Here is a 56,760-nt window from a genome sequence, read left to right as displayed (position 1 = left end):
GGGCTGATTTCAGCCTTGGTCAGCTCGGAACGGTTTTTCAGCCAGGCTTCAACAGCAGCGCGCTGCTCTTCGGAGACCGAGCCACGCTTCTGCAGGCATACCAGACCGAAGTCGTCGCCGCCAACATAACCCAGACCATTGGCTTCCATGGCTTCTTTGATGAAGGCTTCGAGGAAAGCGTCAATGGCTTCTTCGGACAAATCTTCCTTGAAATCCAGGTTCAGTTCGAAACCCAGCTCTTGAAATTCATCGACGCACAATTTTTTGCGCAGACGCTGGGAACGGTTAGTCGCCATTGGAACAATCCTCTTAAGTAATAACGGGCCGCACTTTAGCATTTTAAGCCGCCGATTGCCCGACTCTCTGGGCCGTGACACATACCGCCGGTAAAAAAATAGCGGATTGGAGGACCAAGGCACGGCACAAGCCGGGACACCTTGGGGCATAATGCCGACACTTTCATGACCATTGAGGGAATTTATCTTCATGCCCTCATCTTTTTCCCCTCGGCTGTAGGGTTTTATTACAGATGATCAAATCTTTGCGTCCCTTGTTTCTGGCCGGTCTTCTTCTGCCCCTGGCCCTCCCTGTCTCTGCCGCGACCATCAACACCGCCCTCACACCGAATGTCGAAAAGGCCCTCAAGGCCAGCAAGTTGCAGGACAACGCCCTTTCGCTGGTGATGATTCCGCTCACCGGCCCCGGCACCCCGACGGTGTTCAACGCTGACGTGTCGGTCAATCCGGCGTCGACCATGAAACTGGTCACCACCTACGCGGCCCTGGAAATGCTCGGCCCGAATCACCAGTGGAAAACCGAGTTCTATACCGATGGCACGCTCAGCGGCGGCATCCTCAACGGCAACCTCTACCTCAAGGGTGGTGGCGATCCGAAGCTGAACATGGAAAAGCTCTGGCTGCTGATGCGCGACCTGCGTGCCAACGGCGTGACCCAGGTGACCGGCGACCTGGTGCTGGATAAAAACTTCTTCGTGCAACCGCAACTGCCTGAGTTCAACGACGACGGCAACGACGAGAATAAACCCTTCCTGGTCAAACCCGACTCGTTGCTGGTCAACCTCAAGGCACTGCGCTTTGTCGCACGCAATGATTCGGGAAAGGTACTGGTATCGGTAGAACCGCCGATTGCCAGCATCCGCGTCGACAACCAGGTCAAGGCCATCAACGGCAAGCAATGCACCGGTGGCGTGCGTTACAACCCGGTGGCTCAGCCCGATGGCAGCGTGACCGTAACGGTCGGCGGCCAATTGGCGGAAGGTTGCAGCTCGCAGACTTACCTGTCGCTGCTGGACCACGCGACGTACACCGCAGGCGCGGTGCGCGCAATCTGGAAGGAACTGGGTGGCAGCATTCAGGGCAAAGATGTTCTGGCGCCAACGCCTAAAAATGCCAAGGTACTGGCCCGGGCCTTCTCGCCGGACCTGGCGGAAATCATCCGCGACATCAACAAATACAGTAACAACACCATGGCCCAGCAGTTGTTCCTGAGCCTTGGCCAACGCTTCCGCACCGACGCCGACGGGGATGACGCCAAGGCCGCTCAACGCGTAGTCCGTCAGTGGCTGGCGAAAAAGGGCATCACTGCACCGCATCTGGTGATGGAGAACGGCTCCGGCCTCTCCCGTGCCGAACGCGTCAGTGCGCGGGAAATGGCCTCGATGCTGGAAGCCGCATGGCACAGCCCGTATGCCGCCGAGTACATCAGCTCGATGCCGATTGCCGGCACCGACGGCACCATGCGCAAACGCCTGAAGACTACCGCGATGCGCGGTGAAGCCCACGTCAAGACCGGCACCCTGAACACCGTACGTGCCATCGCCGGTTTCAGCCGTGACGTCAATGGCAACACCTGGGCGGTGGTGGCGATCCTCAACGACAAGGCTCCGTTCGGCGCTTCATCAGTGCTGGATCAGGTGCTGCTGGACCTCTATCGCCAGCCAAAATTGCCGCAGACGGCTTCGACGCTTTAAATCAAAAGTCAAAAGATCGCAGCCTTCGGCAGCTCCTACAGGTATACACATAACCTTGCAGGAGCTGCCGAAGGCTGCGATCTTTTCAATTCATCTGCGCTTCAACTCTGTCGCGCCCCGCCTGCTTCGCCGCATAAACCCCCGAGTCCGCACGCAAAAGCAGGGCATCCGCGCCCTCCCCGACCCGCCAACTGGCAATCCCGAAACTGGCGGTGACCGTACCGACACCGTCGATTGGTGAACTGCGCAAGCCTTGCCACAACTGCTGGGCCAACACATGGGCATGCTCGCCACTGATGTCCGGGCACAGCACCATGAACTCCTCGCCACCCAGACGACAGAACACGTCCGTGCGACGCAAACGATGCCCGATCCGCTCACACACCGCCTGCAACACCCGGTCACCGACAGCATGACCATATTGATCGTTGATGCGCTTGAAGTGGTCGATGTCGAGCATGATCACCGACAACTCGCCACCGCCACGCTCCACCCGTGACATTTCGGTGGTAAGACGTTCCTGGAAGTAGCGGCGATTGTAGATACCGGTGAGCGAATCGGTGATCGACAGCGCGCGCAATTCCTCTTCTACCCGTTTCATGTCGGAAATGTCCGAGATGAAGCCGTGCCACAGTACGCCTCCACCGGACAGTTCCTCCGGGGTCGCCTCACCTCGCACCCAGCGCAGGCCGCGCAAAGGCAGTTGCACGCGATACTCTTCACGCCAGGGGCTGAGGGTGTCGGCCGAGGCCCGGATCGAAGCGCGGACGCGGGTGGTGTCCTGTGGATGTATGCGGGTGAAAATCGCTTCGGCATTGAGCAACAGTACGTCCGGCTCGAGCTCGTAGATCTCGCGGATACCGTCGCTGGCATAGATCACGCTCAAACGCCCATCGAACTCCATCTTGAACTGGTAGATACCACCGGGCACATGGGCGCTGAGTTTCTTCAACAACAAATCCCGTGCGGCCAACGCCTCGTGCACGCGCTTGCGCTCCGTAATGTCGATGCAAATCGCCAGATGCCCAACCCAAAGGCCTTGCTCATCCAGCACCGGCGTTGCCAGCATGTTGACCATCAAATAGCTGCCATCGCTACGAACCAGCGTCCATTCCCGCGCTTCATGCCCGCCTTCGACATCACCTTCGACCAACATTGCCTGACAGGTCGGCACCGGTTTGCCGTAACGCGCGCTCAACTCTGCCGAACGGGCCACCAGCTCCCGGGGCAGATGCAGGTTTTCCAGGGTCATGTGGCCCAATACTTCGTCGCTGGTATAGCCAAGCATCTGTTCGGCGCCGGCGTTGAAAGTGCTGATAACCCCGCGCAGGTCGGTGGCAATGATCGCGACCTGGGTCGCGGCATTCAGTACACCGCGCAACTGGCCATGGGTACCACGCAACTCCTGCTCTCGATCACGCAGCTCCTGAGTACGTTGCTGGACCAGACTCAATGCGCGTTGTCGCTGACTCACCAACACATAAAGCAACGCGCTAAGCAGCACACTGAGCAGACTGCCCAGCACCACCAGGCTGGTCACAGACGAGTGATTGGCCTGCACAAAGGCTTCACTGGGCTGAATATCGACTTGATATTCATGGTCAGCCAGGCGCAGCAATCGAGTGGATGCCAGATCACTGATGGCCGGTGGATTCGCAGACTCGAACAACACTTCGTGCTGGTCGTCGATCGACAAATCAACAATGCGCACAGAGAGATAGTCACGGCTCGCCTCCGGCAGACCGTCCGCCAGCAATTGACGCATGCTGATCACTGCCATCACATAGCCGTAAGATTTTGTCGACGCCAAGTCCCGGCCATGACGTTGCGTGACCGGTGCAACCAGCAGCACACCTCGCGCATAAGCCGGCTCGATGCTGACCAGGTGCATTGGCTGCGACACCGCCATATTGCCCTGTTGATCGGCCCGTTCCAAAGTCGCACGACGCATCGGCTGGGCCAGCAAGTCGTAACCGAGGGCCGCGCCGAGCTTGCTTTGGGTCTGGCTGTAAAGGACGACCACGTACTCATCCCGCTCGGCAGCCTGTTGCAGTTGGCCGTCGGCGTTGAGGTCTCGAAAGGTGAAATCACTCGAGCCCTCATCCCGTACACGCTGTTCGAACGCGGGGCGCTCGGCGCGGCTAACGCGCGCGGCGTAGGAATATGCCTGGGTACGGTGCAATAAAGGTCGGGTGTAGCCGTCGAATTCCGTTCGGGACACCGAGTCGGAATTGGAGAAGAACCGGCGCAGGCCGTCGAGGCGCTGCTCCTGATCTTCGAAACGTTCTTCGATACGGCTATAACGTTCACTGGCCAGTAGCTGAAAACGTTGCCGTAATTGATGGTGAAACAGGTTCAGCGTTGACCATGCAAGCAGTCCCGTAAGGATCGCGCCAATCAGCAATACCAGCAACGCGACCCACCAGGCCGAGGCGTCTTCGCTGATAAAACCCAGGATCTTGGGGCGCTCGGCGTGCAACGACATAAACGCAACTCAAAACGCCAGGTGCGGGAAAGCCCTTTGGCCCTGAGATGAGTTATAGCTATTAGCCACTAATTTCACCAGTGCTGTAGGAGCGAGCTCGCTCCTACAGCATCCTCGGATCAACGTGCCATGATTTTCCAGGCGCGGTGGATTTTGGGGTTGCGCGCAAAATCCGGATCGATGGTCTGAGCGGTGATCTCCTCGATTGCGTAACGCTCGCTGAGGTTCGGCTCCAGTTCGAACTTGCGGAAGTTGTTGGAGAAATACAACACGCCACCCGGTGCCAGGCGCGCCATGGCCAGATCGATCAACTGCACCTGGTCACGCTGTACATCGAAGATGCCTTCCATGCGCTTGGAGTTGGAGAACGTCGGCGGATCAATGAAGATCAGGTCGTATTCATCACGGCTGGCATCAAGCCAGGCCATCACATCACCCTGTTCCAGACGGTTCTTGTCGGAAAAACCGTTCAGCGCCAGGTTGCGACGTGCCCAGTCCAGGTAGGTTTTCGACAGATCGACACTGGTGGTGCTGCGTGCACCGCCCTTGGCCGCGTGCACACTGGCAGTTGCGGTGTAGCAATACAGATTGAGGAAGCGTTTGCCGGCCGCCTCTTTCTGGATACGCATGCGCATCGGCCGATGATCGAGGAACAGACCGGTGTCGAGGTAATCGGTGAGGTTCACCAGCAGCTTGATCCCGCCTTCATTGACCTCGACGAACTTGCCCTGTGCCGCCTGGCGCTCATATTGCTTGGTGCCGCTCTGACGCTCACGGCGCTTGACCACCACGCGACTCTTGTCGATGTTCAATGCCTGAGGAATCGCCGCCAGGGCATCGAACATGCGCGCCGAGGCTTTTTCCGGATCGATGGATTTCGGCGCAGCGTACTCCTGGACGTGGACCCAATCGTGATACAGGTCGATGGCCATGGAGTATTCCGGCATGTCGGCATCGTAGACACGATAGCAGTCGATGCCTTCACGCTTGACCCACTTGCCCAGTGCCTTGAGGTTTTTTTGCAGGCGGTTGGCAAACATTTGCCCGCCTTCACTCAGGCGCGGCTGCTCGATCACCGGAGCCGGGGCTGGAGCCGGTTTGATCGGGTTGCCGTTTTTGTTGTACTGGCGCTCTTGCGGTTCGCTCGGTGCCTCATCGTAGGCGGCCTGCTCACGCTCGGCCTGACGCTGCTCCGGGGTGCGACGCTCGCCAGTGACGAACTGATCCGGCAACACTTTGATCAGCAACAGCTTGCACGGCAACGCGCCGTTCCAGAACGAATACTGCTTGTGGCTGCGGATGCCCATGCGCTTGCCCAGGTCCGGCGCGCCGGTGAACACCGCCGCCTCCCAGTTCAGGCAGGCCTGACGCAGGCGCTCGCCGAGGTTCTGGTAGAGGTAGAGCAGGCTCGCCTCATCGCCCAGACGCTCGCCGTAGGGAGGGTTGCAGATCACCAGGCCTTTCTGGTTCTGGTCCGGGCGCGGCTCGAAGGTCGCGACTTCGCCCTGGTAGATCTTGATCCACTCGCTCAGACCGGCACGCTCGACGTTGTTGCGGCCTGGTTGAATCAGGCGCGGATCGGCTTCGTAACCGCGAATCCACAGCGGTGGCTTGGCCAGACCGGCAGCAGCGCGCTCGCAAGCTTCTTCATGCAGTTTCTTCCACAGGGCCGGCACATGTCCGAGCCAGGCGCTGAAGCCCCATTGCTCGCGACGCAGGTTCGGCGCGATGTCGGCAGCGATCATCGCTGCTTCTACCAGGAACGTACCAACACCGCACATCGGGTCGGCCAGTGCGCCGCCTTCGGCCGCGATACGGGGCCAGCCGGAACGGATCAGGATCGCTGCCGCGAGGTTTTCCTTCAACGGTGCCGCGCCTTGCTGCAAGCGATAACCACGCTGGTGCAAGCTGTGACCGGACAGGTCGAGAGAGAGAATGGCTTCGCCGCGATCCAGACGCAGGTGAATGCGCAGGTCAGGGTTGAGCTTGTCGATGGATGGACGGTCACCCTGCGGAGTGCGCAGCTTGTCGACGATAGCGTCCTTGACCTTCAACGCACCGAAGTGGGTGTTGTCGATACCGGAGCCGTGGCCGCTGAACTCGACGGCGAGAGTGCCGTCATTGAGCATGTGGTCTTGCCACTCGATATCCAGTACGCCGTGATAGAGGTCTTCGGCGTCCTTCATCGGGAAACGCTTGAGCACCAGCAGTACCCGGTTGGCCAGACGCGACCACAGGCACAGGCGATACGCGGTTTCCATGGTGGCCATGCCACGCACGGCAGAGGTGTGCTCACGCGCCTCCTCAAGGCCAAGCCCGACGGCTTCCTCGATGAGCAGGCCTTCAAGGCCTTTGGGGCAAGTGAGGAAGAGTTCGAAACGATCGGACATGGGAATTCCAGAACCTTTAGCGAAGTGACCGGGCAACGCATTGCCGGTCCGGTTTTCAATCAGGCGCTTTTCTCGAAGAGCGCCCGCGTGGCACGAAGGTGTGCCGTTCCACCCCTGCTGCTCGGGTCAAATGAGCTTAGATGCAAAGGCAGATAAAAAAGTTGATGCAACAAAATGACATAAGTCGACCCTTCGTCGAATAGTGCATCCCGGCAACGGGAGCCATTCTCACCAAAGGATTAACCCGATCTTCCAACGCAGGGCCGATCATACCGGGGTTTGGTCAATAAATATGGCACAAACATCGTGTTACTTAGTGCCATAGCACATTAACGGTTACGTCCTTATGACAAAACGATCATTCCCTCGATGTGACGCATTGGTTAGAACTCAACACAGGTTGGCGCCGCAATGACGCCAACACCTTGGCTCGTCACGCCGGCAACGAGCCCCAACGGCAGAGTTTTTCTGCCTGACCTCGATAGAGGTCGACGCGATACATACAGTCAACAAGTGAGGGCAACACCCTATGAGAAGACTTAAGCGTGATCCGTTGGAAAGAGCATTTTTGCGCGGATATCAATATGGCGTTGGTGGCAAATCCCGTGAGCTTTGCCCATTTACTCTACCGTCGGTACGTCAAGCCTGGATTAACGGCTGGCGAGAAGGACGCGGCGACAACTGGGACGGTATGACCGGCACTGCGGGAATCCACAGACTCAACGAACTTCACGCCGTCGGCTAATTACAGGGCACACACTCCGACACGACAATCTGATTTGTACTGAATTAACCACGCACGTCCCATCCGGACGGCGGGCTCCGGCCCAAGGGCTCCTTTAAAGGAGCCCTTTTTATATCTGCCAGAAACTCAATCCCCCTGTAGGAGCTGCCGAAGGCTGCGATCTTTTGATTTTTTCAAAGTCAAAAGATCGCAGCCTTCGACAGCGCCTACCTGGGATCAGCGCAAGGCAGCGATAGCGTCGACAGACTCACGAATCAACGCAGGGCCTTTGTAGATGAAGCCCGAATAGATTTGCACCAGGCTCGCACCGGCAGTGATTTTCTCTGCCGCATGCTTGCCTTCGGTGATGCCGCCCGCCGCGATGATCGGCAAGCGACCGCCCAGCTCCGCCGCCAGCACTCTCACCGTGTGGGTGCTCTTGTCGCGAACCGGTGCACCGGACAACCCCCCCGCCTCGTCACCGTGTTCCATGCCTTCGACACCCACGCGGCTCAGGGTGGTATTGGTGGCGATGACTGCGTCCATGCCGGTTTCGATCAGCGCTTGTGCGACCTGTGCGGTTTCTTCGTCGGTCATGTCCGGTGCGATCTTGATCGCCAGCGGAACATGCTTGCCGTGACGCAGCGCCAGCTCCGCCCGACGCTCGGCCAGATCGGCCAGCAATTGCTTGAGCGAGTCGCCGAATTGCAGGCTGCGCAGGCCCGGGGTGTTCGGAGAACTGACGTTGACCGTCACATAGCTGGCGTGGGCGTAAACCTTGTCCAGGCAGATCAGGTAGTCATCGACCGCACGCTCGACCGGTGTATCGAAATTCTTGCCGATGTTGATGCCCAGCACGCCCTTGTACTTGGCCGCAGCCACGCGAGCCAACAGGTGATCGACGCCGAGATTGTTGAACCCCATGCGATTGATGATCCCCTCGGCTTCGGGCAGGCGGAACAGGCGCGGCTTAGGGTTGCCTGGTTGCGGGCGCGGGGTGATGGTGCCGATTTCGACGAAACCGAAACCCAGCTGCGCAAAGCCATCGATGGCCGCGCCATTCTTGTCCAGACCGGCCGCCAGGCCTACCGGGTTCGGGAAATCCAGACCCATGACATTCACCGGCACTTTCGCCGGCGCCTTGCACAGCAAACCGTTGAGCCCCAGACGTCCACCCGCGCCGATCAGGTCCAGGGACAGATCATGGGAGGTTTCCGGAGAAAGTTTGAACAACAGCTGACGGGCCAGGGTGTACATGGGCGGGTTTGACTCGAATGGCGGCGAAATGGAAGGCGATTATAGCCGCGCATGCGGGTCGCAAGCGAGGCGCGCAATAAAATCAGCAGGGGATGGCATATGCCTTGCACCCGTTCACGCATCAGCGCGCAGGCCAACGGCGGAATGCGGGCAAGGACAACGGCGTCGTTACCCGGCCTTAACTACAAGCGCCGGGGAGCGACGTTTTTTTTGAAGGTGCGAAATCGATGAACGAACCATCAGCCGACCCTCTGGCCTGGGTCAATGGCAGCGACGCCCCGGAAAAGACCGAAATCAACCTCGGCTTCATGGCCCTCAGCGATTGTGCCTCGGTCGTGGTTGCCGCCACCCAGGGCTTTGCCCAACCTTACGGACTGACGCTGAACCTGAAACGCCAGCCGTCCTGGGCGAGCCTGCGGGACAAACTGGTCAGTGGCGAACTGGATGCCGCCCACAGTCTGTACGGATTGATATACGCCGTGCACCTGGGCATCGGTGGCGTCGCAGCGACCGACATGGCGGTGCTGATGGGCCTGAACCAGAACGGTCAGAGCATCAACCTTTCCCACGGCTTGCAGGCGTTGGGCGTGACCGGTCCTGAGGCACTGGAACAGCACGTGCACCAAACTCGCCCAAAACTCACCTTCGCCCAGACGTTTCCCACCGGCACCCATGCCATGTGGTTGTATTACTGGCTCGCCAGCCAAGGGATACATCCATTGCAGGACGTCGATAGCGTGGTGGTGCCACCGCCGCAAATGGTCGCCCACCTGCAAGCGGGCCGCATTGATGGTTTCTGCGTCGGCGAACCCTGGTCCGCCGCCGCCGTTCAACAGGGTTTTGGCTTTACCTTGGCGACGACACAGACCATTTGGCCCGACCACCCGGAAAAGGTCCTGGGCTGTACCCGCGCGTTTGTCGAGCAATACCCCAACACCGCCCGCGCACTGGTGATGGCGATTCTGCAGGCCAGCCGCTTTATCGAAGACAGCGCCGAGAACCGTCGTGGTACCGCGCAGTTGTTAAGCGCACCGCAGTACCTCGACACTCCGGTGGACTGTATCGAACCGCGCTTGCTCGGCGACTACGCCGACGGATTGGGTCATCAATGGCAGGACCCGCACCCGCTGCGTTTCCATGGCAAAGGAACGGTCAATCTGCCCTACCTGTCCGACGGCATGTGGTTCATGACCCAGTTCCGCCGCTGGGGTTTGTTGCGCGACGATCCGGACTACCTCGCGGTGGCCCGTCAAGTTCAGCAACTGGACCTGTACCGGGATTCCGCCAGCGCGGTCGGTGTGAATTGCCTGGACAAGGAAATGCGCAGCAGCCAGTTGATCGATGGAAAGGTCTGGGATGGTTCAGACCCGGCCGGTTATGCCCGCAGCTTCAAACTGCACGCCATGAGCGACCACTCGCCCCTTCTCGCCAGCCGCTGACAGGAGACTGCAAACATGTTGCGAATCCTGCTGATCAATGACACCGCGAAGAAAGTCGGGCGCCTGAAGGCCGCCTTGATCGAGGCCGGGTTCGAAGTGATCGACGAGTCCGGTCTGACCATCGACCTGCCAGAACGCGTCGAAACAGTGCGTCCGGACGTGATTCTGATCGATACCGAGTCACCGAGCCGCGATGTGATGGAGCAAGTGGTGCTGGTCAGCCGCGACCAGCCACGACCGATCGTAATGTTCACCGACGAGCACGACCCTGGCGTGATGCGCCAGGCGATCAAGTCCGGCGTCAGCGCCTACATCGTCGAAGGCATTCATGCACAACGCTTGCAGCCGATTCTAGACGTTGCCATGGCGCGTTTTGAGAGCGATCAGGCCCTGCGCGCGCAATTGCATGCCCGCGACCAGCAACTGGCCGAGCGTAAGCGCATCGAGCTGGCCAAGGGACTGTTGATGAAGATGAAAGACTGCAACGAGGAAGAGGCCTACACCCTGATGCGCCGTCAGGCCATGAGCCGTCAGCAGAAGCTGATTCAGGTGGCGGAGCAGATTATTGCGATGAGTGAGTTGTTGGGTTGACCCAAAAAGATTGCAGCTTCGGCAGCTCCTGCAATTGGTATGCGCACGCCCTGTAGGAGCTGCCGAAGGCTGCAATCTTCCCCCTGAGCCACAAAAATCGGCATGTGGCACAAATCTGGCTAAGTAATCACCACAGGTAACCAACGGCGGTTGCCCAATCTACGACAAAGACGTCGCTCACCTCGTTTGCCTCTAGGCGAATCAGGTGGCGGCGTTTTTTTGTTTTGGCTCCCGTTCGAGACTCCTATCAGTTGAGGTGCGCGATGAATTCAAGCTTTTGGAAATCCGGCCATACCCCGACCCTGTTCGCGGCCTTTCTCTATTTCGACCTGAGTTTCATGGTCTGGTACCTGCTAGGTCCCTTGGCCGTGCAGATCGCCGCCGATTTGCAACTGACCACCCAACAACGCGGGCTGGTGGTAGCCACGCCGATCCTGGCCGGCGCCGTGCTGCGCTTTGGCATGGGCATGCTGGCTGACCGACTGTCACCAAAAACCGCCGGCCTGATTGGCCAGGTCATCGTCATCTGCGCACTGTTCGGCGCCTGGAAGCTTGGCATCCACAGCTACGAGCAAGCCCTGGTGCTGGGGCTGTTCCTCGGCATGGCGGGCGCGTCGTTCGCCGTGGCCCTGCCACTGGCATCGCAGTGGTATCCGCCGCAGCATCAAGGCAAAGCGATGGGCATTGCCGGTGCCGGCAACTCGGGCACCGTGCTCGCCGCGCTGATTGCCCCAGTGCTGGCAGCCGCATTCGGTTGGAGCAACGTGTTCGGTTTCGCGGTGATCCCGCTGATTCTCACCCTGATTGTGTTTGCCTTGCTCGCCAAAAATGCGCCAGAACGGCCGAAAGCCAAGTCGATGGCTGACTATTTCAAAGCCTTGGGAGACCGGGATAGCTGGTGGTTCATGTTCTTCTACAGCGTGACCTTTGGCGGCTTTATCGGCCTTGCCAGCGCCCTGCCCGGTTACTTCAACGACCAATACGGCTTGAGCCCGGTCACCGCTGGTTACTACACCGCTGCCTGCGTGTTCGGTGGCAGCCTGATGCGTCCGTTGGGAGGCGCTCTGGCAGACCGGTTCGGTGGCATTCGCACCTTGCTCGCGATGTATACCGTGGCAGCGATCTGCATCGCCGCCGTCGGATTCAACCTGCCAAGTTCCTACGCGGCGCTGGCACTTTTCGTCTGCACCATGCTCGGTTTGGGGGCAGGCAACGGGGCGGTGTTCCAACTGGTGCCACAGCGCTTCCGTCGCGAAATCGGCGTGATGACCGGCCTGATCGGCATGGCCGGCGGCATCGGCGGCTTTGCATTGGCGGCAGGCATGGGCGCCATCAAACAAAGTACCGGCAGCTATCAGATGGCGCTGTGGTTGTTCGCCAGCCTCGGCGTCCTCGCCTGGTTTGGCCTGCACGGCGTGAAGCGACGCTGGAGAACCACTTGGGGTTCGGCAGCCGTCACCGCAGCTCGGGTCTGAGTCACTCATGAGCCTGCAACTGAGTTTTGCCGAAGCCAGCGCCATCGGCCCGCGCGAGGAGAATCAGGATGCTCTGCGCCTGGTCACACCGGTCCCGGCGCTGGCGGCCAGCAAAGGTTACCTGTTCGCCATCGCCGATGGCGTCAGCCAATGTGCCGACGGCGGCCTGGCGGCTCGCTCGACCTTGCAGGCCTTGGCGCTGGACTACTACGCCACGCCAGAAACCTGGGGCGTGGCTCAGGCACTTGATCGCCTGCTATCGGCGCAGAACCGCTGGCTACAGGCCAATGGCAACGGGCAACCGCTGCTGACCACCGTCAGCGCGCTGGTGCTGCGAGGGAGGCGATTCACCTTGGCCCATGTGGGCGATTGCAGGGTTTATCGCTGGCATGCCAATCAGTTGCAGCGAATCAGCGAGGATCACGTCTGGGACCAGCCAGGCATGCAACATGTCCTCAAGCGTGCGCTGGGGCTGGATCAGCACCTGGTCCTGGACTTCCTCGATGGCGAATTGCGTGCCGACGAGAGCTTCGTGCTGCTCAGTGACGGGATCTGGGCCGTGCTGGGCGACACCGCGATTTGCGCCATCCTCCGCGATCAACCGGATCTGCACAGCGCAGCGCAAACCCTGGTCAGTGCCGCACATCTGGCTGGCAGCCAGGACAATGCCAGCGCGCTGTTGGTGCGGGTCGATGCCTTGGGAGAGACCAGCATTGGCGATGCGTTGATTCACCTGCAGCAATGGCCACTGCCTCCGGCATTGAAACCGGGACAGGATTTTGAAGGCTGGCAAGTCGAAGGGATACTCGCCCACAGCCAGCAATCGCTGCTCTATCGGGTGCGCGACGCTCATCAACAGGCCTGGTTACTGAAGACCCTGCCTGGCCGCCTGCACGATGATCCTCTGGCCGCCCAGGCCTTGCTGTCGGAGGAGTGGTTTCTCAAACGCGTGGCCGGACGTCATTTTCCCGAGGTCCATTGCGCTGGCCAGCGCCAACATTTGTACTACGTGATGCGCGAATATTCAGGGTCGACACTGGCCCAGCTTTACGACCGCATCGGGCCACTGCCATTGGCTCAATGGCACGACTTGGTGGAACGCCTGTTGCGGGCAGTCGGGATGTTGCATCGCCGGCAAATCCTGCACCGCGACATCAAGCCGGAGAATCTGCTGCTGGGCGACGACGGTGAGCTGCGCTTGCTGGATTTCGGTCTCGCCTTTTGTCCCGGGCTCTCCGAAGATCAGCTCACCACCCTGCCCGGGACGCCGAGTTACATCGCGCCGGAAGCATTTCGTGCAGAGGCTCCGAGCACGAAACAAGACCTGTATTCAGTCGGTGTGACCTTGTACTTCCTGCTCACCGGGCATTACCCCTACGGTGAAATCGAAGCATTCCAGCGCCCGCGTTTTGGTGTACCGATCAGCGCCGGACGCTATCGACCCGACTTGCCGGAATGGGTCGTACAAAGCCTGGAACGCGCCGTCGCCGCAGACCCTGACCATCGGTTTGAAACGGCAGAAGAGTGGTTGCTGCTGATGGAACAAGGAGAACGCCGCAGCCTGAGTGTACGCCCCAGGCCACTGCTTGAGCGCGAACCGATAAAGGTTTGGCGGACACTGGCACTGGTGTCGCTGCTGGCCAATCTCACTCTGCTGTATTGGTCGCTACATGGCTGAATATCTTTTGATCGAATACTTCAAAACCGATTGCCGTCATCCCGTGAGGAAAACGCTATGAGCGCGAAAGTCTGGCTGGTGGGTGCGGGTCCTGGCGATCCGGAATTGTTGACCCTCAAGGCCGTACGGGCGCTGAGGGAAGCGGATGTGGTGCTGATCGATGATCTGGTCAACGAGGTGGTGCTAGAGCACTGTGCACAAGCGCGGATTATTCCCGTAGGCAAACGCGGCGGCTGTCGTTCAACACCGCAGGCGTTCATTCATCGCCTGATGCTGCGTTATGCCCGCCACGGCAAATGTGTGGTGCGACTCAAGGGCGGTGACCCGTGCATTTTCGGCCGGGGGGGAGAGGAAGCGCAGTGGTTGCGTGAACGCGGGGTAGACGTTGAGTTAGTCAATGGCATCACCGCCGGACTGGCCGGCGCGACGCAATGCGACATCCCATTGACCCTGCGAGGTGTGGCGCGCGGCGTGACGCTGGTCACAGCTCACACCCAGGATGGCAGCAGTTTGAACTGGCAGGCGCTCGCCCAAAGCGGCACGACCCTGGTGGTTTACATGGGGGTGGCGAAACTGAGTGAAATCCGCGAGCAACTGTTGAAAGGTGGGATGGCGAGGGACATGCCAGTGGCGATGATTGAGAACGCCTCCCTGCCCCACCAGCGCGAATGCCGGAGCAGTCTTATCGCAATGGAGGATGACGCCTGCATCTTTGGGCTCAAGAGCCCGGCTATTCTTGTGATCGGTGCAGTGGCTGTTACTGACACGATGAAGAGATCGCAGCCTTCGCAAGGTGTACACCGCAGCGCGGCCCTGTAAAAAATCGCAGCCTTCGGCAGCCCCTGCAGAAGGTGTCTGCCCCAGCGCGATCCCCGCGGCTGCGATATTTTCCACACCAGAAACCCAAATCGCAGACAAAGAAAAGCCCGGCCTAAGCCGGGCTTTTCTCAAAGCTGAGAGCTAATTACTTAGCTTGAGCTTCAACTTGCGCTTCTACGCGACGGTTTACAGCGCGGCCAGCGTCAGTTTTGTTGTCAGCAACTGGGCGGGATTCGCCGTAGCCAACAGACTGAACGCGGGACGATTCAACACCGTACTGGTTGGTCAGAACTTGCTTAACGGCGTTTGCACGACGCTCAGACAGTTTCTGGTTGTAAGCGTCAGGACCGACGGAGTCAGTGTGACCTTCAACAGTAGTGGTGGTGGAAGGGTACTGCTTCATGAAGTCAGCCAGGTTTTTGATGTCGCCGTAGCTGTTTTCTTTAACGACCGACTTGTCGAAGTCGAACTTAACGTCCAGCTCAACACGAACAACTTCAGCAACTGCCGGGCAGCCGTCAGCGTCAACAGTTACGTTGGCTGGGGTGTCTGGGCACTTGTCAACGTTGTCGCAAACGCCATCGTTGTCGCTGTCGGAGCAGACTTCAGCTGGTGCTGGAGCTGGAGCAACCGGCTTGGAACCGCCACCGAAGTTAACACCGATACCGACGCTAGGAGCCCACTCGGTGTTGCCCTGGTCGATGTTGTACTGAGCTTCAACGCCAGCACGAGCGTAGAAGTTGTCGGTGAAGTACAGCTTGGCACCGCCGCCAACGTTGGCGAAGGTGGAACGGTTACGACCGCCGGAACCGTTTTGGCCGATGCTCTGGTCAGAGAAACCTGCCGAAACGTACGGACGTACCATGTCACCTGGGTTGTTGAAGTGGTACAGAGCGTCCAGAGCGGTGTTGGCGCCCTTTACGTCCTGGCCGTCGTCAGTAACGGCGTTGTGCACTTCGTCGTAGGCCAGACGCAGTTCAACGTCGTCAGTCAGGAAGTAACCGATCGAACCACCCGGCAGAACGCCGTCGTTTCGGAAGTTACGGTCGCTATCGAAATATTGCTTCTTTGCGTAGCCTTCGATTTCAACTGCGCCTTGGCCCTGTGCCAGAGCGCCGAACGAAGTGGCGGCAATAAGAGAACCAATGGCCAAGCCCAAGGTGTTTTTCAGTTTCATCCGTTAAATCCCCATCTGGTGATTGTGAAGCAGTCCCGCAAACCGGGGGACAACTCGGCGACAAGTCTAACAGAACTTGCCTACACGTAAGAGATATTTGCGCTGAACTAAGTTTCAGCAATGCCCGCAAATTTCTCACGCAATTTATCTAGAGCGCGTTTGTACCGCATTTTTGTTGCACTCAAACCCATGTGCATTATGTCTGCGATTTCCTGAAATTCCAGCTCTGCGACAAATCGTAGCACTAAAATTTCACGGTCAATCGGGTTCACATACACCAACCAGCGATCAAGTCCGCCCTTCTCCTCGGGTTTCGGCGTCTTTTCTTCGGACGCTTCCTCAAGGGGGTCAAGACTTAAAGCATCCATCAAGCGACGCTTTCGCCGTTCCTTCCGATACTGTGTGATGCATTCGTTGTACGTGATGCTATATAGCCATGTCTTGAACTTCGATTTACCTTCGAAGTTCTTCAGGCCATACAGCACCTTCAACATGACCTCCTGACAGACATCGTCTGCGTCGCGATCGTTCCCGAGATATCGTGCGCACACGTTAAATAATGTTCGCTGGTAACGCCGCATCAGTTCTTCATAGGCGCGCGTTACGTGAAACAGCTCGGTGTGCGAGCGCGCGACCAACTCCTCATCAGAGAGCTCGCGGGGGTCGTAGCGCATGGATAACGATTGGGCTTTATTCAAAACAAGTCGGGCCGACAGTCAGGTCAATGCAGCCAGCGTCAGCTGGAATTTTGCGGCGGCATACATTAGCAGGGTTTGCCGGGTTAGCGGCTACTCACATGCTGCTCAAGAAGAATCCGATTGGAAAGAGAGACTAGCTCACCTTCATCGGTCAGCAATGTGGTTTTAACCGTGCCGATCTCTTCGATCTGCCCTTCGACCTCGCCCACTCGTACTTGTTGCCCAACCTGATACAGCTCACGCACATAGATTCCCGCAAGAATCTGACCGGCAATTTCCCGGCTTCCCAACCCCATGGCCAGCGCAACCGCCAGACCAACGGTAATCAATACGATTACGATCACGTGGTTCAGAAGGTCTGTCTTGACCTCCAATTGACTGATCGCAACCGAAATACTGATGATAATCACCAAGCCCTGGGCAATTCGCCCAAGTCCTGAAGCATAGTCCAGTCCTACGCCTTCTGCCGCTCCGCGCACCAGCCCATTGGCCAGTTGCGCCAGCAAAACACCCACCAGCAACACCAGCGCGGCACCGAACACCTTCGGCAAATACAACGCTAGCATATCCAGCGTAGCTGAAACTCGCTCAAGTCCAAGGGATTCTGCGGCAGAAACCAGAAAAATCAGCAGGACGAACCAATAAACGATCTTTCCGATCAAGGTCGAGATCGGAACCTGAAGCCCGGCACGTGCCAACAACTTGGTCAGACCGGTGCCGCCCATCAGGCGATCAAGTCCCAATTTGGCAAGTAACTTGGAGAGCAACGTATCCAGTAATTTAGCTACGACAAAACCCAACAGCAGCACAACCAGTGCACCAAACAGGTTGGGAATGAAGTTCGCAACCTTGGTCCACAACGCAGTCATTGCAGTGACGAGGCTCTGAGTCCAGAGATCAAGTTCCATGTTCAGTCAGCCTTATCAGCAGTGCGGGCAGCGGGTTTACGATGACGGGAAACCGGCGACACATGGGCCGATCCGTTATTCAGGGCGATCATCAGCGCGGGCAACCAGCGGCCCAGAAGACTGAACAAATCACCGGCACCGACCTGGCGGTTGGCGGTTTTCAGTACACGGCCAAGGCACGCGTCGTCGTCCCGGGTGGACGGCGAGGCCTTGAGCATGTCGCGCAAAGACTGTTCAAACGGATCGTGCATACGCACCTCTCGTGATGTCTGTGAAAGACGCAGTCAGTTTTGCTCGGGTCACATGCTTCATTTTCAAACCCAGCGCAAACGTCGGAATAACCACCACTGCCCAAGCGCAACCGAGAGCATCAGCATGCAAGCGACAAGGAAGCCATAAGGGCTTTCGGAAAAAGGAATACCCCCGACATTGATCCCCAAAAGACCGGTCAGAAAACTCATTGGCAAAAATATCCCGGTGATGATGCCGAAGCGATACATCGTACGGTTCATGCGCACGCTCAACCGTCGGTCTTCGGCCTCCAGGACCAGCCCGACCCGCTCGCGGGTCAATTCCAGCTCTTCAAGATAACGGGTCAGGCTGTTATTCAACTCGTTCCAGTAATCGCCATCATCCTCGACAAACCAGGGCAGTTTGATCCGTGTCAGTTGGCCGAAAATATCCCGCTGCGGAGCCAGAAAACGCTTCAACGCGGCGGCCCGGCGGCGGATCTGCAAAACCGCTCCATGCTCTGGCGCATACCGTTCGTCGGCATCAAGCTTTTCTTCTTCTGAATCGACGACTTCGGAGAGCTCACTGACCAGATCCTGCACCTTGTTGGTGAGGTATTGCGCCATACACAAGATGAGTTCAGAAGCAGTTTTCGGCCCCTTGCCCTCCTCCAGCTGCGCGAGCAACTCTTCGGTGGCGCGCAGCGGACGCAAACGCAAGGAAATGACGCGCCGGGCAGAACCGAAGATCCGCACCGAAACCATGTCTTCCGGCTCGGCACCTGGATTGAGGTTCACCCCACGCAAAAACAGCAGCAGTTCACTGTCCGACAACTGCAAAAGTCGTGGGCGGGTGTTTTCTTCAAGTAACAGGTCGCAGTTGAACTCGCTCAGACCGCTGGATTTACGCAGCCACGTCTGGGTTTGCGGATGACTGCGATCCCAATGCAGCCACAGGCTTTCATGGGCCTGCAGCTGCAAGTCATCCAGTTCAGTCCGGGCTATCGAACGCGCGCCGCCTCTACCGTCCAGCACCAGGGCATGCACCAGCCCCCATTGCGCGTTTTCTTCCTCGAACATCCGCACTCCTTTAGTCAATCCGCGCTTTACTCAGGCATTTTCAGCGGGCTTGGCGAGATGATCACGCCGTTGTTATCCGCATAGATGTATTGACCCGGATGGAAGGTCACGCCGGCAAAGGTCACGGCGACATTGAGATCGCCTATACCGCGCTTGTCGGTTTTCATCGGGTGGCTGGCCAGCGCCTGAACCCCGAGATCGGTTTGCGCGATGACATCGACGTCGCGGATGCAACCGTAGATCACCAGCCCTTCCCAACCGTTTTTGGCGGCTTTCTCGGCGAGCATGTCACCCAACAGCGCACGACGCAGTGAACCGCCTCCGTCGACCACCAGGACTTTGCCATTACCCTTGAGTTCGACTTGCTCCTTGACCAGCGAGTTGTCTTCGAAACACTTGATGGTCACGATTTCGCCGCCGAAAGAATCACGGCCGCCGAAATTGCTGAACATCGGTTCCAGCACCTGCACCAGCTCCGGGTAGGCGTCGCACAGGTCAGGCGTGAGGTAATGGTTCATCGAGAAACTCCTGTAAAAGAGAGAAACAGCACGAACATCACTGATGAATCGGTCATAGAAAATGACCAGAACAGCTCAATGCGTCATATCTTAGCCGCAAGCCGACCAGAGCGAAATGCCCTTGATAGAGCGTCAGGCTCAGATTGCCGCGGCAAAATCCTGTTGTGCTCCCGGTAATGGCGTCTGCTGATCCTTCAGCCAGCATGTCACCAATGGCCAGACTTCAGCCTGGGCAGCCTTGCTGACGAGCATTTCCACATGGCCGAAATTATCGGTGAAGCCCTGCTCGCGCCCCAGGTTGATGAATTGCTTGTGTTCGGAACCGACCTGATCGAACAGCTTTCGGCATGCCCACGCTGGATCCTGATGGTCACCCGCGGCGCTGACGGCAAGTACCGGCAGCTTGACCTCGGCCAACCCGGCCCACCAGTCCTTGTCAGCGTCGCCAAAGCGTCCGAACAAACCAAACCAGCGCATGCTTTCCAGGGCCAGGCCGATCGGCTCGTCCTCCGGGCCGCGCTTGAGCCTGGATCCGGACAACTGGGCAAAACGCTTGAGAATGAAGCGACCGCTCCACTCCACCGGCGGAATTTTCAATGGCCAATAGGTACGACTGACTTGGGTACCAAAAAATGCCGCAGAGGCCACCACCGGCTCGCCGATATACTCACCACCCAACGCAGCTGCCAGCGTGATACCGCCCAGGGAATGGCCAATCCAGTGGGGAGTTTGCCCGCTCTGCTCGCGCACGAACGCACCAATGGCCGGCAAATCGTAGCGGGCGTAGTCGGCGACACTGTTCTTGCGGTAGGTCTGGTTGCGCTGAGACAAACCGTGACCGCGCATTTCCGGAACCCACACATCGAACCCCTGACGGGCCAGGTGAGCGCCAAGCCCAATGCCTTTGGGCGAGAACCAGAACCGCCGATTGGAAAAACTGCCATGCAGCAGGATCACCGGCACGCCACGGGTTGCCGGTTCATCGGCCATGCCAAGGCGGGTCACAGCCAGTTCGACCGAATAGTCTGGGCTGTTACCGGGTTTCAAACGGTAGACGTCTTCGCTCAGATCACCGCGCCGTTCGGCGCTGATCAGAGCGACAGGAAATAGATTGCTGCTGCTTTGCATAATCTCTTGCACAAAAAAGGGCGGCATCCAGAGGAGCCCGCCCTGCTTGAATCTCTAAAACGGCCGCTCACTGACACTACGTCGCCCCTGTAGGAGCGAGCTTGCTCGCGATGACCTCCGGGACACCGCGTTTATCCAGGATAAACGCGGTGTCGTTGACGTCCATCGCGAGCATGCTCGCTCCTACAAAGGCAGGTGAGCGAGTCGTTCACACACCATCAGGCCGAAGCTTGACCTTCCGCCAGGAAGAACCAGGTTTCCAGTACGGAATCGGGGTTCAACGAAACGCTTTCGATGCCCTGCTCCATCAGCCACTTGGCCAGGTCCGGGTGGTCCGAAGGGCCCTGACCGCAAATGCCGATGTACTTGCCAGCCTTGTTGCACGCGGCAATGGCGTTGGCCAGCAGCTTCTTGACCGCTGGATTACGCTCGTCGAACAGGTGCGCGATGATGCCGGAGTCACGATCCAGGCCCAGAGTCAGCTGGGTCAGGTCGTTGGAGCCGATGGAGAAACCGTCGAAGAACTCGAGGAATTCTTCAGCCAGGATCGCGTTGGACGGCAGTTCGCACATCATGATGACGCGCAGACCGTTTTCGCCACGGGCCAGACCGTTTTCAGCCAGCAGATCCACTACCTGGCTCGCTTCGCCCAGGGTACGGACGAACGGCACCATGATTTCGACGTTGGTCAGCCCCATCTCGTTGCGCACACGCTTGAGCGCACGGCATTCGAGTTCGAAGCAGTCACGGAACGATTCGCTGATGTAACGCGAAGCGCCACGGAAGCCCAGCATCGGGTTTTCTTCTTCCGGCTCGTACAGCTTGCCGCCGATCAGGTTGGCGTACTCGTTGGACTTGAAGTCCGACAGACGCACGATGACCTTCTTCGGATAGAACGCAGCAGCGAGAGTGCTGATGCCTTCGACCAGTTTTTCGACGTAGAACCCGACCGGATCGTCGTATCCGGCGATGCGCTTGTCGACGCTTTCCTTGATGTCCTGCGGCAGACCGTCGTAGTTCAGCAGTGCCTTGGGGTGCACGCCGATCATACGGTTGATGATGAATTCCAGGCGGGCCAGGCCCACACCTGCGTTCGGCAGCTGCGCGAAGTCGAAGGCGCGATCCGGATTGCCGACGTTCATCATGATCTTGAACGGCAGATCAGGCATGGCGTCAACGGAGTTCTTCTTGATGTCGAAACCCAGTTCGCCTTCGAAGATGAAACCGGTGTCGCCTTCAGCGCAGGAAACGGTGACGCCCTGGCCGTCTTTCAAAAGCTGGGTGGCGTTACCGCAACCGACTACCGCTGGAATACCCAGTTCACGGGCGATGATCGCCGCGTGGCAGGTACGGCCGCCACGGTTGGTGACGATTGCGCTGGCGCGCTTCATGACCGGTTCCCAGTCCGGGTCGGTCATGTCGGATACCAGTACGTCGCCTGGCTGGACCTTGTCCATCTCGGACACGTCCTTGATGATGCGGACCTTGCCGGCGCCGATGCGCTGGCCGATGGCACGACCTTCCACCAGCACGGTGCCGGTCTCTTTCAACAGGTAACGTTCCATGACGTTGGCCTGAGTACGGCTCTTCACGGTTTCCGGACGGGCCTGCACGATGTACAGCTTGCCGTCGTCACCGTCCTTGGCCCATTCGATGTCCATCGGGCACTGGTAGTGCTTCTCGATGATCATCGCCTGCTTGGCGAGTTCGCTGACTTCGGCATCGGACAGGCAGAAACGTGCGCGCTCGGCTTTGTCCACGTCGACGGTTTTCACCGAACGACCGGCCTTGGCTTCGTCGCCGTAGATCATCTTGATGGCCTTGCTGCCCAGGTTGCGGCGCAGAATCGCAGGGCGACCGGCGGCCAGCGTACCTTTGTGGACGTAGAACTCATCCGGGTTCACCGCGCCTTGCACGACGGTTTCACCCAGGCCGTAGGCGCCGGTGATGAACACCACGTCACGGAAACCCGACTCGGTATCGAGGGTGAACATCACGCCGGCGGTGCCGGTTTCGGAGCGGACCATGCGCTGCACACCGGCCGACAGGGCGACCAGCTTGTGGTCGAAGCCCTGGTGCACGCGGTAGGAAATGGCGCGATCGTTGAACAGCGAAGCGAACACCTCTTTGGCGGCACGAATGACGTTTTCGACACCACGGATGTTCAGGAAGGTTTCCTGCTGACCGGCGAAGGATGCGTCCGGCAGGTCTTCGGCGGTAGCGGAAGAACGCACGGCTACGGCCACGTCGGGGTTGCCGGCGGACAGCGCGGCGAACGCGGTACGGATTTCGGCATTCAGTTTTTCAGGGAACTCGGCTTCCATGATCCACTGGCGGATCTGGGAACCGGTCTTCGCCAGCGCATTCACGTCATCGACGTCCAGGGCATCAAGGGCGTCGTGAATCTGCTGATTCAGGCCGCTCAGTTCCAGGAAATCACGATAAGCCTGCGCGGTCGTGGCGAAGCCACCGGGCACCGATACACCGGCACCCGCAAGGTTGCTGATCATCTCGCCCAGGGATGCGTTCTTGCCCCCCACGTGCTCAACGTCGTCTTTGCCGAGCTTGTCGAGGGAAACTACGTACTCTACCAAGGTGATCTCTCCACTAACTGTGTTGGAAAAGCTCAGAAGCCGGCGCTCTAAAGGAGCATTTGCCGACTATATGGCCTGGACCTGGAAAATAAGTGAGAATGCAGGCCATTGGCGGCCAGCAAATCGCGCCTATCATATCCAAGATTCGTCACTAGCTTAAGGCCCAAGGTGCAAATGAAACGATCTGCTTTCTTTATCTCCGATGGCACGGGCATTACTGCCGAAACCCTCGGCCAGAGTCTCCTGGCGCAGTTCGAAAACATTACCTTCAGCAAAGTCACACGGCCGTACATCGACAACGTGGACAAAGCGCGGGCCATGGTACAACAAATCAACAAAGCCGCTGAAACCGACGGCTTTCGTCCGATTATCTTCGACACCATCGTCAATCAGGACATTCGTGAGATTCTTGCTACCTCGAATGGTTTCATGATCGACATTTTCTCGACGTTCCTGGCGCCGCTTGAACAGGAACTGACCGAGCATTCTTCGTACACCGTCGGCAAGTCCCACTCCATCGGCTCCAGTACCAATTACATGGAGCGTATCGAGGCCGTCAACTTTGCTCTCGACAACGATGACGGCGCCCGCACGCACTATTACGACAAGGCCGACCTGATCCTGGTCGGCGTGTCGCGCTGCGGCAAGACCCCAACCTGCCTGTACATGGCCATGCAATTCGGCATCCGCGCGGCCAACTACCCGTTGACCGAAGACGACATGGAACGTCTGCAACTGCCAAACGCCCTGCGCGCCCACCAGCACAAGCTGTTCGGCCTGACCATCGATCCCGACCGCCTGACCGCGATCCGCAACGAACGCAAACCCAACAGCCGCTATTCGAGCTACGCCCAATGCGAGTTCGAAGTGCGCGAGGTGGAAAACCTGTTCCGTCGCGAGAACATCCCGCACATCAACTCCACAGATTTTTCCGTGGAAGAAATCTCCGCAAAAATCCTTGTGGAGAAAGGTGTGGAGCGGCGGTTCAAGTAATTCGGGTCACACTTCTGCTTCTGCAGGAGCTGCCGCAGGCTGCGGCAGCTCCTACAGAGGTCTGTCTAAATAACCAACAAATCCACAAACCAGTTCACCGCTGTCGCCTCAAGTTTCTGCTGATCCTTGCACAGCGCAAAAATCTCCTCAGTGCGCTGCCCGGTGAAACGTGTCAGCAAGTTCGCCTTGAATTTCCCCTCCAGCAACGGAATACCTTCAGCCCGACGCCGACGATGGCCAATCGGGTATTCCACCACCACATTCTCGGTGCTGGAACCGTCCTTGAAAAACACCTGTACCGCATTGGCAATCGAACGCTTGTCGGTTTCCAGATATTCACGGGTGTAACGTGGCTCTTCGACGATGACCATTTTCTCGCGCAGCACATCGATGATCGGATGCGCCTTGTGGAAATCGTCTTCGTAGTACTCCGCAACCAGGTTGCCGAAGGCCATCGGCACCGCGGTCATGTACTGGATGCAGTGATCGCGGTCGGCAGCGTTGGCCAGCGGCCCGACCTTGGAAATGATGCGAATCGCCGATTCCTGTGTAGTTATCACCACTTTGTCGATTTCATGCAGTCGATTGCGAACCTGCGGATGCAGGATCACCGCCGCTTCACAGGCCGTTTGCGCGTGAAACTCGGCCGGAAAACTGATCTTGAACAACACATTCTCCATCACATAACTGCCGTACGGCCGCGAGAAACTGAAAGCGCGCTTGCCTTCAGGCTTGAGCGCCAGATCGCTATTGGTGTGGCTGAACAGCACGTCGTAAAAGCCCCACTGTTTGGCACTCAACACCCCGGGAATCCCCATCTCGCCACGCATCGCAATGTCCGCCAGGCGCACGCCACGACTGGACGCATCACCGGCTGCCCAGGACTTTCGCGACCCGGCATTCGGCGCATGCCGATACGTGCGTAACGCCTGGCCGTCAGCAAAAGCGTGGGACAACGCCGACAACAGCTGCTCACGATTGGCGCCCATCAGCTTGGCGGTGACCGCCGTCGACGCGACTTTCACCAGAATGACGTGATCGAGACCGACACGGTTGAACGAGTTTTCCAGCGCGATCACACCCTGAATCTCGTGGGCCATGATCATCGATTCAAGCACCGTGCGCATGGTCAACGGCGCCTCGCCATTGGCCAGACTTTTTTGCGACAGGTGGTCCGCTACCGCAAGAATACCGCCGAGGTTATCCGACGGATGCCCCCACTCGGCCGCGAGCCAGGTGTCGTTATAGTCGAGCCAACGCACGATACAGCCGATATCCCATGCAGCCTTGACCGGATCAAGCCGATAAGACGTACCCGGAACCCGCGCCCCGAACGGTACAACGGTGCCTTCGACCACAGGCCCGAGATGCTTGGTGCATTCGGGAAAACGCAGGGCCAGCAGGCCGCAACCCAAGGTATCGATCAAGCAGTTGCGCGCGGTGTCCAGCGCTTCGGCAGAATCGATCTTGAAGTTGAGGACATAGTCGGCAATGTCCTGCAGGACTTTGTCGTAGTCGGGGCGGTTGTTCAGGTCGACGTTGGCACTCATGTTCGATTCACTCTATGAAGTGGTTCGTTGATGGGACCTCGGTTCAGGCGTCTCGGTGTATCGCTGCTTTCTTGTTTTGAAATGCGATCCTTTGCAGGAGCCGGCTTGCTGGCGATGGCGATTTCAAGAACGCCATCGCCAGCAAGCCAGCTCCTGCAGAGCGTGAATCAGAACGAATCACCCGGCACACGCACATAACCTTCCATCAACACCCGCGCACTGCGGCTCATGATGGCCTTGTTCACGGTCCACTCGCCGTTCACCTGGCTGGCTTCAGCGCCGACGCGCAAGGTGCCGGACGGATGCCCGAAGCGCACCGCATTACGCTCGGTGCCGCCCGCTGCAAGGTTGACCAGCGTACCGGTGATCGCTGCCGCCGTGCCGATGGCTACCGCTGCCGTGCCCATCATCGCGTGGTGCAACTTGCCCATCGACAATGCACGCACCAACAGGTCGACATCGCCCGCCGCAATGGCTTTGCCGCTGGACGATACGTAGTCCGCCGGCTTGGCAACGAAGGCCACCTTCGGCGTGTGCTGCCGTTTGGCCGCTTCGTCGACGTTGGAAATCAGGCCCATGCGCAGTGCGCCGTAAGCGCGGATGGTTTCAAACATCAGCAGGGCTTTCGGATCGCCGTTGATCGCGCCTTGCAGCTCAGTGCCTTTGTAGCCGATGTCTTCGGCATTGACGAAAATCGTCGGGATGCCGGCGTTGATCAGGGTCGCCTTGAAGGTGCCGACGCCGGGTACTTCCAGCTCATCCACGAGGTTGCCGGTCGGGAACATCGAACCGCCGCCGCCCTCTTCGTCCGCTGCCGGATCGAGGAACTCGACCTGCACTTCAGCGGCTGGGAAGGTCACGCCGTCGAGTTCGAAATCGCCGGTTTCCTGGACTTCACCGTTGGTGATCGGCACGTGGGCGATGATGGTCTTGCTGATGTTGGCCTGCCATACGCGAACCACGGCCACGCCGTTGTGCGGGATGCGGCTGGCGTCGACCAGGCCGTTGCTGACAGCGAACGAACCGACGGCTGCCGTCAGGTTGCCGCAGTTGCCGCTCCAGTCCACAAAGGGCTTGTCGATGGAGACCTGACCGAACAGGTAGTCGACGTCGTGATCGGCCTGGGTGCTTTTTGACAGGATCACGGTTTTGCTGGTGCTGGAAGTTGCGCCACCCATGCCGTCGATTTGCTTGTCGTACGGATCGGGGCTGCCGATCACGCGCAGCAACAAGGCATCGCGGGCCGGGCCTGGGACCTGTGCTGTTTCCGGCAAGTCTTTAAGGCTGAAGAACACGCCTTTGCTGGTGCCGCCGCGCATGTAGGTCGCGGGAATTTTGATTTGCGGTGCATGAGCCATGGTCTTGCTTACTCCTTAGCCTGAAAACACACACGGGACTCAAAGTCCCGTGTGTGTAGAGCGTGTGTTAAACGGCAACCGCCGATTCTTCGAGGAAGTCCTGGGCGAAACGTTGCAGTACGCCACCGGCTTCGTAGATCGACACTTCTTCAGCGGTGTCGAGGCGGCAGGTCACCGGCACATCGACGCGCTCGCCGTTCTTGCGATGGATCACCAGCGTCAGGTCGGCACGCGGGGTGCGGTCGCCGATCACGTCATAGGTTTCGCTGCCGTCGATGGCCAGGGTGTGACGGTTGGTGCCCGGTTTGAACTCCAGCGGCAACACGCCCATGCCCACCAGGTTGGTGCGGTGAATGCGCTCGAAACCTTCGGCGGCAATCGCTTCCACACCGGCCAGACGCACGCCTTTGGCGGCCCAGTCGCGGGACGAACCCTGACCGTAGTCGGCGCCCGCGATGATGATCAGCGGCTGCTTGCGGTCCATGTAGGTTTCGATGGCTTCCCACATGCGCATCACTTTGCCTTCCGGCTCGACGCGAGCCAGCGAGCCCTGCTTGACCTTGCCGTTTTCCAGAACCATTTCGTTGAACAGTTTAGGGTTGGCGAAGGTCGCGCGCTGTGCGGTCAGGTGGTCACCACGGTGAGTCGCGTAAGAGTTGAAATCCTCTTCCGGCAGGCCCATTTTCGCCAGGTATTCGCCAGCGGCGCTGTCGAGCATGATGGCGTTGGACGGCGACAGGTGATCAGTAGTGATGTTGTCCGGCAGTACCGCCAGTGGGCGCATGCCCTTGAGCGGACGAGCGCCGGCCAGCGCGCCTTCCCAGTACGGAGGACGGCGGATGTAGGTGCTCATTTCGCGCCAGTCGTACAGCGGCGCGACTTTCGGGCCGGTGTCTTCGTGGATGGCGAACATCGGGATGTACACCTGACGGAACTGTTCAGGCTTCACCGAGGCTTTGACCACCGAGTCGATTTCTTCGTCGCTCGGCCAGATGTCTTTCAGACGGATTTCCTTGCCGTCGACCACGCCCAGCACGTCTTTTTCAATATCGAAACGGATGGTACCGGCGATGGCGTAAGCAACGACCAATGGCGGCGAAGCCAGGAACGCTTGCTTGGCGTACGGGTGGATCCGGCCGTCGAAGTTACGGTTGCCGGACAGCACGGCAGTGGCGTACAGGTCGCGGTCGATGATTTCTTGCTGAATCACTGGGTCCAGTGCACCGGACATGCCGTTGCAGGTGGTGCAAGCGAAGGCCACGACGCCGAAACCGAGCTGATCCAACTCATCGGTCAGGCCCGCTTCATCGAGGTACAGCGCCACGGTTTTCGAACCTGGGGCCAGGGACGATTTGACCCATGGCTTGCGGGTCAGGCCGAGCTTGTTCGCATTGCGCGCCAGCAGGCCGGCGGCAATCACGTTGCGCGGGTTGCTGGTGTTGGTGCAGCTAGTGATGGCGGCAATGATCACCGCGCCGTCCGGCATTTGACCCGGAACATCGTCCCACTGGCCGGAGATACCTTTGGCCGCCAGATCGGAAACCGCTACACGGGCGTGCGGGTTGCTCGGGCCAGCCATGTTGCGCACCACAGAAGACAGATCGAACGTCAGGCCGCGCTCGTATTGCGCACCCTTGAGGCTGTCAGCCCACAGACCTGTGGTCTTGGCATATTGCTCCACAAGCTGCACCTGATCGTCTTCGCGACCGGTGAGTTTGAGGTAGTCGATGGTCTGCTGGTCGATGTAGAACATCGCCGCGGTGGCGCCGTATTCCGGGGCCATGTTGGAGATGGTTGCGCGGTCGCCGAGGGTCAGCGCGGAAGCGCCTTCGCCGAAGAATTCCAGCCATGCGCCGACGACTTTTTGCTTGCGCAGGAACTCGGTCAGCGCCAGCACCATGTCAGTGGCGGTGATGCCCGGTTGCAGCTTGCCGGTCAGCTCGACGCCGACGCTTTCTGGCAGACGCATCCACGAGGCACGGCCGAGCATCACGCTCTCGGCTTCCAGACCACCGACACCAATGGCGATCACGCCCAACGCATCGACGTGCGGGGTGTGGCTGTCGGTACCGACGCAGGTGTCAGGGAACGCCACGCCGTCACGCACCTGGATCACCGGAGACATTTTCTCCAGGTTGATCTGGTGCATGATGCCGTTGCCTGGCGGGATCACGTCGACGTTCTTGAACGCCTTTTTGGTCCAGTTGATAAAGTGGAAACGGTCTTCGTTACGACGGTCTTCGATGGCGCGGTTCTTCTCGAACGCCTCCGGATCGAAGCCACCGCGCTCGACGGCCAGGGAGTGGTCGACGATCAATTGCGTCGGTACCACCGGGTTCACTTGCGCAGGATCACCACCTTGCAGGGCGATGGCGTCACGCAGGCCGGCGAGGTCGACCAGTGCGGTCTGGCCGAGGATGTCGTGGCACACCACGCGGGCCGGGAACCACGGGAAATCGAGGTCGCGCTTGCGTTCGATGAATTGCTTCAGGGATTCGGTGAGCGTGGCCGGGTCGCAGCGACGCACAAGGTTTTCCGCCAGCACGCGAGAGGTGTAAGGCAGGGTGTCATAGGCGCCGGGCTGAATGGCCTCGACTGCCGCGCGGACGTCGAAGTAGTCCAGTTTGCTGCCGGGCAGCGATTTGCGGAATTCTGTGTTCATCGGTCAGGACTCGGTCACGGTAATTTCAAAAGGCGGGGCCGACGCAGGCTTCGAAATCAACACGATCCACTGTAGGAGCGAGCCTGCTCGCGATGGTGTGTCAGACGACACCAGTGTGAATGACACACCATCGCGAGCAGGCTCGCTCCTACAGGGATCTGCGTTGAATTCAGATCCCTGCGTCAAACCTCCACCATTCAGCGTTGTTCGATTGGCACGAACTTGCGCTGTTCGACGCCGGTGTATTCGGCGCTTGGACGGATGATGCGGTTGTTGGCACGCTGTTCGTACACGTGCGCCGCCCAGCCGGTCAGGCGCGAGCAGACGAAAATCGGTGTGAACAGCTTGGTCGGAATGCCCATGAAGTGGTACGCCGAGGCATGGTAGAAGTCGGCGTTCGGGAACAGTTTCTTTTGCTCCCACATGGTCTTGTCGATCGCTTCGGAGACCGGGAACAACACCTTGTCGCCCACTTCGTCAGCGAGTTTTTTCGACCAGCCCTTGATCACTTCATTGCGCGGATCGTTGTCCTTATAGATCGCGTGACCGAAGCCCATGATCTTGTCCTTGCGTTCCAGCATGCCGAGGGTGCCTTCGATCGCCGCTTCCGGCGAGCTGAAGCGCTCGATCATTTCCATCGCCGCTTCGTTGGCGCCGCCATGCAGCGGACCGCGCAGCGAACCGATGGCCGCGGTGATGCAGGAATACAGGTCGGACAGGGTCGATGCGCAAACACGGGCGGTGAAGGTCGATGCGTTGAACTCGTGCTCTGCGTACAGGATCAGCGAAACGTTCATCACTTTGACGTGCAGCTCGCTCGGCTTCTTGCCGTGCAGCAGGTGCAGGAAGTGACCGCCGATGGATTGCTCGTCGCTCACGCACTCGATGCGCTTGCCTTCATGGCTGAAGCGATACCAGTAGGTCATGATCGCCGGGAAGGCAGCCAGCAGGCGGTCGGTCTTGTCGTGCTGCTCGGAGAAGTTGTTCTCTGGCTCCAGGTTACCCAGGAACGAGCAACCGGTGCGCATCACGTCCATCGGGTGGGCGTCGGCGGGGATGCGTTCCAGCACTTCTTTCAACGCTTGCGGCAGGTCACGCAGCTTGCTCAGCTTGGCAACGTAGGCGGCCAGTTGTGCTTTGCTCGGCAGTTCGCCGTACAGCAGCAGGTAAGCGACTTCTTCAAACTGCGCGTCAGCCGCCAGTTCACGAACGTCATAACCACGATAGGTCAGACCGGCACCCGACTGGCCCACGGTGGACAGTGCGGTTTGCCCGGCAACCTGGCCACGGAGCCCGGCGCCACTGAGTACTTTTGCTTCGGCCATTGCTGTCTCCAATCTTGAATTTATTAGGGAATCGGCAAAATTTGATTCATCAGGTCTATCGCGTATTGCCGAAAAGATCGCAGCCTCGTTTCACTCGACAGCTCCTACAGGAGAAATAGGTCGGTGTAGGCGCTGCCGAAGGCTGCGATCTTTTAATCATTACTTCTTCGCGGCGAACAACGCATCGAGCTTCTGCTCGAAGGTGTGGTAGTCGATGCGATCGTAAAGCTCCATGCGGGTCTGCATGGTGTCGATGACATTCGCCTGCGTACCATCGCGGCGCAGTGCGTTGTAGACGTTTTCCGCAGCCTTGTTCATGGCGCGGAAGGCCGACAGCGGGTACAACACCAGCGATACATCGGCACCGGCCAGTTGCTCGGTGGTGTACAGCGGCGTCGCGCCGAATTCGGTGATGTTGGCCAGAATTGGCGCTTTCACGCGGCTGGCGAACAGCTTGTACATGTCCAGCTCGGTGATCGCTTCCGGGAAAATCATGTCGGCGCCGGCTTCGATGCAGGCAGCGGCGCGATCCAGGGCAGACTCCAGACCTTCCACGGCCAGGGCGTCGGTACGAGCCATGATCACGAAGCTGTCGTCAGTACGGGCATCGACGGCGGCCTTGATGCGGTCAACCATTTCCTGCTGGGTCACGATTTCCTTGTTAGGACGGTGACCGCAGCGCTTGGCGCCGACCTGGTCTTCGATGTGAATCGCCGCTGCGCCGAACTTGATCATCGACTTGACGGTGCGAGCCACGTTGAAGGCCGACGAGCCGAAACCGGTGTCGACATCGACCAGCAAAGGCAGGTCGCAAACATCGGTGATGCGACGCACGTCGGTCAGCACGTCGTCCAGACCGGTGATACCCAGGTCCGGCAGGCCGAGGGAGCCGGCAGCCACCCCGCCACCTGACAGGTAGATCGCCTTGAAACCGGCGCGCTTGGCCAGCAGTGCGTGGTTGGCATTGATCGCGCCGACCACTTGCAATGGATGCTCGCTGGCGACCGCATCGCGGAAACGCTGGCCTGGAGTGCTCTTGTTCAAACTCATGACTCACCTCGTTTGGCTGTCGGGTTGGCGCCGTCCTGGTAATGACGGGCGATGTTGCGTTTGGACGCGCCGATGTGACGGCGCATCAACAACTCGGCCAGTTCACCGTCACGGTCGGCGATGGCATCGAGAATTCGGTGGTGCTCGGCAAACGCCTGGTGTGGACGATTTGGCATGGTGGAAAACTGGATGCGGTACATGCGCACCAGTTGATACAGCTCGCCGCAGAGCATCTGGGTCAGCGTACGGTTGCCGCTGCCCTGGATGATTCGGTAGTGGAAGTCGAAATCGCCTTCCTGCTGGTAGTAGCCGACACCGGCCTGAAATGCCGCATCGCGCTCGTGGGTCTCCAGGACCCGACGCAGTTCGTCGATTTCTTCCAGGCTCATGCGCTCAGCGGCCAGGCGGCAGGCCATGCCTTCCAGCGACTCGCGGATCTCGTAGAGTTCCACCAGTTCGGCGTGATTGAGCGACACCACGCGCGCCCCGACATGCGGTACGCGCACCAGCAGACGCTGCCCTTCCAGGCGGTGGATGGCCTCGCGCAGCGGGCCCCGGCTGATGCCGTAGGTGCGCGCCAGTTCCGGTTCGGAAATTTTGCTGCCCGGAGCGATATCACCCTTGACGATGGCCGCTTGAATGCGGCGGAAGACGTTCTCGGAAAGCGTCTCCGTATCGTCTTGCGTAGAAACCGGGGGATCGAGTTGATCCAGCATGATTGTCGACACCTTGTAAGCCAGTGCCGCAAAAATTAGCGAATACAGGGTACCAAGTCAAAGGATAAATAGATATTGTCGACAATCTTCTGATAACCGGTTGCCCTGCAATGAAGCAAGCCATTGTTTTATAGCTGTCGGCCAGCGCTGGCGCCATAAAACCACCGTGCTAGAATGCCGCCCGCATTTGTTTGTCACATCTGCACTGTCTGTCATCAATCCCTGATAGGCATACGAAGGAGCTTGCGCAGCGATGCCAGGGCCCTGAATCGAAGTACGGACCGCTGTGCACCAGGATTTATGAGACTCAAGCCCTTCCCCACATTCCTTTATTTCCTTTGCTTGCCCGGATTTGCGCTGGCAGGGGAAAAGACCGTGTATGGCCTCAACGAATACGCTTCCCTTAATGGCATCGACCTGGAAGTGGCCGCCAAACTCGACACCGGCGCCAAAACCGCTTCTTTAAGTGCACGGGACATCAAGCGCTTCAAACGCAATGGCGAGTCATGGGTCCGGTTTTACCTGGCCATCGACGCCGCCCATTCGCACCCGATCGAACGGCCGCTGGCCCGTGTCAGCAAGATCAAGCGTCGGGCCGGCGACTACGATCCAGAAGAAGGCAAGAAGTACACCGCCCGTCCGGTCATCGAACTGGATATCTGCATGGGCACGGCTTTGCGCAGCATAGAAGTGAACCTTACTGACCGAAGTGCCTTCCAATACCCGCTCTTGATCGGCTCCGAAGCCCTCAAACGATTCGATGCGCTGGTCGATCCCAGCCTTAAATATGCTGCCGGCAAACCCGCCTGCACCACCGACGCTCATACCGCAGAGTAATTCCAATGCGCTCTCTTACCCTTCATCTGAAACTGCTGATCGCCATCCTGGTGGTGCTGGGCATTTCAGTTACGGCCTATCAGATCTTCGTCCTGGGCATTCCGGTGACCGAAGACGCCACCGACGACCTGTGGAACATCGATGCCAAGGTCGAGTTCGTCGCCAGCGCCAAGGACCCGGTCAAGATCCAGATGTTCGTGCCGCCCCTGAGCCGCGACTTCGTCAGCCTTAATGAAAGCTTCATTTCCAACAACTATGGCGTGGCGGTGAACCGGGTCGACGGCAACCGCAAGGTCACCTGGTCGGCGCGCCGGGCCAAGGGCAACCAGACCCTCTATTACCGCCTGGTGCTGACCAAGCGCTACTCCGGCGAGAAACTCAAGGTCAAAGGTCCGACATTCCGCGACAGCATGGTCATCGAAGGCCCGGAAAAAATCGCCGCCGAAGCCCTGCTCGCGCCGATCCGCCAGCACTCGGCCGACGTCGAGACCTTCATCGGCGAAGCCATCAAGCGTGTCAACAATCTCAGCGACGACAACGTGAAATTGCTGCTGGCCGGCGATCCGTCGACGGCGCATAAAGCGAAAACGGTCGAACTGCTGTTGTCCATCGCCCACGTGCCGGTGGAAAAGGTCCACACCATCCGCCTGGTGGCCGACCAGCCGCAAATGCCGGAGCTCTGGTTGCGCAGCTTCAACGGCACCGACTGGCTGTACTTCAACCCGGAAACCGGCGAACAGGGCCTGCCGACCGACCGCCTGTTGTGGTGGACCGGTGACGAAAACCTGATCACCGTCGATGGCGGCAAGAAAGCCAACGTGACCTTCAGCCTGAACAACAGCGAAATGAACGCCATTCGCCTGGCCAAGCTGACCGATGAAAACACCGACGCCAACTTCCTCGAATACTCGCTGTACGGCCTGCCGCTGCAAACCCAGCAGACCTTCATGATCATGGTGATGATCCCGATCGGCGTACTGGTGATCCTGATCCTGCGCAACCTGATCGGGCTGCAGACCCTGGGCACCTTCACCCCGGTGCTGATCGCCTTGGCGTTCCGCGAAACCCAGCTGGGATTTGGCATCGTCCTGTTCACGATCATTACCGCACTGGGCCTGTCTTTGCGCTCCTACCTCGAACACCTGAAGTTGCAGATGTTGCCGAGGCTGTCGGTGGTGCTGACCTTCGTGGTAGTGCTGATCGCGGCCATCAGCCTGTTCAGCCACAAGCTTGGCCTGGAGCGCGGCTTGTCGGTCGCGTTGTTCCCGATGGTGATTCTGACCATGACCATCGAACGCCTGTCGATCACCTGGGAAGAACGCGGCGCCAGCCATGCGATGAAAGTAGCCATCGGTACGCTATTCGCGGCATCTCTTGCGCACCTGATCATGAGCGTGCCCGAACTGGTGTACTTCGTCTTCACCTTCCCGGCCATCCTGCTGATCCTGGTGGGCTTCATGCTGGCAATGGGTCGTTATCGCGGTTACCGCCTGACTGAACTGGTGCGTTTCAAGGCCTTCCTGAAAAAGGCTGACGCTTGATGTTCGGCTTCTGGAAGACCTGGAAGGCCCTGGAAGCCCGGGGCATCATGGGCATCAATCGGCGCAACGCGGACTACGTGCTCAAGTACAACAAGCGCAGCCTGTACCCGATCGTCGATGACAAGATCATCACCAAGGAACGCGCCATCGCCGCCGGGATTCATGTGCCGGAGCTGTATGGCGTGATCTCGACCGAGAAGGAAATCGATAACCTCGACAAGATCATTGGCGGGCGCAACGATTTCGTGATCAAACCGGCCCAGGGCGCCGGCGGGGACGGCATCCTGGTGATTGCCGACCGCTTCGAGGGCCGCTATCGCACGGTGTCCGGCAAGATCATCAGCCATGAGGAAATCGAGCATCAGATTTCCAGCATCCTCACCGGCCTGTACTCCCTCGGCGGGCATCGGGATCGGGCGCTGATCGAATATCGCGTCACCCCGGACCAGATCTTCAAGAGCATCAGCTACGAAGGCGTGCCGGACATCCGCATCATCGTGCTGATGGGCTACCCGGTGATGGCCATGCTGCGCCTGCCGACCCGCCAGTCCGGTGGCAAGGCCAACCTGCACCAGGGTGCGATTGGCGTCGGCGTCGACTTGGCGACAGGCCTGACGTTGCGCGGTACCTGGCTGAACAACATCATCACCAAACACCCGGACACCACCAACGCGGTGGACGGCGTGCAATTGCCCTACTGGGACGGTTTCATGAAACTCGCTGCCGGCTGTTACGAGCTGTGCGGGCTGGGCTACATCGGAGTCGACATGGTGCTTGATCAGGAAAAAGGCCCATTGATCCTGGAACTCAATGCCCGGCCGGGGCTGAACATCCAGATTGCCAACGATTGTGGATTGACGTTGCGCACCCACGCCGTCGAAGCGCGGCTGGAAGAGCTCAAGGCCCGGGGCGTGACTGAAACCGTCGAAGAGCGCGTAGCGTTTGTGCAGGAAATGTTTGGGCATATTCCGCCGGTCGAGGGTTGATTCAGAACCGGCTTACGCCTATCACGAGCAGGCTCGCTCCATAGGGATTGCGCTACCCCCTGTAGGAGCGAGCCTGCTCGCGATAGCGGTTTTACAGCCATAACAATCTTCAATCCCACCTCAACCTGCCAATCTCCGACATCCCTCTAGGAGCAATTCCCCGAGGGGACTACAATCGCCACCCCGCCTCAATGGCTGATCTCCCCCGCCCATGTTGACCTGTTCCGTACACCCGCTGCCCTATCGCGCCAACCCCGCTGAATATTTCGCGGCGATCCGCCATGCCCCCGGCGCCGTGCTGCTCGACAGCGGCCGGCCGAGCGCCGACCGCGGCCGCTATGACCTGCTCAGCGCCTGGCCGCTGGAGCAATTGACGGTAGCGCCTGACGAAAGTGGAAACGATTTCCTGCAACGCCTGCGCAATAACCTGACACGACTGGGCGAGGCATCCCTGCCCCAAGCTTATGAGCTGCCGTTCGCCGGTGGCTTGATCGGCTACCTGAGTTACGACTTCGGCCGGCATCTGGAACGCCTGCCGAGTCAGGCGCTGGATGACCTGCAATTGCCGGACGCACGTTTTGGTTTGTATGGCTGGGCACTGATCAGCGATCACCAGCACAAAAGCAGTCAACTGGTGTTTCACCCGTCCCTGACCGACAGCGAGCGCCAACGCTTGATCGCGCTGTTCACTCAGCCCGCGCCTGAGCCGGTAGAGCCTTTCAAACTGCAAACCCCGATGATTGCCGACCTCAACATTGATGAGTATCGCCGGGCGATCGAGCGCATTCAGCAGTACATTCAGGCCGGCGACTGTTATCAAGTCAACTTCGCCCAGCGCTTTCACGCCCCCTGCCAAGGCGATTCCTGGGCAGCCTACTGCGCATTGCGGGCCGCGTGTCCGACGCCGTTTTCCGGTTTCCAGGCCCTGCCCGACGGCGGTGCAGTGCTGAGTCTGTCGCCGGAGCGCTTCATCAAAGTCAGCCAGCGTCACGTTGAAACCCGTCCGATCAAAGGCACGCGGCCACGAGGCCCGACCCCCGAAGAGGATGCAGCGAACGCCGCCGAACTCTTGGCCAGCCCCAAGGATCGCGCGGAAAACCTGATGATCGTCGACCTGCTGCGCAATGACCTCGGACGCACCTGCCGCACCGGTTCGGTCCGGGTGCCGGAGTTGTTCAGCCTGGAAAGCTATCCAAACGTGCATCACCTGGTCAGCAGCGTGACCGGCGAACTGGCGGATGACCGTGATGCCCTGGACCTGATCGCCGGCAGCTTCCCCGGCGGCTCAATCACCGGCGCGCCGAAGATTCGTGCGATGCAGATCATCGACGAGCTGGAACCGACCCGGCGCGGACTGTATTGCGGTTCGTTGATGTACCTGGACGTGCGCGGCGAGATGGACAGTTCCATCGCCATTCGCAGTTTGCTGGTCAAGGATGGGCAGGTGTGTTGCTGGGGCGGTGGCGGGATAGTGGCCGACTCCGAGTGGCAAGCCGAATATCAGGAATCGATCACCAAGGTGAAGGTACTGCTCGACACCCTGCAAAACCTTTAAAAGCTTCGCCAGCAAGCCGGCTCCTACAGGAATCGCGTACATCGCGAAGATGGCGACGACCTTGTAGGAGCTGGCTTGCCAGCGAAAGCGTCAGTCCGGCCGATTAAAGGCTCAAGGTCCGGTTCGAAGCCTTGATGAACTCCTGCTTCAACGCCTCAAACGTATGCACCGCCGGAAACTGCGGGAACTCGGCGATCACGTTATCCGGCGCATGGAATAGAATCCCCGCATCCGCTTCACCGAGCATCGTGGTGTCGTTGTAGGAATCCCCCGCCGCTATCACCCGATAGTAGAGGCTCTTGAAGGCCAGGACCGACTGACGCTTGGGATCTTTCTGACGTAACTGATAGCTCGTCACTCGCCCGCTTTCGTCGGTAATCAGACGATGGCAAAGCAAGGTCGGGAAGCCCAGTTGGCGCATCAACGGCTGCGAAAACTCATAGAAGGTGTCCGACAGGATCACCACCTGGAAGCGCTCGCGCAGCCAGTCGACGAACTCGATGGCGCCGTCCAGCGGCTTGAGCGTGGCGATCACTTCCTGAATGTCCGAAAGTTTCAGGCCGTGCTCGTCGAGGATCCGCAGGCGCTGCTTCATCAGCACGTCGTAGTCGGGAATGTCCCGGGTGGTGGCCCTGAGGGTTTCGATCCCGGTTTTTTCGGCGAAGGCGATCCAGATTTCCGGGACCAGTACACCTTCAAGATCCAGACAGGCAATTTCCACAAGACACTCCCATTTGTATTGATTATTGAGTCGAGCGAGCAAAAAGACTGCCGAACTCTAGCGACTCGGGCGGGCCTGCGCAACGCAGAGGGTGCCCCGATCTGCGCAGCTTTTTGTTACCATCGACCCCATATAGAGCGCCCAGCGCCACCGACCTGTAGGAAACCGCCCTGATGAGCCCAACGTTCGACGTCGTGGAACTCGCCACGACCTATGCCAATAAATCCGCCCAGGACATCCTGAAGCTGGCTTTTGCCGAGTTCGGCGATGAGCTGTGGATATCCTTCAGCGGTGCCGAGGATGTGGTCCTGGTGGACATGGCCTGGAAGCTGAACAAGAACGTCAAGGTGTTCAGCCTCGACACCGGTCGCCTGCACCCGGAGACCTACCGCTTCATCGATCAAGTGCGCGAGCACTACAAGATCGACATCGAACTGGTGTCGCCGGACTACACCAAACTCGAACCCTTCGTGAAGGAAAAAGGCCTGTTCAGCTTCTACAAGGACGGGCATGGCGAATGCTGCGGCATCCGCAAGATCGAACCGTTGCGCCGCAAGCTGTCTGGCGTGAAGGCCTGGGCCACCGGCCAGCGTCGGGATCAGAGCCCCGGCACCCGCAGCGCCGTCGCGGCAATGGAAATCGACACCGCGTTCTCCACTCCGGAGCGTACCCTGTACAAATTCAATCCGTTGGCGCAAATGACCAGCGAAGAGATCTGGGGCTATATCCGCATGCTGGAGCTGCCGTACAACAGCCTGCATGAGCGTGGTTTCATCAGCATCGGCTGCGAACCTTGCACCCGCCCGGTACTTCCGAACCAGCACGAGCGCGAAGGTCGCTGGTGGTGGGAAGAAGCCACGCAGAAAGAATGCGGGTTGCATGCCGGGAACATCATCAGCAAGGGCTGACCCCGATTCAACTTCGGTCTCGAGTGCTGCTCAAGCAGCACTAAACCGCTGCGCCAACCCCAGCTCGGCAAACTGCTCGATGATGAAATCGACGAACGCTCGAGTCTTGCCCGGCAGCAGTTTGTGCTCGGCGTAATAGATCGAAATGTTACCGTCATCGATGTACCAGTCCGGTAACACACGCTGCAACGTGCCCGCCTCCAGATAATTCACCGCGAACGGCATGCTCGCCAGCGCAACCCCCAAACCCTGAGCCGCCGTAGCGCAAGCCGCATCCGAATCACTCATGGTCATTCGCGCCTTGAGCATCAATGGGCGGCAGTGCTGGGGGCTGCGTCCGCTCAACTGCCAGGAACGCACACGTCCGGTTTGCGGCGAGCGAATCAGGATGCCGTCGTGGTGTTGCAGATCATCGGGCTCCCTGATCGCTTCGCGCCGAGCAAGATAATCGGCAGACGCCAGCAACACCCGATGCGCCGGTGCCAGCTTGCGCGCCACGACACCCTGGGGTAACTCAAATCCGCCACCAATCGCCGCGTCGAACCCCTGGGCAATCAGGTCAACCTGACGATTATCGAAATGCCAGTCCGGGTTGATCGCCGGATATCGCTGCAGAAATTCACCGAGCAACGGCACGACATACAACCGCCCGAACACCGTGCCCATGCTGACTTTCAAGGTGCCCGCCGGGAGACCTTCGGCGCTGGCCAGATTGGCCACGGCGTTCTGAATAGTCGTCAGGCTGGCGCTGACCTGACTCAAAAACAACTGGCCGGCCTCAGTCAGGGTGAGGTTGCGAGTGCTGCGCTGAAACAACCGCACACCCAGATTCGCTTCAAGTTTGGCCACGCTTTTGCCCACCGCCGCCGGTGTCAGGCTCAAGCGTCGCGCGGCTTCGGCGAAACTGCCGACTTCGGCGCTGCGCACAAAGCATTCGATACTGCTGAAGGTTTCCATGACACACCACTATAAACTTCTGGTTTACACAGACTATAGCAATGACCGTCTACACAGCCTGTAAACCAGAATCGATACTAGGCTCCATCAACCGGGACATCTCGCCTCGGGACTTTGGAGATCGACATGACTACTCAGAACCTCAGCGGCAAAGTGGCATTGATTCAAGGTGGCTCCCGCGGCATTGGCGCCGCCATCGTCAAACGCCTGGCCGCTGAAGGCGCGAGCGTTGCCTTCACCTATGTCAGCTCCACCGCGAAAGCCGAAGCACTGCAAAACAGCCTTATCTCTCTGGGTGGCAAAGCCTTGGCGATCAAGGCGGACAGCGCCGATGCCGACGCCATTCGCAACGCGGTAAACGTGACGGTAGAGGCGTTCGGTCGCCTGGATATCCTGGTCAACAACGCGGGTGTTCTGGCCGTCGCTCCGCTGGCCGATTTCAAGCTCGAAGACTTCGACCAGACATTGGCCATCAACGTGCGCAGTGTGTTCATCGCTACCCAGGCGGCCGCGCAGCATATGACAGAAGGGGGACGCATCATCAACATCGGCAGTACCAACGCCGACCGCATGCCCTTTGCAGGTGGTGGCCCGTATGCCATGAGCAAGTCGGCACTAGTCGGTCTGACCAAAGGCCTGGCGCGTGACCTCGGCCCGCAAGGCATTACCATCAACAACGTGCAACCGGGCCCGGTCGACACCGACATGAACCCGGCCCACGGCGACTTCGCCGACAGCCTGATCCCGTTGATGGCGGTGGGTCGTTACGGTAAAGCTGAAGAAATCGCCAGTTTCGTCGCTTACCTCGTTGGCCCGGAAGCTGGGTACATCACCGGTGCGAGCCTGACGATCGACGGTGGTTTTGGCGCCTGACGCGGCAATACGAAGCAGGCTGGCGCGATAGCAGTGAATCAGACGACATCAATGTTATCTGGCCCCTGCCTTCGCCAAGCCCGCTTTCGGCGGTGCATTCAATCACAGCTGATTCGTTTAAAGATCACACAAGAAAAACCCAGCGTATGGCCGGGTCATAAAGGTTGACGCATAGACAAATTACCCCCCAGCCTCCTCATCCGCAGCAGCTCCCGAACTACCTGATTCTCCAGACCCACGCCCAGAATCGCTCTGTGTTGAACTGCCACCGCTCATCGACCCGCTCCCCTTTCCCGGGCTGGTGCTGCTCCCATCCGCATCGCCACCATTGCCACCACCGATCGACCCGGGTGGCAACGCATTCTCCGGCCCCGACTGGCCGGCGTTCATTTCGGTGGAGGGTGGCATCCCACCCTTGTCGACAGGCGACCCACTGCCAGACGATTGGGCAAACGTCATCGAAGAACCAACCGATAACAAACCGGCCACCGTCAACGCCATCAGTTTTGAACTGATCATGGTGCACCTCCTTTCAAAGTTGCATACCTGATCTGACACCTGCGCCATTGACGGGGTGCCACTCAATCGACGAGCGTCCACAAGGGGCGAGGGTCAGCTCGGTTCCCCCGAACAGTCGTCTCCGGCAATGTCAGGATCATCAGGGCCCACCTCGACATCACCGCGCTTTGCATCATCGCTATCGCTCGGCACTTGTTCGACGCCTGCCTCGTCAGGCGGCCGTTGATCACGACTCAACGAATCGGTGGGCGACGGCAATGGATACTCTGGAGTTTCGTCAATATCGGAGTCTTTGGGATCAGTGTTCATTTGGCACCTCTCATCGAGCTTGAAATGCAGGCCCTGATGTTTCGAGGCTGGCACGATGAACGCGTTCGATAAAAAAGACCGCCGGTCACTGTTCGTCGTCCTCCTCCGTTTCAGAATCTGTGTTGCCTACGTCGCCCGCATCATCGGCGTCGTTGAGCGGTACCGTCGCGTCGTCCATCAGCGAACCCGGGTCTTCGTTGCCGGGATCATTGATAAATGGCAGACCGCTTGGGCCTTTTTCTTCCCTGCCTTCGGTTTCCGGCGTCATGGTCAGCCTCAAAACATTCGGGGTGTATGAAGTTCGAGGCGGCCTGCAGAAAAACGTTCCGAAGCCCGACAGACAGAAACGAAAAACCCGGCACCAGGCCGGGTTTCTACTGTTGAGCCCTGCGGCTCAATGATGCTTGTTCTTGTGTTTGTTCTTGTGTTTATGACCCCCACCGGAATGTGAGTGGTCGTTGTCTGTTCCAAGATTATTGCCGACAGCACCGCCGGCCGCGCCGCCCAGGCCTGCGCCGATAGTTGATCCGGTCGACCCACCCAGACTGTTGCCGATCACCGAACCGCCGGCTGATCCCAACCCGCCACCAATTGCAGCTTCTGTGCGACTGCCCTTCGGCGCCGCGACCGCGCTGCCCGCTGCACCGCCTACACCAGCGCCCACGGCTGCACCGGTGCTGCCGCCCATTTGCCCACCGACGACATTACCCAACGCTCCGCCGAGACCACCGCCTACCGCAGCGTTGCCATCACCTGACGCCAGCGCGACCGGCGCAATCAATAATCCAAAAACAATCGCAGGCAACGTCCAGTGTCGAACATTCAGGCTCGTCGCTTCATTGCCTTGGGTTTTCGGGTACATGGCATGCCTCGCATTCTTCCAGGGTATGAAGCATTCGAGGTGTAAAAGCGATAAACGTTCATTAACGCAAAAACCCGGCATCAGGCCGGGTTTTTCGAATCGACAATCAGGATCAGTGACGCTTGTGACCATTGGCCAGGTTGCTGCCCACGCCACCACCCAATGCTCCGCCCAGGCCGGCACCGATAGTGGAACCGGTTTTGCCACCCAGGCTGTGGCCGATCACCGAACCACCGGCTGCGCCAACTCCACCACCGATCGCAGCGCTGGTGCGATGACCTTTTTTGGCGGCAACGGCACTGCCTGCCGCGCCAGCGACACCAGCACCAATCGCTGCGCCGGTGCTGCCGCCCATGCTCTGGCCAACAACGTTACCCAGGGCGCCGCCCAAACCACCACCGACTGCGGCAGTGCCGTCGCCAGCCATTGCACCTTGAGTAACCAAAAGGCCCAGAACCACAGCAGGCAGAGTCAAACGCATTACGAAAACCTCAAAAATAGAGCTAAACAAAAAGGGGGCGAGATTGAATGCTTTCGCGCAGACAATGTCCAGCACGCCGGTTCAACATCGCGATTGGCGATGGTTGGACAGCATTTTCGGGAAAGGTTTTATTACGGGCAAAAAAAAGCCCGCTGGGGAAACGGGCCAGGTGTTGCTTTCTAACGGATGAGCTGAGACTACGACGGCATCTGTGAAAACTTTGTGAAAAATGTTTCGCAGTTGACGGCTGGTTACAATTCCGTGCGGCATGAAAAACCCCGCTCAATGGCGGGGTCTGCTTTCGGATCAATCACTTCCTGGCGGGGGCAGGCACCCTGGGTAAAAATTTGCCCTTCTGCACCCGACAGGCTCGGGTCTTGATCCTGTCGACTTCCGTCTGGTCTTCGCCAAAACTGGCCACATACTGGGTTTGGCCGCACTGTACGTAGTTATTGATCGGAAACTCTGCGCCGTCGTCCTCGATGTACGGATCAGCCATCTCTTCACCCCTCTCAAAAACGGAATCGATACCGGCAAGTCCGGATTTGCCTGAAAATATCGACCACCAAGGGTTTTGAGACTAGCCGGTCACCACCAGACCCGCTGTTCAGATCACCCCATGCCCGACGAATGGCTCACGCCTGACTCATGCAAGTTTGACCGCTGTCCCGGTCACGAACACCACCACCATCCCGCCTTTACCGGCAGGCATGCTGATTTCAAAATCCAGCCCGACCACTGCATCCGCCTGAAGCGCCCGCGCCCGTTCCTTGATTTCGTCGGTAGCCTGCATCCGCGCTTCCTGCAATGCGCGCTCCAGCGTCTGGGAACGTCCGCCAAAAATGTCTCGCATCCCGGCAAACATGTCGCGGACAACGTTAATGCCCTGCACAGACTCGGCACTGACAATGTCCAGGTACGCCGTGATTTGTCGGCCTTCAATGGTGTGGGTTGTAGTGGTGATCATGAAGCTTCCTTTTTGAGAGTTCAGGCATTCACCCAAGACGCTTTAAACAGTTACGACCGCTGAAGCGACGGACGGGGGGCGGCTCTTGCCGATTTGAAATGGAGTCAGAAGAGTTTGATCAACACCGTCGTGACTGTTGCTACGATCCCGATCAAACCTGTGGCAACAGCCACCAGATACCAAAAAGTCTCGCGGGTCATCTTTCCAGCTTCGGCATTCAACTTGCGCTGCTCGGCCATGAGCTTGACGATCTCCACATGAATCTTTTCCAGCTCCGCCTGTTCCATGGTGAGGTCCTGCATAACGAATGTGTGTCCATCCTGGTGCTGGCACGTGCCAGTCACGTTGCCCTTCCATCCATTTTGTACCGGTGGGCGCAGTAACGAACACCCCAGCAGAACAGACCTTCGCAAGGCACTGAGTCCTCTACATAGTCCATGATGATTGGCTTTCAAGCGTAGAGCCCTACACGCCGCTCTGCTTTCCTACATAAAATTCAGATACAGCCTCGCCGGAACGCCCAAAATAACAGAGTGGATCCGCAAAAATATTACGTTCCAGATGCACAAAACCCCTGGCTTCTTTCGAAACCAGGGGTTTTGTTTACATCGAATTTGGCGGTGAAGGAGAGATTCGAACTCTCGATACAGTTTCCTGTATACACACTTTCCAGGCGTGCTCCTTAAGCCACTCGGACACTTCACCGTATCTCTTCAAACATGTTCTGTCTGTCGAGGCGCGCTAATGTAGTCGAAAGCATTTCTGTTGGCAAACATTTTTTGCAGAATTTTCATGCGGTTAACGCAATTCAGTGTTTTCGCCTGCGCAGGCCATGGCAAACCGGCCAATCTCCGGGGTCGCGCCCTTCTCTATATAGAGGGAAACAGGCAGCCAGCACAGCGCACGACGCTCGGTGGGCGGGAAAAGGGTGACTGGCGGGTCAGTCACGGCGCTTTACCTGGCATGCAACGGTGGGTAACGTCTGCCCAACTTTACTGAAAGGAATAGCGTCATGAGTGAGTTGATTTCCTACCACCTCGAAGACGGTATCGCGACCCTGACCTTGAGCAATGGCAAGGTCAATGCCATCTCCCCAGACGTGATCGCTGCGTTTAACGCTGCGCTGGATCAGGCTGTGGCTGATCGTGCAGTGGTGATCATCACCGGTCAGCCAGGGATTCTGTCCGGCGGTTATGACTTGAAGGTGATGACAACCGGTCCTAAAGAAGCGGTGGCCCTAGTGACCGCGGGCTCGACCCTGGCCCGCCGCCTGCTCTCGCACCCCTTCCCGGTGATCGTCGCATGCCCTGGGCATGCCGTGGCCAAGGGAGCTTTTTTGCTGTTGTCGGCCGACTACCGCATCGGCGTCGACGGCGCCTTCAGTATCGGCCTGAACGAAGTTCAGATCGGCATGACCATGCACCATGCCGGCATTGAACTGGCCCGTGATCGCCTGCGCAAGTCGGCGTTCCATCGCTCAGTCATCAACGGTGAAATGTTCAATCCGCAGAGCGCCGTGGATGCAGGATTCCTCGACGTCGTGGTGTCGGCCGAGGAGCTTCAGGGCGCAGCGCTGGCGGCGGCTCGTCAACTGAAGAAAATCAACATGACGGCTCACAAGAACACCAAGCTGAAAGTGCGCAAAGCACTGCTGGAGACCCTGGATAACGCAATCATTCAGGACCAGCAGCATTTGGGCTGATCCCTTTGTTGCGATAACGAAAAGCCCGACCGTCGTGTTGGGCTTTTTCGTACATGACGCAGTTAAATGTCTGTAACCGCTCTAGGCCGCATCTGACCAACAAGTCGGAAACATGCGCACAAACATCGGCCATCTCCTACATCTGTAACGGCAATTGCCGAAAACAGTGCACATCCGTACACTGCGCCACCTTTTTGTCCCGGTGGGGCCTGTAAATGCTGTTTGTTTTACGTATGTCATTGATGGGCCTGCACTTTGTCATAGCAGGTGTGCTGGGTGTCGTGCTCGGTCTCTGCCGCCCGTTCAATCCGGACAACAGCCGCTTGTGCGCGCGCCTCTATGCATGGCCGGCCATGTGCATTTTGCGCCTGCGGGTCAAAGCCGACGTCGGGCCGTTGATGGATAAACCGGACAGCTGCGTGATCATCGCCAATCATCAGTCCAACTACGACTTGTTTGTGTTCGGCAACGTAGTACCGCGCCGTACCGTCTGCATCGGCAAAAAGAGCCTGAAGTGGGTGCCACTGTTCGGTCAGTTGTTCTGGCTGGCCGGCAACGTGCTGATTGACCGTGGCAATGCGCAAAAGGCGCGTCAGTCGATGTTGACCACTACCCACACCCTGCAAAATGAAGACACCTCGATCTGGGTGTTCCCGGAAGGCACGCGCAATCTGGGTGAAGAATTGCTGCCGTTCAAGAAAGGCGCCTTTCAGATGGCCATCGCTGCGGGAGTGCCGATCGTTCCGGTATGCGTCAGTACTTACGTCAAACACATGCGATTGAACCGCTGGCGCAGTGGGAAAATTCTGATTCGCTCGCTGCCGGCGATTCCTACCGCTGGATTGAGCCTGGATGACATGCCGATGTTGATGGCTCAGTGCCGCGAACAGATGCGCGAATGCATCGCGTCAATGGACCGGCAACTGCAAGCAGCCTGAAAAGAAAACCCGTCTGATGCGGGTTTTCTTTTGCCTGCAAACTTTTGCCAGCGAACTCGCCAGATTTCACTGACTCTCAAGTAGCAGACAAGGCTAAGCTGAACTTCCTCAGAACAGAAAGCTGCCAATAAAAGCTGCCAATAAGTGAATAAAGACCATGGGTAGAGTTGTTGCTGCTGCGGTTTACAGCGCGGGTAAGAAAGTCACCGATATCACCCTCGACGAAGGTGCGGCATGGGCCGCAAAGCCAGATCACTTCGTCTGGATCGGCCTGGAAGAGCCAAATGCAGAGGAACTGTCCAATCTGCAACGCCAGTTCAACCTGCATGAACTGGCCATTGAAGATGCCCTGGAAAAGCACAGTCGGCCAAAGCTTGAAACCTTTGGCGATGCACTGTTTATCGTTACGTATTCGCCCATTCGGGAAGACGGCAAACTCAAGTTTATCGAAACGCATATTTTTGCCGGAAACGGTTACATCATTACGGCACGCAACGGCCACTCGGCGTCCTACGCATCAGTCCGACAGCGTTGTGAGGCGCGACCGTTGTTGCTCGAGCACGGAGAAGATTTCGTACTCTATGCCATCCTCGATTTCGTCATTGAAAACTACCAGCCGATGGGCGAAGCGATCCACGCCGAAATCGACGAACTGGAACGCAATGTCATGTGCAGCTCCCTGAATGAACGCGATATTCAAAAGCTCCACAGCTTGCGTCGCGATGTATTGCGCCTGCGCCGATTTGCGGCGCCGATGGTGGAGATCGGCGAGGAGCTGCAAAGGCTGAGTTTCCCGTTCATCGACAAGAACATGCGTCCGTATTTTCGCGATGTGCAGATTCATGTCACGCGGCAGATGGAAGACCTGACAACGCTGGCAGATATTGCCAGCCAGACAATCGAAGTTGGCGTATTGCTTGAGGCATCTCGTCAGAGCGTGGTGCAACGCAAGTTTGCCGCATGGGCGGCGATTCTCGCGTTTCCCACGGCGGTGGCGGGGATTTACGGGATGAATTTCCAAAACATGCCGGAGCTGACGTGGCACTACGGATATTTTGCGGTGTTGGGGTTTATTACAGTGGGATGCGTGAGTTTGTGGGCGAGTTTCAAGAAGTCGGGGTGGCTCTGACAGACTTTGTGGCGAGGGAGCTTGCTCCCTCGCCACAGGTTAGGTTGCGCCTGTCAGATCACTTGGTTTGCCGCTTTGTGCGCCACAAACCGCATCATCCACTCGGCGACCGTGGTGCCGTGATGCTCCTGCTCCAGGCTCGCGATGCCTTTGGAGTAAACCGGTTCACCCAGTGCCTGCTGGCGAATCTCCAGCAACGCCCGGGAATAGTCGTGAATGAACTCTGGGTGGCCCTGGAAGCACAACACCTGATCATTGATGTGGTACGCGGCAAACGGGCAGAAATCGCTGGACGCGATCACCGTGGCGTTTTCCGGCAGTGAGGTCACCTGGTCCTGATGGCTGATCAGCAGGGTCAGCTCTTCGCGCACCGGATTCATCCACGGCGCCTTCGCCGCCAGCTTGTAGTTATGCGTGCCGACGCCCCAGCCCTGGGTCGCACGTTCGCTCTTGCCACCCAGCAACAGCGCCAGCAATTGATGACCGAAGCACACACCCAGCAGCTTGTCGCCGCGCTCGTAACGGGTCAGCAGGTAAGTCCTGAGGGTTTCGATCCATGGATCGGAGCCGAAGGAATCGGCCTTGCTGCCGGTCACCAGATAGGCGTCGAAGGTCAGCTCATCGTCAGGATAATCGCCCTGCACCACGTTGTAGATGGTGAATTCAGCGGCAATGGGCTGCTGCGAAAACAGGTGTTTGAACATCTGCCCGTAGCCCTGATATTGGTCGACCAATTCCGGACGCAGGTTGTCGGTTTCCAGAATGCAGATGCGTAACGACATAAAAAATACCTGACACGTGAAGGGAATAATGCACACCCAGAGCCTGCCTCGAAACACGGTGCCAAGGCAAGCCCCGAAATGCGTCGTTACCCCCTTAGAACAGCTCTCTTTTTGCTGCTTTCTCAAGCAACAGCGCAGGCGGCGCGAATCGTTCGCCGTATTGCCTGGCCAGATATTGCGCGCGTGCAACAAAATCCTGCACGCCGTATTGGTTGATGAACTGCAAGGCTCCGCCCGTCCAGGCGGCAAAACCGATGCCGAAGATCGAGCCGACGTTGGCATCCGCCGTCGAGGTCAGCACGCCCTCCTCCACGCAACGCACGGTCTCGATGGCTTGCACGAACAACAGGCGATCACGTACGTCCTTCGGCGAAATCTGCCCATCGGCCTTTTCGAAGCGGGTTTTCAGCTCCGGCCACAGATGCTTTTGCCCGCCTGCCGGATACTCGTAAAAACCACCTCCAGCCGCCTTGCCCGCACGCTTGAATTCGTTGAGCAGCACGTCAATCACGGCGAACGCCGGATGCGCTGGCAACGGCTTCCCTTCCGCTTGCAGGTCCTTGGAGGTTTGCGCGCGGATATGACTCATGAGACTGAGGGACACTTCGTCGGAGATCGCCAGCGGTCCTACAGGCATGCCAGCCTTGCGCGCCTCGGTTTCGATCATCGGTGCACTGACGCCTTCACCAAGCATGGCGATACCTTCGTTGGTGAAGGTGCCAAACACCCGCGATGTGAAGAAGCCGCGGCTGTCGTTGACCACAATCGGGGTTTTCTTGATTTGCAGGACGTAATCGAATCCACGGGCCAGGGTTTCGTCGCTGGTGTTGGCGCCCCTGATGATTTCCACCAACGGCATTTTTTCCACGGGGCTGAAGAAATGCAGGCCGATGAACTTGCTTTGGTCCGGTACTGCGGTAGCGAGGCCACTGATCGGAAGGGTCGAGGTATTGGAGGCGATCACGGCATCCGCGCCGACGACTTTTTGTGCCGCCAACGAGACCTTGGCCTTGAGGTCACGGTCCTCGAACACGGCTTCGATGACCAGATCGCAGCCACTCAAGTCAGCATCGATATCGCTGGGCCGGATACGGGCCAACACCGCTTCGCGCTGCTCGGCGGTCATTTGTCCGCGCGCGACCTTCTTGTCCAGCAACGCCGCCGAATGTGCCTTGCCCTTCTCGGCGGCGGCCAGGTTGATGTCTTTGAGCACCACTTCGATACCGGCCCAAGCACTGACAAACGCGATACCGGCACCCATCATTCCGGCGCCGAGCACGCCGACTTTACGGGTGACATAAGGGGCATAGCCCTGGGGCCGCGAACCGCCCGCGTTGATCTCGTTGAGCTGGAACCAAAAGGTGCCAATGAGGTTTTTCGACACCTGCCCGGTAGTCAACTCGGTGAAGTAACGGGTTTCGATCAAATGTGCGGTGTCAAAATCCACCTGGGCGCCCTCGACCGCCGCGCAGAGAATCTTTTCCGGAGCCGGCATCGTGCCCTGGGTTTTGCTGCGCAAGATTGACGGCGCAATCGCCAGCATCTGCGCAACTTTCGGGTTCGATGGCGTGCCGCCTGGAATTTGATAACCTTTTACATCCCAGCGTTGCACGACTGCTCGATTGGCGAAAATCCAGGCCCGCGATTTGGCCAGCAGTTCAGCGCCATCTGCCGCGAGCTCATCTATCAATCCCTCCTGTAATGCTTGCTGTGGCCGCACTTTCTTGCCTTCGAGCAAATACGGCAGCGCTTTTTCCAGGCCCAGCATGCGCACCATGCGCACCACCCCGCCGCCACCCGGCAACAGACCAAGGGTCACCTCCGGCAGACCAAGCTGCACCGACGGATTGTCCAGTGCGACCCGGTGATGACAGGCGAGGCAGATTTCCCAGCCGCCGCCGAGTGCCGCACCGTTGATGGCCGCGACCACCGGTTTGCCAAGAGTTTCCAGGGTGCGCAACTGGCGTTTGAGGGACAGCACCATGTCGTAAAAGGCTTTGGCTTCGGGTTTGCCGACCTTGATCAGCTCGTTGAGGTCGCCGCCAGCAAAGAAGGTTTTCTTGGCCGAAGTGATGATCACGCCCGCGATACTGTCTTTGTCGGCCACCAGCCGGGCGACACAGTCAGCCATGGCCTCGCGGTATACCGCATTCATGGTATTGGCGCTCTGGCCCGGCATGTCGAAGGTCAGAAGGACAATCCCGTCCTGTGCCTTTTCGTAACGAATGGCGTGGGTCATGTAGGCGTTTCCTTGAATTCGGGGCTCAGAGGCGTTCGATGATGGTGGCAATGCCCATGCCGCCGCCGACACACAGGGTCGCGAGGCCGTAGCGCAGGCGTCGGGCTTCCAGTTCATCGAGCAACGTGCCGAGGATGGCGCAACCGGTGGCGCCCAGCGGGTGGCCCATGGCGATGGAACCGCCGTTGACATTGACCTTGTCCGGGTCGACAGCCATGTCCTTGATGAACTTGAGCACCACGCAAGCGAACGCTTCGTTGACTTCGAACAGGTCGATGTCTTCGACCCGCAATCCGGCCTTGGCCAGTGCCTTGCGGGTGGCCGGTGCAGGGCCTGTGAGCATGATGGTCGGATCGGTGCTGGTGACAGCCGTAGCGACGATCCGCGCCCGTGGCTGCAGGCCCAGCGCCCGCCCCTTGGCCTCGGAGCCGATCAGCATCAAAGCCGCGCCGTCAACGATCCCGGAACTGTTGCCAGGGGTGTGAACGTGGTTGATTCGCTCGACATGGCTGTAGACCCGCAGCGCGGTGGCATCGAAGCCCAACTGCCCCATCATTTCGAAACTTGGCTTAAGTTTGCCCAGGCCTTCAAGCGTCGATTCTGCGCGGATGAACTCGTCATGATCGAGCAGGATGATGCCGTTCTGGTCCTGTACCGGCACCAGTGATTTTTTGAACGAACCATCGGCGCGTGCCCGCGCAGCCTTTTGCTGGGAATGCAGGGCGTAGGCATCGACGTCATGACGACTGAAGCCTTCCAGGGTGGCTATCAGGTCGGCACCAACGCCCTGAGGAGTGAATTGGCTGTGCAGGTTGGTGGCCGGGTCCAACGCCCACGCCCCGCCATCACTGCCCATCGGCACCCGCGACATGGATTCGATGCCACCGACCACCACCAGATCTTCGAAGCCGGAACGCACCTTCATCGCCCCGAGGTTCACCGCTTCCAGCCCCGACGCGCAGAAGCGGTTGATTTGCACACCCGACACGCTGACGTCCCAATCAGCCACCTGGGCCGCGGTCTTGGCGATATCGCAGCCCTGATCGCCGATCGGTGTCACGCAGCCAAGCACCACGTCATCGACCTGGCGGGTATCGAGATCAGTCCGTTGTTGCAGGGCGGTGAGTAAACCGGCGACCAGGTCCACCGGTTTGACGCTGTGCAAGGCGCCATCGGCTTTGCCTTTGCCACGGGGCGTGCGTAACGCATCGAAAATCAAAGCTTGGGTCATGACGTCCTCGAACCGCAGTGCAGGTGGGCAAATTCAGAATGTTCACTCTTGGCCTGCGCCGAATTTGATTCAATGACCGCAACGCTCGCAGATGTTGACGCTCACGCTCAGACGGACGGTAGTCGTCTATCGGATTAACCGTTTCAGGACACGAAGCTGTCTAGCAAACGGCTGGCAAAGAAGCTGGCAATAAGCCTCATGCCTTTTTAAAAGCAAATTAGTTGAAGACCATATGAAATGGATCTAAGCCAAGCGCACCGCGGGCTCTAAGGTGAAGAGGTACGAAGTTGTCGTCGGGTTTTGCCGAGGCGCTCGTTCGTTACAGGAAGTGCAGTGTCCTGCCACCATGGAGCAATGCGGGCAGGCATCAGGAAATAACAATAAAGGCGGTCAAGCCATGTTCAAACAATCAAAAGTACGTCAAGCCGGACTCATCCTTTTCGCCACTACGTTGTTGTTGATTCTGCCGAACCTGACCAAGGTGATCGGCTAGTCGTTCGTAAAAGCGCCACGGTTTTTTATATCGCCGAGATAAAAATGTGACTGGCTCCCTACCCGGGCCAGCATGGCTGTGCCAACCTTTGTGGCACTTGCACGACATGGACGGCGATCAATTGAAAATGCTCATTGCGTTGGGGGCCTTGCTGGTCGGGGCGCCCCTGTATGCCGCACAGCTGAACCTGGAGCTGGGCGCGAACAGTCGCACCTGGCAGACGGAGGAGTTGCTTAAGCACCCGCAAGTCCAGACCATCAACATCAGCAACGACGTTTCCTACAAGCGCGACATGAGCTATCGCGCCGTGCCCGTGACTGCGTTGCTGACTGACATCAAGCCTGAGGACCATCTACAAGCAGTGGCCCTGGACGGTTTTGCCGCCGAGATGGCCGCAGCACCTTTGCTCAGTTCGCAGGGTGCCCAGGCCTGGCTGGCAATTGAAGACCCGGCCAAACCGTGGCCGCCACTGGCCGAAGGCAAGCACAGCGCCGGGCCTTTCTATCTGGTCTGGACCAATCCGCAGGCCGGCAATATCAGCCCGGAGCAGTGGCCTTTCGAAGTCGCCAGCATCAAGCGCATGGCCCCGGTGGCGGAGCGTTTCCCTGCCCTGCTGCCTGATCCAGCGCTGAAGCCTGACGATCCGGTGAACAAGGGTTTTGCGTTGTTTCAGAAAAACTGCCTGGCGTGCCATCGACTCAATGGTGCCGGGGACGCGCAGTTCGGGCCCGACTTGAATATTCCGTACAACCCGACCGAATATTTCGGTGCGGACTTCCTCAAGCACTACATTCGCGATCCGCAGAGTTTGCGTCAGTGGCCGCAGGCGAAGATGCCGGGGTTTTCGGCGCAGGTGCTACCGGATGATGACCTGGGGATGTTGGTGGGGTATCTGAAGCATATGGCGGGGCGCAAGATTAAACCCTGACGCGCAATTCCCGGTAGGAGCTGCCGCAGGCTGCGATCTTTTAATCTTTGATACCAAAATCAAAAGATCGCAGCCTGCGGCAGCTCCTACAAGGGTGATCCATCAAATTATTGTTGTTGCACGCAAATCACCGGCACAGGCGTCGGTGACACCAGCACCTTGGCGTGCATCTGCTCGCAACCGCCGCCACGGCGCATGCCACGAACCGGGCAGGCATCCAGGTAATCCAGACCTACCGCAAGTTTCAGATGACGCTCGGGACGGGCCAGTTCATTGGTCACATCAAAGCTGTACCAGGCGTCATCCAGCCAGGCTTCAGCCCACGCGTGGCTAGCCAGGTGTTCGCAATTCTCACTGTACAAATACCCCGACACATAACGCGCCGGAATGCCCAGGCTGCGGGTACAGGCAAGAAACGCATGGGTATGGTCCTGGCACACGCCGGAACGTCCGGCAAAGGCCTGGGCCGCGCTGGTGTCGACCTCGGTCGAACCCGGCGTATAGGTCATGTGCTGATTGAGCCCATGCATCAGGTCGATCAACGCCGTGCGATCGCGGCGTAGCTTGCACTCTTTCTCGGCGAATGCACGCAAGGCGGCGTCGGCTTCGGTCAACCGGGTGAAGCGCAAGAACGGCAATGCCGACTGGCTCTCGTGCTCGGCCTCACTGAGTTCATCGATATCAACCTGGCCCCGGGCCCCGATGATGATTGCCTCGTGGGGTTCATCCATGGTCAACACGTGCAGAATGTTGCCGAAAGGATCGAGCTGCGCGCGCACCGGTCTGGGCAAGTCTAACTGCCAGCTGAGCACGTGCTGACGCTCGCTGTCGTGGGGTGTCAGCCGCAGGTACTGGATGCTCGCCCGAACCTGATCTTCGTAGTGATAGGTGGTCTCGTGGCTTATGGAAAGTCTCATGCAGCCTCCAGATAGGAACTGTGAATGGCATTGCCCAACTGGCGCACCAGCGGGATGAACTCGGTCAGCCAGGCGTGCAGGCCTTCGTCGAGAATTTCATTGATGCCGGTGTAGCGCAGGCGCGCGTCCATTTCCGCCGCCAGTCGTTGCGCGGGACGTCCATTGGCCCCCGGCAACTGGGCGAGGATCTGGTCGATTTCTTCCGTGCAGGCTCGCAGGGATCTCGGCACATCGGCCCGCAGCAACAACAATTCGGCGACATGCCGGGCACCCGGCGCGTCTCTGTAGATTTCGGTGTACGCCTCGAATGACGACAAGGCCCGCAACAACGCACTCCACTGGTAATAGGCGTGAGCCGTGCTGTCGCTGACCGCTTCCGCCTGATCACCCGCCATTTCGTAACGGGCATCGAGCAGGCGCAGGGTGTTGTCGGCCCTTTCGATAAACGTCCCCAGCCGAATGAAACGGAACGCGTCGTTACGCATGATGGTGCCGTAGGACGCACCTCGGAACAGGTGAGAACGCTCCTTGATCCACTCGCAGAAACGGCTCATGCCGTAGCGGCTGAGCCCTTGTTGGGCGATGCCGCGAATCTCCAGCCAGGTCGCGTTGATGTTTTCCCACATGTCGGCGGTGATTCGCCCACGTACCGCATGGGCACTGGCTCGCGCCGCACCGAGGCAGCTGTAGATACTCGCCGGGTTGGCCGCATCCAGGGCGAAGAAATGCAGCAACCGTTCGGCATGCAATTCGCCGTGGCGTTCGAGGTAATCATCCAGGGTGCCGGTAATCAACAACGGCATCGCCAATTCATGCAGACCGTTGCCACGGCCATCCTGTGGCATCAGCGACAGCGAATAACTGATGTCGAGCATCCGGGCGAGGTTTTCCGCCCGCTCCAGGTAACGCGACATCCAATACAAATCCGAGGCAGTTCTACTTAACATGTCAGGCTTCCTTCATTCCTCGACCACCCAGGTGTCCTTGGTTCCGCCGCCCTGAGAGGAGTTCACCACCAGAGAGCCTTCACGCAGGGCGACGCGGGTCAATCCACCGGGCACGACCCGGGTTTCACGGCCAGACAAAACAAACGGTCGCAGGTCGATATGGCGCGGCGCGATGCCGTTTTCGACGAACGTCGGGCAGGTCGACAGCGACAGCGTGGGTTGCGCGATGTAGGCATGGGGCTTGGCAATGATGCGCGCACGGAACGCTTCGATTTCCGCCGCCGTCGCCGCCGGCCCCACCAGCATTCCGTAACCGCCGGAGCCTTGGGTTTCCTTGACCACCAGTTCTGGCAGATTGGCCAGCACATGGGAAAGTTCAGACGGATTGCGACACTGCCACGTGGGAACGTTCTTCAGGATCGGCTCCTCGTCCAGATAGAAACGGATCATGTCAGTCACGAATGGATACACCGACTTGTCGTCCGCCACACCGGTGCCAATGGCGTTGGCCAAGACAACATTGCCGGAACGGTACGACGACAGCAGTCCCGGCACGCCGAGCATCGAGTCGGGGTTGAACGCCAACGGATCGAGGAACGCGTCGTCGAGGCGACGGTAGATGACGTCGACGGCTTTGGGCCCATCGGTGGTGCGCATGTAGACCTTGTCGTCCCGAACGAACAGATCCGCGCCTTCCACCAATTCCACGCCCATTTCCCGCGCCAGAAACGCGTGCTCGAAGAATGCGCTGTTGAAGCGCCCCGGCGTCAGCACCACCACGCTCGGGTTGTCGATCGGACTCGAGCTCTTCAGGGTGTCGAGCAACAGATTCGGGTAGTGGTCGATGGGGGCGATACGTTGCGCCGCGAACAGCTCGGGGAACAGACGCATCATCATCTTGCGGTCTTCGAGCATGTAGCTGACGCCGCTGGGCGTGCGCAAATTGTCTTCGAGCACGTAATACGTCCCGTCGCCATCGCGCACCAGATCGACACCGGAAATATGCGAGTAAATATCGCGGTGCAGGTCCAAGCCCTGCATCGCCAACTGATATTGCTCGTTGGCCAACACCTGCTCGGCCGGAATGATGCCGGCCTTGATGA

At 58.7% G+C, this 56,760-nt stretch carries 52 protein-coding genes and 1 tRNA gene (2 of these 53 only partly in view); 18 read left to right on the top strand and 35 right to left on the bottom strand.

Going from position 1 to position 56,760, the window contains the following annotated elements:
- On the bottom strand, positions 1-296 hold the 5' portion of the coding sequence (locus AD668_RS09385) for a YggL family protein (RefSeq protein ID WP_053157451.1). It extends 49 nt beyond the left edge of the window; the window shows 296 of its 345 coding nt (coding positions 1-296); its start codon is at positions 294-296; its stop codon lies beyond the left edge, outside the window.
- Positions 297-529: 233 nt separating this feature from the next.
- Here AD668_RS09385 and dacB point away from each other — a divergent pair, with 233 nt between their 5' ends.
- Positions 530-1,990, top strand: coding sequence for a D-alanyl-D-alanine carboxypeptidase/D-alanyl-D-alanine-endopeptidase (gene dacB / locus AD668_RS09380; RefSeq protein WP_053157449.1), 1,461 nt, complete (start codon positions 530-532; stop codon positions 1,988-1,990).
- A gap of 85 nt (positions 1,991-2,075) precedes the next feature.
- Here dacB and AD668_RS09375 read toward each other — a convergent pair whose 3' ends face one another.
- Positions 2,076-4,475 carry a diguanylate cyclase gene (locus AD668_RS09375; protein WP_053157446.1) on the bottom strand — a complete coding sequence of 800 codons (2,400 nt, stop codon included), beginning with the start codon at positions 4,473-4,475 and terminating at the stop codon, positions 2,076-2,078.
- A gap of 119 nt (positions 4,476-4,594) precedes the next feature.
- Entirely contained in the window at positions 4,595-6,865 is a 2,271-nt protein-coding gene (gene rlmKL / locus AD668_RS09370) for a bifunctional 23S rRNA (guanine(2069)-N(7))-methyltransferase RlmK/23S rRNA (guanine(2445)-N(2))-methyltransferase RlmL (protein ID WP_053157443.1), read from the bottom strand.
- Positions 6,866-7,394: 529 nt separating this feature from the next.
- Here rlmKL and rmf point away from each other — a divergent pair.
- Entirely contained in the window at positions 7,395-7,610 is a 216-nt protein-coding gene (gene rmf, locus AD668_RS28665; protein ID WP_003223300.1) for a ribosome modulation factor, read from the top strand.
- A gap of 216 nt (positions 7,611-7,826) precedes the next feature.
- On the opposite strand, the gene AD668_RS09365 is transcribed toward rmf, so the two are convergent.
- A complete protein-coding gene (locus tag AD668_RS09365; protein WP_053157440.1) occupies positions 7,827-8,846 on the bottom strand; it encodes a quinone-dependent dihydroorotate dehydrogenase in 1,020 nt (339 codons plus the stop codon).
- Positions 8,847-9,073: 227 nt separating this feature from the next.
- Here AD668_RS09365 and AD668_RS09360 point away from each other — a divergent pair, with 227 nt between their 5' ends.
- The 5 genes from AD668_RS09360 to cobA all read left to right on the top strand — a co-directional run bounded on the left by AD668_RS09360 (position 9,074) and on the right by cobA (position 14,848).
- Positions 9,074-10,285 carry a CmpA/NrtA family ABC transporter substrate-binding protein gene (locus tag AD668_RS09360; RefSeq protein ID WP_053157437.1) on the top strand — a complete coding sequence of 404 codons (1,212 nt, stop codon included), beginning with the start codon at positions 9,074-9,076 and terminating at the stop codon, positions 10,283-10,285.
- Between the two features lie 15 nt (positions 10,286-10,300).
- Positions 10,301-10,876: an ANTAR domain-containing response regulator gene (locus tag AD668_RS09355; RefSeq protein ID WP_053157434.1), complete on the top strand. Its 576-nt coding sequence runs from the start codon at positions 10,301-10,303 to the stop codon at positions 10,874-10,876.
- Positions 10,877-11,139: 263 nt separating this feature from the next.
- Positions 11,140-12,351 carry a NarK/NasA family nitrate transporter gene (locus tag AD668_RS09350; RefSeq protein WP_053157431.1) on the top strand — a complete coding sequence of 404 codons (1,212 nt, stop codon included), beginning with the start codon at positions 11,140-11,142 and terminating at the stop codon, positions 12,349-12,351.
- A 7-nt stretch (positions 12,352-12,358) separates the two neighbouring features.
- Positions 12,359-14,029, top strand: a complete 1,671-nt coding sequence (locus AD668_RS09345; RefSeq protein ID WP_053157428.1) for a bifunctional protein-serine/threonine kinase/phosphatase — start codon at positions 12,359-12,361, stop codon at positions 14,027-14,029.
- A 57-nt stretch (positions 14,030-14,086) separates the two neighbouring features.
- Positions 14,087-14,848, top strand: coding sequence for a uroporphyrinogen-III C-methyltransferase (gene cobA / locus AD668_RS09340; protein WP_053157424.1), 762 nt, complete (start codon positions 14,087-14,089; stop codon positions 14,846-14,848).
- Between the two features lie 145 nt (positions 14,849-14,993).
- Here the strand turns inward: cobA and AD668_RS09335 are convergent, their stop codons facing one another.
- The 8 genes from AD668_RS09335 to ppsA form a co-directional block, all read right to left on the bottom strand.
- The gene (locus AD668_RS09335; RefSeq protein ID WP_053157421.1) at positions 14,994-16,025 is read right to left on the bottom strand and encodes an OmpA family protein; all 1,032 of its coding nucleotides are present in this window, start codon (positions 16,023-16,025) and stop codon (positions 14,994-14,996) included.
- Between the two features lie 107 nt (positions 16,026-16,132).
- The gene (gene sigX / locus AD668_RS09330; RefSeq protein WP_015096065.1) at positions 16,133-16,723 is read right to left on the bottom strand and encodes an RNA polymerase sigma factor SigX; all 591 of its coding nucleotides are present in this window, start codon (positions 16,721-16,723) and stop codon (positions 16,133-16,135) included.
- An 83-nt stretch (positions 16,724-16,806) separates the two neighbouring features.
- A complete protein-coding gene (locus AD668_RS09325; RefSeq protein WP_053157419.1) occupies positions 16,807-17,631 on the bottom strand; it encodes a mechanosensitive ion channel domain-containing protein in 825 nt (274 codons plus the stop codon).
- Positions 17,632-17,633: 2 nt separating this feature from the next.
- A complete protein-coding gene (locus AD668_RS09320) occupies positions 17,634-17,882 on the bottom strand; it encodes a hypothetical protein (RefSeq protein WP_053157416.1) in 249 nt (82 codons plus the stop codon).
- Positions 17,883-17,945: 63 nt separating this feature from the next.
- The gene (locus AD668_RS09315; RefSeq protein WP_053157413.1) at positions 17,946-18,941 is read right to left on the bottom strand and encodes a zinc transporter ZntB; all 996 of its coding nucleotides are present in this window, start codon (positions 18,939-18,941) and stop codon (positions 17,946-17,948) included.
- Between the two features lie 26 nt (positions 18,942-18,967).
- Positions 18,968-19,459, bottom strand: coding sequence for a ribonuclease E activity regulator RraA (gene rraA, locus AD668_RS09310; protein ID WP_053157411.1), 492 nt, complete (start codon positions 19,457-19,459; stop codon positions 18,968-18,970).
- Positions 19,460-19,597: 138 nt separating this feature from the next.
- A complete protein-coding gene (locus tag AD668_RS09305) occupies positions 19,598-20,587 on the bottom strand; it encodes an alpha/beta fold hydrolase (protein WP_053157408.1) in 990 nt (329 codons plus the stop codon).
- A 218-nt stretch (positions 20,588-20,805) separates the two neighbouring features.
- Complete coding sequence (gene ppsA / locus AD668_RS09300) at positions 20,806-23,127, bottom strand: phosphoenolpyruvate synthase (RefSeq protein ID WP_320395408.1); 2,322 nt, start codon at positions 23,125-23,127, stop codon at positions 20,806-20,808.
- Positions 23,128-23,355: 228 nt separating this feature from the next.
- Between ppsA and AD668_RS09295 the strand changes: the two genes are divergently transcribed.
- Positions 23,356-24,174, top strand: a complete 819-nt coding sequence (locus tag AD668_RS09295) for a pyruvate, water dikinase regulatory protein (RefSeq protein WP_053157402.1) — start codon at positions 23,356-23,358, stop codon at positions 24,172-24,174.
- A 65-nt stretch (positions 24,175-24,239) separates the two neighbouring features.
- Here the strand turns inward: AD668_RS09295 and prpD are convergent, their stop codons facing one another.
- From prpD to AD668_RS09265, 6 genes are all read right to left on the bottom strand, one after another.
- Entirely contained in the window at positions 24,240-25,724 is a 1,485-nt protein-coding gene (gene prpD, locus AD668_RS09290; RefSeq protein ID WP_053157399.1) for a 2-methylcitrate dehydratase, read from the bottom strand.
- Positions 25,725-25,891: 167 nt separating this feature from the next.
- Entirely contained in the window at positions 25,892-27,082 is a 1,191-nt protein-coding gene (prpF, locus tag AD668_RS09285) for a 2-methylaconitate cis-trans isomerase PrpF (protein ID WP_053157397.1), read from the bottom strand.
- Positions 27,083-27,149: 67 nt separating this feature from the next.
- Positions 27,150-29,744 (bottom strand): Fe/S-dependent 2-methylisocitrate dehydratase AcnD, encoded by a 2,595-nt coding sequence (acnD, locus tag AD668_RS09280; RefSeq protein WP_053157393.1) that lies wholly within the window; start codon positions 29,742-29,744, stop codon positions 27,150-27,152.
- A 197-nt stretch (positions 29,745-29,941) separates the two neighbouring features.
- The gene (prpC, locus tag AD668_RS09275) at positions 29,942-31,069 is read right to left on the bottom strand and encodes a 2-methylcitrate synthase (RefSeq protein WP_053157390.1); all 1,128 of its coding nucleotides are present in this window, start codon (positions 31,067-31,069) and stop codon (positions 29,942-29,944) included.
- Between the two features lie 159 nt (positions 31,070-31,228).
- Positions 31,229-32,119, bottom strand: coding sequence for a methylisocitrate lyase (gene prpB, locus AD668_RS09270; RefSeq protein ID WP_053157387.1), 891 nt, complete (start codon positions 32,117-32,119; stop codon positions 31,229-31,231).
- The gene (locus AD668_RS09265; protein ID WP_053157384.1) at positions 32,116-32,835 is read right to left on the bottom strand and encodes a GntR family transcriptional regulator; all 720 of its coding nucleotides are present in this window, start codon (positions 32,833-32,835) and stop codon (positions 32,116-32,118) included. Before AD668_RS09265 ends, prpB begins: the two co-directional genes overlap by 4 nt.
- 300 nt (positions 32,836-33,135) lie before the next feature.
- Between AD668_RS09265 and AD668_RS09260 the strand changes: the two genes are divergently transcribed.
- From AD668_RS09260 to pabB, 4 genes are all read left to right on the top strand, one after another.
- Complete coding sequence (locus AD668_RS09260) at positions 33,136-33,672, top strand: ATP-dependent zinc protease (RefSeq protein WP_053157381.1); 537 nt, start codon at positions 33,136-33,138, stop codon at positions 33,670-33,672.
- Between the two features lie 5 nt (positions 33,673-33,677).
- Complete coding sequence (locus AD668_RS09255; RefSeq protein WP_053157378.1) at positions 33,678-35,213, top strand: inactive transglutaminase family protein; 1,536 nt, start codon at positions 33,678-33,680, stop codon at positions 35,211-35,213.
- Positions 35,213-36,199, top strand: a complete 987-nt coding sequence (locus tag AD668_RS09250; RefSeq protein ID WP_053157375.1) for an alpha-L-glutamate ligase-like protein — start codon at positions 35,213-35,215, stop codon at positions 36,197-36,199. Before AD668_RS09255 ends, AD668_RS09250 begins: the two co-directional genes overlap by 1 nt.
- 211 nt (positions 36,200-36,410) lie before the next feature.
- On the top strand, positions 36,411-37,754 hold the full coding sequence (gene pabB / locus AD668_RS09245) for an aminodeoxychorismate synthase component I (RefSeq protein WP_053157372.1): 1,344 nt from the start codon (positions 36,411-36,413) through the stop codon (positions 37,752-37,754).
- A gap of 103 nt (positions 37,755-37,857) precedes the next feature.
- Here the strand turns inward: pabB and thrH are convergent, their stop codons facing one another.
- Complete coding sequence (gene thrH / locus AD668_RS09240) at positions 37,858-38,475, bottom strand: bifunctional phosphoserine phosphatase/homoserine phosphotransferase ThrH (RefSeq protein ID WP_053157369.1); 618 nt, start codon at positions 38,473-38,475, stop codon at positions 37,858-37,860.
- Between the two features lie 173 nt (positions 38,476-38,648).
- Here thrH and AD668_RS09235 point away from each other — a divergent pair, with 173 nt between their 5' ends.
- A complete protein-coding gene (locus AD668_RS09235; protein WP_053157367.1) occupies positions 38,649-39,383 on the top strand; it encodes a phosphoadenylyl-sulfate reductase in 735 nt (244 codons plus the stop codon).
- Between the two features lie 30 nt (positions 39,384-39,413).
- On the opposite strand, the gene AD668_RS09230 is transcribed toward AD668_RS09235, so the two are convergent.
- On the bottom strand, positions 39,414-40,340 hold the full coding sequence (locus tag AD668_RS09230) for a LysR family transcriptional regulator (RefSeq protein WP_053157364.1): 927 nt from the start codon (positions 40,338-40,340) through the stop codon (positions 39,414-39,416).
- A gap of 126 nt (positions 40,341-40,466) precedes the next feature.
- On the opposite strand from AD668_RS09230, the gene AD668_RS09225 reads away from it, so the two are divergent.
- Entirely contained in the window at positions 40,467-41,213 is a 747-nt protein-coding gene (locus AD668_RS09225; protein ID WP_053157361.1) for a 3-oxoacyl-ACP reductase family protein, read from the top strand.
- Positions 41,214-41,825: 612 nt separating this feature from the next.
- Here AD668_RS09225 and AD668_RS09215 read toward each other — a convergent pair.
- From AD668_RS09215 to AD668_RS29435, 9 genes are all read right to left on the bottom strand, one after another.
- On the bottom strand, positions 41,826-42,041 hold the full coding sequence (locus tag AD668_RS09215) for a hypothetical protein (RefSeq protein WP_053157355.1): 216 nt from the start codon (positions 42,039-42,041) through the stop codon (positions 41,826-41,828).
- Between the two features lie 85 nt (positions 42,042-42,126).
- Positions 42,127-42,309 carry a hypothetical protein gene (locus AD668_RS09210; RefSeq protein ID WP_053157352.1) on the bottom strand — a complete coding sequence of 61 codons (183 nt, stop codon included), beginning with the start codon at positions 42,307-42,309 and terminating at the stop codon, positions 42,127-42,129.
- 126 nt (positions 42,310-42,435) lie between these two features.
- Entirely contained in the window at positions 42,436-42,903 is a 468-nt protein-coding gene (locus AD668_RS09205) for a glycine zipper domain-containing protein (protein ID WP_053157350.1), read from the bottom strand.
- Positions 42,904-43,015: 112 nt separating this feature from the next.
- Positions 43,016-43,384 carry a hypothetical protein gene (locus AD668_RS09200; protein WP_053157347.1) on the bottom strand — a complete coding sequence of 123 codons (369 nt, stop codon included), beginning with the start codon at positions 43,382-43,384 and terminating at the stop codon, positions 43,016-43,018.
- Between the two features lie 310 nt (positions 43,385-43,694).
- Positions 43,695-43,883 (bottom strand): hypothetical protein, encoded by a 189-nt coding sequence (locus AD668_RS09195; RefSeq protein ID WP_053157344.1) that lies wholly within the window; start codon positions 43,881-43,883, stop codon positions 43,695-43,697.
- Between the two features lie 147 nt (positions 43,884-44,030).
- The gene (locus tag AD668_RS09190; RefSeq protein ID WP_053157341.1) at positions 44,031-44,351 is read right to left on the bottom strand and encodes a YbjQ family protein; all 321 of its coding nucleotides are present in this window, start codon (positions 44,349-44,351) and stop codon (positions 44,031-44,033) included.
- 104 nt (positions 44,352-44,455) lie between these two features.
- Complete coding sequence (locus tag AD668_RS09185) at positions 44,456-44,638, bottom strand: hypothetical protein (RefSeq protein WP_082344447.1); 183 nt, start codon at positions 44,636-44,638, stop codon at positions 44,456-44,458.
- Between the two features lie 328 nt (positions 44,639-44,966).
- A tRNA-Ser gene (locus AD668_RS09180) sits at positions 44,967-45,056 on the bottom strand.
- A gap of 93 nt (positions 45,057-45,149) precedes the next feature.
- The gene (locus AD668_RS29435) at positions 45,150-45,299 is read right to left on the bottom strand and encodes a hypothetical protein (RefSeq protein ID WP_156322322.1); all 150 of its coding nucleotides are present in this window, start codon (positions 45,297-45,299) and stop codon (positions 45,150-45,152) included.
- A gap of 64 nt (positions 45,300-45,363) precedes the next feature.
- Here AD668_RS29435 and AD668_RS09175 point away from each other — a divergent pair, with 64 nt between their 5' ends.
- From AD668_RS09175 to AD668_RS09165, 3 genes are all read left to right on the top strand, one after another.
- The gene (locus AD668_RS09175) at positions 45,364-46,053 is read left to right on the top strand and encodes a crotonase/enoyl-CoA hydratase family protein (protein WP_053157336.1); all 690 of its coding nucleotides are present in this window, start codon (positions 45,364-45,366) and stop codon (positions 46,051-46,053) included.
- 215 nt (positions 46,054-46,268) lie between these two features.
- Positions 46,269-46,991, top strand: a complete 723-nt coding sequence (locus AD668_RS09170) for a 1-acyl-sn-glycerol-3-phosphate acyltransferase (protein WP_053157333.1) — start codon at positions 46,269-46,271, stop codon at positions 46,989-46,991.
- 157 nt (positions 46,992-47,148) lie between these two features.
- Positions 47,149-48,120: a magnesium and cobalt transport protein CorA gene (locus tag AD668_RS09165; RefSeq protein ID WP_053157330.1), complete on the top strand. Its 972-nt coding sequence runs from the start codon at positions 47,149-47,151 to the stop codon at positions 48,118-48,120.
- Positions 48,121-48,173: 53 nt separating this feature from the next.
- On the opposite strand, the gene AD668_RS09160 is transcribed toward AD668_RS09165, so the two are convergent.
- The 3 genes from AD668_RS09160 to AD668_RS09150 form a co-directional block, all read right to left on the bottom strand.
- Positions 48,174-48,902, bottom strand: a complete 729-nt coding sequence (locus tag AD668_RS09160; protein ID WP_053157327.1) for an amidotransferase — start codon at positions 48,900-48,902, stop codon at positions 48,174-48,176.
- A 94-nt stretch (positions 48,903-48,996) separates the two neighbouring features.
- The gene (locus AD668_RS09155; RefSeq protein ID WP_053157324.1) at positions 48,997-51,141 is read right to left on the bottom strand and encodes a 3-hydroxyacyl-CoA dehydrogenase NAD-binding domain-containing protein; all 2,145 of its coding nucleotides are present in this window, start codon (positions 51,139-51,141) and stop codon (positions 48,997-48,999) included.
- A gap of 25 nt (positions 51,142-51,166) precedes the next feature.
- Entirely contained in the window at positions 51,167-52,372 is a 1,206-nt protein-coding gene (locus AD668_RS09150; protein WP_053157321.1) for an acetyl-CoA C-acetyltransferase, read from the bottom strand.
- A 599-nt stretch (positions 52,373-52,971) separates the two neighbouring features.
- On the opposite strand from AD668_RS09150, the gene AD668_RS09145 reads away from it, so the two are divergent.
- The gene (locus AD668_RS09145; protein WP_053157318.1) at positions 52,972-53,793 is read left to right on the top strand and encodes a cytochrome c; all 822 of its coding nucleotides are present in this window, start codon (positions 52,972-52,974) and stop codon (positions 53,791-53,793) included.
- 107 nt (positions 53,794-53,900) lie between these two features.
- Here AD668_RS09145 and AD668_RS09140 read toward each other — a convergent pair whose 3' ends face one another.
- The 3 genes in view from AD668_RS09140 to AD668_RS09130 are tightly spaced (at most 12 nt apart) and all read right to left on the bottom strand, a layout consistent with a single transcriptional unit that may run on beyond the window.
- The gene (locus AD668_RS09140) at positions 53,901-54,710 is read right to left on the bottom strand and encodes a transglutaminase family protein (RefSeq protein ID WP_053157314.1); all 810 of its coding nucleotides are present in this window, start codon (positions 54,708-54,710) and stop codon (positions 53,901-53,903) included.
- Positions 54,707-55,657 (bottom strand): alpha-E domain-containing protein, encoded by a 951-nt coding sequence (locus tag AD668_RS09135; RefSeq protein WP_053157311.1) that lies wholly within the window; start codon positions 55,655-55,657, stop codon positions 54,707-54,709. The genes AD668_RS09140 and AD668_RS09135 overlap by 4 nt, the downstream gene beginning before the upstream one ends.
- Before the next feature lie 12 nt (positions 55,658-55,669).
- Positions 55,670-56,760 carry the 3' portion of a circularly permuted type 2 ATP-grasp protein gene (locus AD668_RS09130; RefSeq protein ID WP_053157309.1) on the bottom strand. The gene runs 319 nt beyond the window's last position, so only the last 1,091 of its 1,410 coding nucleotides appear in the window; its start codon lies beyond the right edge, outside the window; its stop codon occupies positions 55,670-55,672.

It is taken from the genome of Pseudomonas sp. P1.8, assembly GCF_001269805.1.
GTDB lineage: Bacteria > Pseudomonadota > Gammaproteobacteria > Pseudomonadales > Pseudomonadaceae > Aquipseudomonas.
Note: the sequence above shows the minus strand (reverse complement) of the source record. Positions and strands in the feature narration are given on the sequence as shown.

What these genes read in the sequence shown, in the direction of transcription:
- AD668_RS09365 (WP_053157440.1), bottom strand. Translation starts at nt 8,846, where the DNA reads ATGTACACCCTGGCCCGTCAGCTGTTGTTCAAACTTTCTCCGGAAACC.
- prpC (WP_053157390.1), bottom strand. Translation starts at nt 31,069, where the DNA reads ATGGCCGAAGCAAAAGTACTCAGTGGCGCCGGGCTCCGTGGCCAGGTT.
- dacB (WP_053157449.1), top strand. Translation starts at nt 530, where the DNA reads ATGATCAAATCTTTGCGTCCCTTGTTTCTGGCCGGTCTTCTTCTGCCC.
- AD668_RS09225 (WP_053157361.1), top strand. Translation starts at nt 40,467, where the DNA reads ATGACTACTCAGAACCTCAGCGGCAAAGTGGCATTGATTCAAGGTGGC.
- AD668_RS09265 (WP_053157384.1), bottom strand. Translation starts at nt 32,835, where the DNA reads ATGCTGGATCAACTCGATCCCCCGGTTTCTACGCAAGACGATACGGAG.
- AD668_RS09150 (WP_053157321.1), bottom strand. Translation starts at nt 52,372, where the DNA reads ATGACCCAAGCTTTGATTTTCGATGCGTTACGCACGCCCCGTGGCAAA.
- AD668_RS09230 (WP_053157364.1), bottom strand. Translation starts at nt 40,340, where the DNA reads ATGGAAACCTTCAGCAGTATCGAATGCTTTGTGCGCAGCGCCGAAGTC.
- AD668_RS09165 (WP_053157330.1), top strand. Translation starts at nt 47,149, where the DNA reads ATGGGTAGAGTTGTTGCTGCTGCGGTTTACAGCGCGGGTAAGAAAGTC.
- AD668_RS09350 (WP_053157431.1), top strand. Translation starts at nt 11,140, where the DNA reads ATGAATTCAAGCTTTTGGAAATCCGGCCATACCCCGACCCTGTTCGCG.
- AD668_RS09315 (WP_053157413.1), bottom strand. Translation starts at nt 18,941, where the DNA reads ATGTTCGAGGAAGAAAACGCGCAATGGGGGCTGGTGCATGCCCTGGTG.
- AD668_RS09155 (WP_053157324.1), bottom strand. Translation starts at nt 51,141, where the DNA reads ATGACCCACGCCATTCGTTACGAAAAGGCACAGGACGGGATTGTCCTT.
- AD668_RS09205 (WP_053157350.1), bottom strand. Translation starts at nt 42,903, where the DNA reads ATGTACCCGAAAACCCAAGGCAATGAAGCGACGAGCCTGAATGTTCGA.
- AD668_RS09320 (WP_053157416.1), bottom strand. Translation starts at nt 17,882, where the DNA reads ATGCACGATCCGTTTGAACAGTCTTTGCGCGACATGCTCAAGGCCTCG.
- AD668_RS09250 (WP_053157375.1), top strand. Translation starts at nt 35,213, where the DNA reads ATGTTCGGCTTCTGGAAGACCTGGAAGGCCCTGGAAGCCCGGGGCATC.
- AD668_RS09355 (WP_053157434.1), top strand. Translation starts at nt 10,301, where the DNA reads ATGTTGCGAATCCTGCTGATCAATGACACCGCGAAGAAAGTCGGGCGC.
- prpD (WP_053157399.1), bottom strand. Translation starts at nt 25,724, where the DNA reads ATGAGTGCCAACGTCGACCTGAACAACCGCCCCGACTACGACAAAGTC.
- AD668_RS09195 (WP_053157344.1), bottom strand. Translation starts at nt 43,883, where the DNA reads ATGGCTGATCCGTACATCGAGGACGACGGCGCAGAGTTTCCGATCAAT.
- AD668_RS09185 (WP_082344447.1), bottom strand. Translation starts at nt 44,638, where the DNA reads ATGGAACAGGCGGAGCTGGAAAAGATTCATGTGGAGATCGTCAAGCTC.
- rmf (WP_003223300.1), top strand. Translation starts at nt 7,395, where the DNA reads ATGAGAAGACTTAAGCGTGATCCGTTGGAAAGAGCATTTTTGCGCGGA.
- AD668_RS09210 (WP_053157352.1), bottom strand. Translation starts at nt 42,309, where the DNA reads ATGACGCCGGAAACCGAAGGCAGGGAAGAAAAAGGCCCAAGCGGTCTG.
- rlmKL (WP_053157443.1), bottom strand. Translation starts at nt 6,865, where the DNA reads ATGTCCGATCGTTTCGAACTCTTCCTCACTTGCCCCAAAGGCCTTGAA.
- AD668_RS09160 (WP_053157327.1), bottom strand. Translation starts at nt 48,902, where the DNA reads ATGTCGTTACGCATCTGCATTCTGGAAACCGACAACCTGCGTCCGGAA.
- AD668_RS09170 (WP_053157333.1), top strand. Translation starts at nt 46,269, where the DNA reads ATGCTGTTTGTTTTACGTATGTCATTGATGGGCCTGCACTTTGTCATA.
- AD668_RS09375 (WP_053157446.1), bottom strand. Translation starts at nt 4,475, where the DNA reads ATGTCGTTGCACGCCGAGCGCCCCAAGATCCTGGGTTTTATCAGCGAA.
- cobA (WP_053157424.1), top strand. Translation starts at nt 14,087, where the DNA reads ATGAGCGCGAAAGTCTGGCTGGTGGGTGCGGGTCCTGGCGATCCGGAA.
- AD668_RS09360 (WP_053157437.1), top strand. Translation starts at nt 9,074, where the DNA reads ATGAACGAACCATCAGCCGACCCTCTGGCCTGGGTCAATGGCAGCGAC.
- AD668_RS09235 (WP_053157367.1), top strand. Translation starts at nt 38,649, where the DNA reads ATGAGCCCAACGTTCGACGTCGTGGAACTCGCCACGACCTATGCCAAT.
- AD668_RS09140 (WP_053157314.1), bottom strand. Translation starts at nt 54,710, where the DNA reads ATGAGACTTTCCATAAGCCACGAGACCACCTATCACTACGAAGATCAG.
- rraA (WP_053157411.1), bottom strand. Translation starts at nt 19,459, where the DNA reads ATGAACCATTACCTCACGCCTGACCTGTGCGACGCCTACCCGGAGCTG.
- AD668_RS09345 (WP_053157428.1), top strand. Translation starts at nt 12,359, where the DNA reads ATGAGCCTGCAACTGAGTTTTGCCGAAGCCAGCGCCATCGGCCCGCGC.
- AD668_RS09200 (WP_053157347.1), bottom strand. Translation starts at nt 43,384, where the DNA reads ATGCGTTTGACTCTGCCTGCTGTGGTTCTGGGCCTTTTGGTTACTCAA.
- AD668_RS09175 (WP_053157336.1), top strand. Translation starts at nt 45,364, where the DNA reads ATGAGTGAGTTGATTTCCTACCACCTCGAAGACGGTATCGCGACCCTG.
- AD668_RS09260 (WP_053157381.1), top strand. Translation starts at nt 33,136, where the DNA reads ATGAGACTCAAGCCCTTCCCCACATTCCTTTATTTCCTTTGCTTGCCC.
- AD668_RS09295 (WP_053157402.1), top strand. Translation starts at nt 23,356, where the DNA reads ATGAAACGATCTGCTTTCTTTATCTCCGATGGCACGGGCATTACTGCC.
- AD668_RS09325 (WP_053157419.1), bottom strand. Translation starts at nt 17,631, where the DNA reads ATGGAACTTGATCTCTGGACTCAGAGCCTCGTCACTGCAATGACTGCG.
- AD668_RS09335 (WP_053157421.1), bottom strand. Translation starts at nt 16,025, where the DNA reads ATGAAACTGAAAAACACCTTGGGCTTGGCCATTGGTTCTCTTATTGCC.
- AD668_RS09255 (WP_053157378.1), top strand. Translation starts at nt 33,678, where the DNA reads ATGCGCTCTCTTACCCTTCATCTGAAACTGCTGATCGCCATCCTGGTG.
- AD668_RS09145 (WP_053157318.1), top strand. Translation starts at nt 52,972, where the DNA reads ATGGACGGCGATCAATTGAAAATGCTCATTGCGTTGGGGGCCTTGCTG.
- AD668_RS09135 (WP_053157311.1), bottom strand. Translation starts at nt 55,657, where the DNA reads ATGTTAAGTAGAACTGCCTCGGATTTGTATTGGATGTCGCGTTACCTG.
- prpB (WP_053157387.1), bottom strand. Translation starts at nt 32,119, where the DNA reads ATGAGTTTGAACAAGAGCACTCCAGGCCAGCGTTTCCGCGATGCGGTC.
- pabB (WP_053157372.1), top strand. Translation starts at nt 36,411, where the DNA reads ATGTTGACCTGTTCCGTACACCCGCTGCCCTATCGCGCCAACCCCGCT.
- prpF (WP_053157397.1), bottom strand. Translation starts at nt 27,082, where the DNA reads ATGGCTCATGCACCGCAAATCAAAATTCCCGCGACCTACATGCGCGGC.
- AD668_RS09305 (WP_053157408.1), bottom strand. Translation starts at nt 20,587, where the DNA reads ATGCAAAGCAGCAGCAATCTATTTCCTGTCGCTCTGATCAGCGCCGAA.
- acnD (WP_053157393.1), bottom strand. Translation starts at nt 29,744, where the DNA reads ATGAACACAGAATTCCGCAAATCGCTGCCCGGCAGCAAACTGGACTAC.
- AD668_RS09215 (WP_053157355.1), bottom strand. Translation starts at nt 42,041, where the DNA reads ATGAACACTGATCCCAAAGACTCCGATATTGACGAAACTCCAGAGTAT.
- AD668_RS09190 (WP_053157341.1), bottom strand. Translation starts at nt 44,351, where the DNA reads ATGATCACCACTACAACCCACACCATTGAAGGCCGACAAATCACGGCG.